The organism is Myceligenerans halotolerans, from assembly GCF_054782975.1.
In genome coordinates this window covers 16,170-73,151 of record NZ_BAAGRL010000002.1, presented here as the reverse complement: position 1 = coordinate 73,151, position 56,982 = coordinate 16,170, and the positions used below count along the sequence as shown (strand labels likewise).

Sequence of the window (56,982 nt, the reverse complement as noted above, 5' to 3'; positions counted from 1 at the left end):
CGCCGCGCGACGGGCGCTTCGAGCGTCGATGACGCCGAACGAACATACTCGCCTGCCGACTTCAGCTCGGCGAGCAGGGTCTTACTTTCCACACCGAGCTCTTTGGCGAGCTCGTAGACGCGGACCTTTGCCACAACACTCCTGTCTCGGTCCGTCCCGAGGCAGGGGCGAACCGCACTAGTACGACGTACTCATCGCTGGGGACTCATCGGGTGCCCATCGGCTTCTGACCCGCTTTCCTGTCGACGACTCGCTGGTGCGGCCGGACGTTTCCGCGCCCGGTCGTGACTTCCCGGCCCTCACGGCCCGAGATGCTCCCGGAGCTCCGCCAGATCGACGGGGCCGTCCACGCGCAGTGCGCGCGGTATCGCCCGACGTCGTTCGGCGAGTTCCAGGCATTCTGCCCCCGGGTGGATCCAGGCGCCTCGCCCCGGCAGGCAGGCCCACACGTCGACGACGATCCGGGGCTGCACCGCTGCGGGATCCAGAACCACACGCAAGAGAGCAGATCGCTGGTCGCGTCCCCGGCATCCGACGCACGTCCGCACCGGACCTGTCGGTGCGGAACGTGATGTCGTTACCGAAGGGGCCACAGGGGCAGAAGAGGACGAAGGACGGGCGCGCGGCCCAGACTTGTTCAGTCTACCTTGCTCGTTCAACTGCTGTTACCGGTTCGGCGACACGTGAGCAGCGCCACCACCGCCCGTCGGCGCCCCGCCCTGGCGGCCGCTCTCGGAGTCTGCCGCCTCGTCGGACCGGATGTCGATGCGCCAGCCCGTGAGCTTCGCGGCCAGGCGCGCGTTCTGCCCTTCCTTGCCGATGGCGAGGGAGAGCTGGTAGTCGGGGACGACGGCGCGCACCGCGCGGGCCGCCTCGTCCACCACGGTCACCGACGACGTACGGGCCGGGGACAGCGCGTTCGCGACGAAGCGCGTGGGGTCCTCGCTCCAGTCGACGATGTCGATCTTCTCGCCGTGGAGTTCGGTCATGACCGCCCGGACGCGTGCGCCCATCGGGCCGATGCACGCGCCCTTGGCGTTCAGCCCGGGCACGTGGGAGACGACGGCGACCTTGGTGCGGTGACCCGCCTCGCGGGCCACCGACATGATCTCGACCGACCCGTCGGCGATCTCCGGGACCTCGAGCTCGAAGAGCTTGCGCACGAGACCGGGGTGCGTCCGGCTCAGCGTCACCTGCGCGCCCTTCATTCCCCGGGTGACCTCGACGACGTACGCGCGCAGGCGCTCACCGTGCTCGTACTCCTCCCCCGGCACCTGCTCGTGGGGCGGCAGCACGGCCTCCGTGTCCCCGACGTCCACGAGCACCATGCGCGGGTCGCGACCCTGCTGGATGATGCCGGCGACGACCTCACCCTCCTTGTCGCGGAACGTGCCGAGCACCTGGTCGTCCTCGGCGTCCCGCAGCCGCTGCACGATCACCTGGCGCGCGGTCGCCGTGGCGATCCGGCCGAAGTCGCGCGGCGTGTCGTCGAACTCCGGACCCAGCTCGAGCGGGGTGGGGCCCTCCGGGTTCTCCGGGTCGGTGTACGCCTCGATCTCCTCACGGGCCCACACCGTGACGTGCCCGCTGCTGCGGTCGACCTCCACGCGGGCGTGGCGGTAGGAGTCCGGCGTACGGTGGTACGCGGAGAGCAAGGCCTGTTCGATCGCCGAGACGAGCACGTCCAGGCTGAAGTCCTTCTCGCGCTCCAGCATGCGCAGCGCGGCCATGTCGATATCCATCTCAGCCCTCCTCGTTGCGGCCCGCTGCCCCGCGATGGGGCCGCTGGGTCACGTCATCGTCGTCAGCACCAGAACTCTCGCGCACCGTGGCGAGGTCGGCATCCTCAGCCGCCGATCCGAGGGGCGACTCCCCGTCGCCCGCCCCGGCGTCGTCGGGCCGGTTGAGCTCGACCTCGATCCTTCCCTCGCGGACCCCGGACAGCGGGACCTGCCGCGAGCCGTCGAGCACGAGGACCGTGGCGTCGCCGTCGCCGGTCACCTCGGTGAGCCGGCCCGACACCACGGCGCCGCCGCCGGCCGGCGTCAGCGTGACGAGCCGCGTGCGGGCGCGCCGGAAGTGGCGGGCGGTCGTGAGCGCACGGGACGTCCCGGGCGTGGAGATCTCCAGGGTGTACGCGCCGGAGACCACGTCGCCGTCGTCGAGTGCGCCGGACACCGCGCGCGAGACCTCACCGAGCGTGTCGGAGTCCAGGCTGCCGATCCGCGTCTCGGGCAGGTCGAGCGTGATCCGCACGACCGACCTGTTCCCGGCGCGCGTGACCCGCACCTCCTCCAGATACAGATCGGCGTCGTCGACCACTGGTCCGACGATCCGGCGGACGTCGTCCTCCTGCCGGCTCGCAGCCTGCGCCATCGTGTTCCTCCCGTCGGCTCCCTGAAACCAGGGGGTACCGCTCGAGCCAGGACCCGACCGGTGTGCTGTTGTCTACTGCGCTCAGCCTACGGTGCCGCGCACACCGGGCGCAGGCGCAGCGACGTGACGTGGGACATGCACGAGCCCTTCGGGGAGACGTGGCATCATCAGGCACGATGAACCCGAACCCGGTCGCGCCGTCCCGACGCACCGCACGATCACGCGGTCGTGTGGCGATCGCGCTCGCCTGTGCGCTGCTGCTGAGCGGGTGCGGAGTGCGCTTCGACTCCCCTCCGCCGACCGAGCCGGTGCCCGACCCGGTCGAGATCGTGCGTCGCACCGCCGTCGACGACGCGCTCCACGTGGCCGACCAGGCCGAGGCCGTCGCGGCGCTGCAGAGCACGAGACCGAAGGTCGCCGAGACACTCACGGGCATCGCCGAGGTCTCGCGACGACACGCGGACCAGCTCGGCGGCGAGTACAGGTCCGGTCTGGAGACCGATCCCCCGAGCCCCACGCCGTCCGAGCCCGCCGAGGAGCCGCCGGGGGCCGCCGAGGTGCTCACGACCCTGACGGACGCGGCCGCCCGCAGCGCCACCGCCGCGGACGTCTGCGAGGACGGCCCGCTGGCACGACTGCTCGCGTCGATCTCGGCGGCGCAGACGCTGTCGGCGCGAAAGCTCGCCGGAGCGACCGGCAGGAAGCAGCCCGCGTACACCGCACCGGTCGTCCCGGGCACCGGCGACGTGGCGCCGGCGCCGCAGTCCGCGGAACCGGACGACGCCGCCGGGACGGAGGAGTCGGACACGACGACCGCGGCGCTCACGCCGTCCGCCCGCCCGACGACGCCGCCGGCCGGCCTCGCGGAGGAGGACCTCGTCACGGTGGTCCTGGCCGAGGACTCCACGGCGTACGTGCTCGAGGTCCGGGCCGCCCAGGCCGATGACGAGACGGTCGCCGAGCGACTCGCGGACCGCGCCCGGACGCACCGCCGGCGGGCCGAGGGCTGGGCACGTGTCGCCGGGGTCGACGGGACGGAGACGGACCCGCGCCGGGCCGCCTACGAGCTCCCTGGCCCGGATGTGACCAGCAAGGACGTCGTCCTGCAGGCCGAGGGCAGGATCGCCGCCGACTACGCGAGCCTGGTCGGCCGCGCGGAGACCGACACCCGCGCCGTGGTGGTCGCGCTGCTCACGGACTCGGCGATCACGCGGAACTCGTGGGGCGCGCCCATGAGCCCTTTCCCCGGCCTGCCGGAGCAGGCGGCCTCCTGAGGAATCGTCAGCCCTCGAGGAGCTCCTCGACGCGGCGGACGGTCTCGGTCACCGCGTCCTCCACGGGGACCCGCTCCGCCTCGCCGGCGCGCGGCCGCACCTCCACGACGCCGTCGGCGAGCCCGCGGCCCACGACGACGAGCAGCGGCGCGCCGAGCAGCTCGGCGTCGGCGAACTTCACGCCCGGGGACACCTTGGGCCGGTCGTCGTACAGCACCTCGACGCCCGCGTCCACCAGCCCGCCGGCGATCTTCTCGGCCGCCTCGAAGATCTCGCCGCCCTTGCCCGTGGCGACGAGGTGCACCTGCACCGGGGCGATCTGCGCCGGCCAGGCCAGGCCCTTGCCGTCGTGGTTGGCCTCGGCAAGCGCGGCCAGCGCGCGGGTCACGCCGACGCCGTACGAGCCCATGGTGACGACGGCCTGCTTGCCGTTCTCGTCGAGCACGGTCAGGCCGAGCGATTCCGCGTACTTGCGGCCGAGCTGGAAGATGTGTCCCATCTCGATGCCGCGCGCGAGCTCCAGCGGGCCGGAGCCGTCGGGCGCGGGGTCACCGGCGCGCACCTCGGCCGCCTCGATCGTGCCGTCCGCGGTGAAGTCGCGACCGGCCACCAGGTCGAACACGTGGCGGCCCGGCTCGTTCGCGCCCGTGATCCAGCGGGTGCCGGGCACGACGCGCGGGTCGAGCAGGTAGCGCACGGCCGAGCGCTTCTCGCCGTCGTCCCCCTCGACCTGGGCGCCCTGGGGGCCCAGGACCTGCGGTCCGAGGTAGCCCTTGACCAGCTCGGGGTGGGCCTTGAAGTCCTCCTCCGTGGCGGGTTCCGCCTCGGCCGGCGTGACCGCGGCCTCCAGGCGCTTGAGGTCGACCTCGCGGTCGCCCGGCAGCCCGACGACGAGCAACTCCCGCTGCCCGTCCGGCTGGCGCAGCGCGAGCACGACGTTCTTCAGGGTGTCGGCGGCGGTCCAGGCGCGGTCCGGCCGCGCGTGCTGCGCGTTGGCGCAGGCCACGAGCGTCTCGATGGTCGGCGTGTCCGGGGTGTCCTCGACGTGCGCGGCAGGGGCGTCGTCGTACGGCAGGGACTCGGGAACGGGCGTGACGACCGCCTCCACGTTGGCGGCGTAGCCGCCGGCCGACCGCACGAACGTGTCCTCGCCGATCGGGGACGGGCTGAGGAACTCCTCGGACTTCGAGCCGCCCATGGCGCCGGACATCGCCGAGACGATGACGTAGTCGAGGCCGAGCCGCGTGAAGATGCGCTCGTAGGCGTCGCGGTGCTTGGTGTAGGCCGCGTCCAGGCCGGCGTCGTGCACGTCGAACGAGTACGAGTCCTTCATGACGAACTCGCGCCCGCGGATCAGGCCGGCGCGGGGACGCGCCTCGTCGCGGTACTTCGTCTGGATCTGGTAGATGACCAGGGGCAGGTCCTTGTACGACGAGTACAGGTCCTTGACGAGGAGCGTGAACATCTCCTCGTGCGTCGGCGCGAGCAGGTAGTCGTTCTGCTTGCGGTCCTTGAGCCGGAACAGTCCGTCGCCGTACTCGGTCCAGCGTCCGGAGGCCTCGTACGGCTCCCGCGGCAGCAGCGCCGGGAAGTGCACCTCCTGGCCGCCGATCGCGTTCATCTCCTCGCGCACGACCTTCTCGATCTTGCCCAGCACGCGCAGCCCCAGCGGGAGCCAGGTGTAGATCCCCGGGGCGGCCCGGCGGATGTAGCCGGCGCGGACCAGCAGCCGGTGGCTGGCGACCTCGGCGTCGGCCGGGTCCTCACGGAGCGTACGGACGAAGAGGGACGACATGCGGAGCAGGTCGCCCGAGCGAAGTGCGGATGACATGGGGCAACTCTACTGGCGGACGGCATCACAACCGACGAGGATGGGCCCATGCCGGAACTCCCCGAGGTCGAGGCACTCGTCCGGTACCTCGGCGAGCGCACCGCGGGCCGCACCGTGGCCGGGATCGAGGTGGGCAGCATCGCCGCGCTGAAGACGGTGGACCCGCCGGTGACGGCCCTCACCGGCGGAGCCGTCCAGGGCTGGGCCCGGCACGGCAAGTGGCTCGACATGGCGGCGTCCGGCGCCGTGCACCTCGTGTTCCACCTGTCGCGGGGAGGGTGGGTGCGCTGGTCGGACAAGCTGCCGGGCACGCCGGTCAGGCCGCGGCTCGGCGGTTCGGGCAAGGGCGCGGTCATCGCGCTGCGGGTCCGGTTCGACGACGGTTCCGGGTTCGACCTGACCGAGGCCGGGACCCGCAAGCGGCTCGCGGTCCACACGGTCCGGCGCCCGGACGACGTGGAGATGGTGGCCTCGCTCGGCGTCGACCCCCTGGACCCCGCGTTCACTCCCGAGGCGCTGGGACGGCTGCTGGCCTTGAGGAATCAGCAAGCCAAGGGCCTGTTGCGGGAGCAGTCGGTGATCGCGGGCATCGGGAACGCCTACTCGGACGAGATCCTGCACGCGGCGCGGTTCAGCCCGTTCAAGCTGACGCGGTCCTTCACCGCGGAGGAGACCGCCCGGCTGCACGCCGCGATCGGGCAGGTCCTCGCCGAGGCGATCCAGGCGGCGTCGGGCAAGCCGGCCAAGGAACTCAAGGACGCGAAGCGGGCGGGGATGCGCGTGCACGGACGCACGGGCGCGCCGTGTCCGGGCTGGGACGGGACGCCGTGCGGCGACACGGTGCACGAGGTGAGCTTCGCGGACCGCTCGCTCCAGTACTGCCCCACCTGCCAGACGAACGGCCAGATCCTGGCGGACAGGCGGATGTCCCGCCTCCTGAAGTAGTACCCCGCGTGGCGCGGCGCCGGTCGTCAGAACAGGACCGTGGCGAACGTCCCGACCTGTTCGAAGCCGACGCGGCGGTACGCCGCGATCGCCCGTTCGTTGTAGTTGTTCACGTACAGGGAGACGACCGGGGCGATGCTCTCGCGCACGACCTCCACGACGGCCGCCATCCCGGCCTCGGACCAGCCCCTCCCCCGGAAGAGAGGGTCCACCCAGACGCCCTGGATCTGGGCCACGGTTCCCGCGACGGCGCCGACCTCCGCCTTGAACGCGACGGTCTCGCGTCCGCGGGGAGTGGTCTCGGTGCGGATGAACGACCGGCCGTCCGCGATCAGGGATCGCACTCGCTGCACGTACGGGCCGCCCCCGCCGGCGACGGGCGAGTATCCCACCTCCTCGGTGAACATTCGCACGCACGCGGGCAGCACCATGTCGAGCTCGGCGAGGGTGGAGCGCCGCAACGCGGGGTCGGGTGCGATGTCGGACCGCCGCCTGATCGCCATCGACGGCTGGTCGACGCGGATCTCCCGCGGCGCGGGCCAGTAGCGCTCCAGGCCGTCCCAGAGCCCGAGCGCCGCCTCGCGTTCCCCGACGATCGAGCTGGACCGGCGGCCCTGCGCACGCGCCAGTGCGGCGAACGCCGTCGCCGCGGCGTCCTGCCGGTCCCCGGCGAGCGCCTCCGGCACGACGGGAACCAGGTTCGCCCCGGCCCAGCAGACGGCCTCCAGCGGGCCCGCGGCCGGGAACCCCCAGACCTGGCCGCCCGCGGCCGTGAACCCGGAGCGGGTGGCGATCTCCAGCCGCGATGCCGCGAGCACCGATGCCACCGGCTCGGTGTAGCAGACGGCGAGCGCCTCGGGCAGGTCGGGAGTGCCGAGCACGCGGGCCTCGGCCGGGGGGCCGGACGCAGGCGCACGCCGCACGCCACCGCGGGGGTGGAGCGGGGTGCGCGAGGCGGCCATGGCTCGTGGACCTACCCGACCGTCACCACGGGAGCGCCGGCCTGCGCGTCGTTCTCGGGGGCCGGCATGGTCTCGGCGATCCGCATCGCCTCGTCGATCAGGGTCTCCACGATCATCGACTCTGGCACGGTCTTGACGACTTCGCCCTTCACGAAGATCTGCCCCTTGCCGTTGCCGGAGGCCACGCCGAGGTCGGCCTCGCGGGCCTCGCCCGGTCCGTTCACGACGCAGCCCATGACGGCGACGCGGAGCGGGACCTCCATGCCCTCGAGGCCGGCGGTGACCTTCTCGGCGAGCGTGTAGACGTCGACCTGGGCGCGGCCGCAGGACGGGCAGGAGACGATCTCGAGCTTGCGGGGGCGCAGGTTGAGCGACTGGAGGATCTGGTTGCCGACCTTGACCTCCTCGACGGGCGGGGCCGACAGGGACACGCGGATGGTGTCGCCGATGCCCTGGCTGAGCAGCGCGCCGAACGCGGTGGCGGACTTGATGGTGCCCTGGAAGGCGGGGCCGGCCTCGGTGACGCCGAGGTGCAGGGGCCAGTCCCCGCGTTCGGAGAGCATCTCGTAGGCGCGCACCATGACGACGGGGTCGTTGTGCTTGACGGAGATCTTGAAGTCGTGGAAGTCGTGCTCCTCGAAGAGGCTCGCCTCCCAGACCGCGGATTCCACGAGGGCCTCGGCGGTGGGCTTGCCGTACTTCTCGAGGAGGCGCTTGTCGAGCGATCCGGCGTTGACGCCGATGCGGAGCGAGACGCCGGCGTCCTTCGCGGCGGCGGCGATCTCCTTGACCTGGTCGTCGAACTTGCGGATGTTGCCCGGGTTGACGCGGACGGCGGCGCAGCCGGCGTCGATCGCCGCATAGACGTACTTGGGCTGGAAGTGGATGTCGGCGATCACGGGGATCTGGGACTTCTTCGCGATGGCCGGCAGCGCGTCGGCGTCGTCGATCGTCGGGACGGCCACCCGCACGATGTCGCAGCCCGACGCCGTCAGCTCGGCGATCTGCTGCAGCGTGGCGTTGATGTCGGTGGTGGGAGTGGTCGTCATGGACTGGACGCTGACGGGCGCGTCGCCACCGACCTCGACCTTGCCGACCCGGATCTTGCGGGTCTTCCTGCGAGGGGCGAGGACGGGCGGCGGTGCTGCTGGCATGCCAAGACTGATCGCGGTCACGGTGTCCAGTATCCATGTTCCGGGCGGCCCACCCACAACGCGGTGGCGGGGATCACGTGATCCGCACGGGATCCACCAGGTCCGCGATGATCAGCATGCCGCCGAGTCCGAGCAGCACGAGGAAGACCACGTAGGTGACCGGGGTGAGGCGTGCGACGTCGGCCGGTCCGGGCCGGGGAAGGCCGCGCAGCTTGTGCAGTGCGCGCTTGACGCCCTCGTAGAGCGCGTTGACCACGTGACCGCCGTCCAGGGGGAGCAGCGGGATGAGGTTGAACACGAACAGCGCGATGTTCAGGCTGCCGAGGATCCCGATCGCCCAGGCGACGCGCTCGCTCGTCTCGTCGTAGAAGGCGAAGCCGTCGCCGAGCATGACCCCGACGCCCACGACGCTCTGGACCGAGTCGACGGACCGTTCCTCGTCCGTGAAGGCCTGGCGGGCGGTGTCGGCGATCCTGACAGGGAGGGTCGCGACCATCTTCATGGTCTCCCAGGTGCCCTCGCCGACCAGCGGCAGCACGTCGGACCACTCGCCGCGGACGCGGTCCTGCAGGGGGCTGAAGCCGATGAACCCGGACGCCTCCAGCACCGGCTCGCCCGCCTCGTCCTCGTCCACCTGCTTGTCGACGACGGTCGGCGTGACGGTCAGCTCGATCTCGGCGCCGTCGCGTTGCACGACGACGGGCACCGTGCGCGTCCCGGTCGCGGTGATGAGCCCCAACAGCTGCTCCCAGTCCGTCACCGTGGTGCCGTCGTACCGGGTGATGACGTCGCCCTGCTCGAGGCCGGCCTCCGCGGCCGGGACGGGGGTCTCAGTGCAGTCCGGGTCGTCGACGGTGGCCACGGTCACGGCGGCCGGGACGCACTCGGACACCTGGCCCACGGTGGTGGTGACCTGCATCTGCCCGAACCCGACGATCAGGATCCCGATCATCACCGTCGCGATCACCAGGTTCATCACCGGCCCGCCCAGCATCACGACGATCTTCTGCCATGCGGGCAGGTTGTAGAACGCGCGGTGCTCCTCGCCGCGCCGGACCTCCTCGTTCGACTGCTCCCGGGCCTCGGCGATGAGCCGGCTGAACGCGCCGCGCCCGGGCTCCTTCCCCTCGGGGGCGGGGGGCATCATGCCGACCAGGCGCACGTAGCCGCCCAGCGGGATCGCCTTGATGCCGTACTCGGTCTCCCCCTTCACCCGCGACCAGAGCGTGGGGCCGAAGCCCACCATGTACTGGCTGACGCGCACGCCGAACTTCTTGGCGGGCACCATGTGCCCGATCTCGTGCAGCGCGATCGACACCACGATTCCGACCAGCAGGACGAGAAAGCCGGCCACCCAGGGAAGAAGACTCACGCGGCGAGCCTACGACACCTGTCTGACAGCCCGGGAGGGCCCCGCGTCGGTAGTTTGCTTTTCGTTGACCAGAACATGAGGGCATGAATAGCCTGCGCTCATGGCTGAGCTGAACGACCTGGACGAGCACCGCGCGCACCTGCCCGCCGACCTCGACCAGATCGCCGAGGCGGTGTTCGACACAGAGGCTCGCGTGAGCGCCGACCACGCCTCGCCCCTGGCGAGCCGGCTGCGCGGCATGGGATTCGACATCCCGCGGATCTGGGCCGCGCCCCGGTGGAACATGGGCGCCACCCGGGCCTCCCGCCGCCGGCACACCGACCCCGACGACCCGCGCATCCAGCGGGCCGCCGAACTCCTCGAGCAGGTCGTCGAGACGCCGTGCGGCCCCGCCCTCCTCGGCCTGTACCTCTGGTCGATCGCCGAGGACGCCTCCCAGCAGTCGGCCCGGCACGGCCGGGTCGCGGCCGCACTCACCGGCCTCCGCCGGGCCTGGATCGCCGACCGTGACCGGGTGCCGTGCCGCCACTGCCGCAGCGAGGCCGACGCCGTCGTCGCGCTCGGTGACGCCTTCCGCGCCCGGCTCGACGTGGCCGCGGCACGCAACTCCGGCAACGTGGACCGGTTCGTGATCATGCTGGACCGCGCCGTCCAGGCGTCCGCCCGGCTGGAGGAGACGGCCCGGCGGATCACCGACGAGACCTCGTGCCTGCGCGGCCACCTGGTGCACCAGGCCCAGATCCGCTTCCGCTACTTCACGGCGGTCGGCGAGGCCGCCATCGCGACCAGGGCGACGCTCGGCGGTGACCCCTCCGGCCTCGCCGACGCGATCGAGCAGCTGCGGGAACTCGAGCAGGCACCCGGCCTCAACTACATCCTCGCCAGCGAACTGCGCGCCCACCGGGCGCACCTCGAGGCGCTCGCCGCCGGGGTGGGCGCCGACTGGCTCACCGTCGACCGCTGCCGCACCGTCTACGTCTTCCCGTTCGGCCTGCCGCAGGTCGACGGCGCCGAGGCCACCGAGCGGGTCCGCGGACTGGTCGGCAACACGCTCCCCGAGCTGCTCGGTACCCGCGCCGTCTCCGTCCGCACCGCCCTCAAGCTCGACGACGTGTGGGACACCGAGGACCCGTTCGGCGCCTTCGACGGCGCGACCCTGAACCTGCCGGACGTCAGCGTCACCCAGCCCGACGGGACTCCCGTGGCCCACCTGTCGTGCGAGGTCCGGTTCGGCGACCTGGGGAACCACTACGTCCGGTTCCGGCAGACCGGCAAGCTCCTCGGGCCCCAGGAGGTCCGGGACGCCCGCTACCTGATCTCCAGCCTGCACGACGACCTGCGGATGCACTGGGACATCCCCCAGCCGGACGGCTCGGCCGCCAGTGCGTCGATCGTCGACTCCTCCGGCTACCACCCGGTGCACCTCTTCCACCTCGCCTACCGCCTCCAGGAGGCGATCGCCGCGTACTTCGCCGGCCGCCCCGAGGGCTGGCGCACCCCGGAGAGGCCCGACAACCCCGGCCCGGCCCTCAGCGCGAACCTCGCTCGCGGCCGCTCCCACGTCCTGACCTTCGTCGTCGAGGCGAGCGCCGGACGCGGCCCCGCCTGCCCGCCGCAGGACCGGCGCCCGATCACGAGCGCCGACGAGCTGCTCGCCACGTACGGCCACCAGCCGCTGCTCCAGCCCGTGCCCTACAACACGACGTCGCTCGTCGACTGGACGCTCCCGCAGCGCCAGCCGATCCTCCTGGAGGGGGTGCGCAACTCCGGCGACCTCGTGGCCGTCACGCCCAACGCCACGACCATCGCCATGTTCGACACGGCGCACTTCAAGATGGTGCAGTACGGCTCGCTGGTGGAGTTCGTGGCCAGCATCGGCGGCATGCTCGCGGCCTGGAACACCCGTCTGGCGCAGTACTTCGACGAGGTGGAGGACATGCTCGGCCGCTCCGAGACCGAGGAGACGGACCTCGCCGCCCGCACCGCGTACCTCAGCCAGCAGCAGCTCCGGCTGCACCGTTTCGCGGGCCGTGCCCGGCGCGCGATGTCCGTCGTGAGCTCGCCGACGCTGCTGGCCTCGGCCACCGAGTACCAGCAGATGGCCGAGCTGCTGCGGGCGTTCGACCTCACCCGCCAGTCGCGCGAGTTCGACCGCCGGCTCCGCGAGCTGCTCGCCGAGCCCATCGCCGCACGCCTGGCGACCGTCCGCCGGCAGCACGAGGAGCGCGAGGCACTGGAGCAGCGCCGCACCCTGGAGGGCCTCACGGTCGCCGTGTCGACGTTCGCCGTGCTCACCGTGTTCCACACCCTGCTCACCATCGCCCTCGACGCCGGCGTGTGGGAGGGCTGGCTCCCCGTGACGCTGGCGATCGCGTCGAGCATCGTCGGGCTGGTCGTGGCGGTGGTGGTGTTCCAGCTGTGGGTCGGCCGCCTGCGGCGCCGGCCCGTCGGCGCCGTGGACCGGGCGCTGCGCCTCTACGTCGCGGCGGGGGGCTCTACCTCGCGCCGGTGACGTGTCCGACGACGGAGCGGGCGCGCTCGCGGGCCCAGGCGTCCGCCGCCAGCACGCCCGCGACCGACGACGCGTCGCCGGGCTCGCTCGCGTGCGCATCGACGACGGCGGCCACGGTGTCCACGATGTCGGTGAACCCGATCGCGCCGTCGTGGAACGCGTCCACGCACACCTCGTTCGCCGCGTTGTAGACGGCGGGGAACGTGCCCGCGGCCTCGCCCACCTGGCGGGCGAGCCGCACCGCGGGGAACGCGTCGTCGTCCAGCGGCTCGAACTCCCAGCTCGCGGCCCTGGTCCAGTCGATCGGCACGTCGACGCCGTCCAGCCGCTCCGGCCACGACAGACCGAGTGCGATCGGCACGAGCATCCGCGGCGGCCCCGCCTGCGCGATGGTGGACCCGTCGACGAACTCGACCATCGAGTGGATCATCTGCTGCGGGTGCACGACGACGTCCACGCGCGAGAACGGGACGTCGAACAGCAGGTGCGCCTCGATGACCTCCAGCCCCTTGTTGACCAGGGTGGCGGAGTTGGTCGTGATGACCCGCCCCATCGAGAAGTTGGGATGCCGGAGCGCCTGGGCCGGTGTCACGTCCCGCAGCTCGGCGCGCGACCTCCCGCGGAACGGGCCGCCCGACGCCGTCACGACGAGGCGCCGCACCTCCGCCGCGCTCCCGGAGCGCAGCGACTGCGCGATCGCGGAGTGCTCGGAGTCCACCGGGACGATCTGGCCCGGGCGCCGTACGGCGGCCCGCACCAGCGGGCCGCCGACCACGAGCGACTCCTTGTTGGCGAGCGCCAGCGCGGATCCGGCCTCCAGCGCCGCCAGCGTGGGCCGCAGGCCCACGGATCCCGTGATGCCGTTGAGCACGACATCGCTCCCCCGTCCCGCGAGCTCCGTCGCGGCGTCCGGCCCGGCCAGGGCCTCGACACCGGCGGCCCAGGCCGCGGCGAGCGCCTCGTCGACGTCGCCCGCGCGGCCGGCGTCGGCCACGGCGACGGCCCGCACGCCGAGCTCGGCGGCCTGCTTCGCGAGGGCGGCGACGTCGCCGCCGGCGCTCAGCGCGTCGACGCGGAAGCGATCGGGATGCCGGAGGACGACGTCGATCGCCTGCGTGCCGATGGAACCCGTGGAACCGAGGATGGTGACGCTGCGCACGGGCCCATCCTCCCAGACCGCGGGTCGCGTCCGGGTCCCTGTCGCCCCTACCGGGGCCTGGCCGTCGGGGACGTCACGCTCCGCGGGTCGCACGCCTCGGACAGGATCGCCAGGGAGAGGTCGAGGTCCTCGCGGTAGCGGGTGCCGTGCAGCGCGACCAGGTCGTGCCGGATCGCCACGGCCTCGGTGGCGTGCTCCATGGCCTCGTCGCCCAGGCCGAGCGTCACCAGGAGTGACGCGCACGCCGAGCAGGCGCGGGCGAGCTCCGGGCGGTAGCGCGCCGGGTACCGGGCCGCTGGGCCGCGCAGCAGGCCGACGGACTCGCGCAGGAGCTCCGCGGCCTCGGCGACGCGGCCGAGGTCCGCGTAGGTCGCCCCCAGGTTCATGCACGCCGACGCGAGGTCGGGCCGGTGGCGGTCGGGCTCGTCGGCCGAGAGGCGGCGGAGGATCTCGACGGCCTCCCTCGTCGGTTCCACGGCCTGCTCGGGCTTCCCGAGGTCGGAGTACCGTACGCCGAGGTTCGACAGCGAGCGGGCCAGGTACTGGTCGTACCGCTCGGGCGCCTCGGCCGCCAGGTCGCGGCGGATCGCGACGGCCTCCTGCTCCAGCGGGAGGGCCTCGGCGAACCTGCCCAGCCGCGAGCAGGTCACGCCGAGGTTGGAGAGGGAGGACGCGAGCATGTAGGTGTACGCGCGGGGATTCTGGCGGGCGAGCCGGCGCCGGGTGGCGAGGGCCTCGGTCTCGAGGGCGTAGGCGTGCTGGGTGCGGCCCATGCCCGACAGGTGCGCGCCGAGCTGGGCGAGCGAGAGCGCGAGTTCCCAGTCGTACCGCTCGGGTTCGGCCGCGGCGAGGTGCCGGCGCATCTCCAGCGCCTCGGTCTCGGCCACGACGGCCTCATCGAGGCGGCCCAGCTCGGCGAGCGCGTAGCTGCGGAGCGACAGCGCGTACGCCAGCTGCGGCTCGAAGTCGACCGCGTACCGGCGCGCGAGCCGGCGCCACAGGTCGAGCCCCTCGGTCAGAGCCTCCAGCGCCTCCGTCGGCCGGCCGAGGTCGGCGGCCGGGCCGCTGCCGATCAGCGCCCACGCGAGCTGTGCCTCGTACTGGACCGGGTCGCGCTTCACGAGCCGGCGGAGTACCGCCACCTCCTCCAGTCCGGCTTCGTCGGACTCCGCGTACCGGCCGAGGGCCGTGTACGTCGACGAGATGGCCCGGAGCACGAGCGCGAGCCCGGGCTCGTCCCACTCGGCCTCGCGCGGCGGGGACGTGCGCAGGATGCCGAGCGCCTCGGTCAGCACGGCGAGCGCGTCCGAGTGCCGGCCCAGGCTGGTGCGGACGGTGCCGAGTCCGCACAGTGATCGTGCGAGGCACCGGCCGTAGCGTTCCGGGTCCTCGGCGGCCACCACGCGCCACGCGGCCACCGCCTCGGAGGCAGGCTGGAGCGCTTCCTGGTGCCGTCCGAGTGCCCAGAGCGCGCGTGTGCGGTGGGTGAGGGCGTCGGCCCAGGACGCGGGCGTGCCGTCCAGGTCCAGGATCCGTGCGGTGAGCGCCTCCATCAGGCCCCCGGGCGGCGCCGGATGCTGCGGGAGCAGGCACAGCAGCCCGCCGAGCGCGGCCGGATCGGGCGGCAGCTCGTCGACGACGCGGCGCAGCACGGCCTCGACCGGTGCCCGCCCGGACCCGGGCGGCGGGTCGATCTGCGCGCAGCAGAGGGTCACGGCCACCCGGTGGGCCACGGCGGCGGGCAGCCCGCGGGTCCAGCCGTCCGCGAGCCATGGCGTGGCCGCGAGGCGCTTCGCCACGTGCTGCTCGACCATCCGGTGCGGCACCGCGGAGCCCAGGTCGCCCGCCGGGCCGGCCAGTCCGCGCAGCCAGGACACGCCGGCGTCGGTCGCCAGGACGGGCGCGGTCCGGCGCAGGGCCTCCCGTGCGGCGTCGTCCGAACCGGTGCCGAGCAGCATTCCGGCCGCGACGGCGTCCTCGACGTCGTCCGTGGGCAGGCCGGCGCGGGCGGCCTCGGCGGCCCACCGGTCCCGCTCCCGGTCCAGCAGCACGCCGAGCGCCCGTGCGGGGTCCACCAGGACCGGCGGTTCCCCGGGCGACGGTACGGCGGGCCCGCCGTCGGCGACGGCGACGAGCGCGGCGGCGTGCAGGTCGAGCGGGCACGCGCGGTCAGCGGACCGCCGCACGGCCAGCGCCGGGGCGGAGGTGCCCAGGCGGCGTGCGAACGCCCGGGCCGCGGCGGTGACGACGGCCTGCTCGTCCTGGTCGTGCGGCGGGGCGAGGTGGGTGGAGGAGGCGCGTACGTCGTCGGCCCACAGGTCGCAGGCCCAGCGCAGCCGGTGCCACCACTCCCGGCCGGTCCGGGCGAGCAGCAGCACGCGCAGCTTGCCGCCCGCCGTCGGGCGCAGCCCGGCGAGGAGGGCCGCGAGGTCGGTGCGCGAGGCGGCGTCGTCGACGATCACGAGCGTCCTGCGGGCCGCCGGAGCGCCGGACGACAGGACGGCGCGCACGGCGGTGTCGTCGTCGGCCGGCCGGATCCACGCGCAGCGCCACCCGGACCGGGAGAGACGCCGTGCCGCCTCGACGGCGAGGCGCGTCTTGCCGACCCCGCCGAGCCCGGTGGTCAGCCGGACCTGGACGGAGTGCGGCTCGCGGCACCAGGCCAGCAGCTCGGCCAGGTCGGCGTCGCGGCCGGAGTAGGGGACGACGCGCCGCTCCGGGTCGAGGAGGCAGGCCGGGCCGGAGGACGAACGGCCCCGGAAGGGTCCGGCGTTCGCGATGCGCCGCCACGCCGTGCGCGTACGTTCCAGCACCTGGGGGCCTGTCCGGCCGTCGATGTCCACGCTCATGGTGCCCCAGTGAACTCCCGGCGTGGGCACGACTCCAGTCTTGCGCGTGATGCGCTCCGGGCCGCGCCCGCCCGGCCGAGCATGCCCAGGATTCCCTTCTTGCACGCTATATGGCTGTTCAACCGACAAAGCCACTCAAAGGATGCCGTCAGTTGCCAACTCTCACGTTGCGGTTGAACTTGAGGTCACTTAGCGTCGCGGCATGAGCGTTCACACGGACCAGAAACCGAGCAGGTCGGCGTTCTCGGTGATGAGCAGCGCGCTCATCACGGCGACCGCCGTCACCGTCGCCACGACCGTCGCCGTCGCCACCGTCGCAGCACCGGCGGCCGCCGCCCCGGCGGACGCCGGCCACGCGGCCACCGCACGGACCGACACCGCCACCGACGATTCCGGCGCCCCGATCTACCGCGTCTACGCCACCCGCGAGGGCCTCGTCGGTCACACCACCGCGAACGGCCACCGGATCCGGGAGGACGACCACTTCGTCGCGCTGCCGTCGCGGCACGCCCTCTCCGAGAAAGGGCAGGGAGCCCATTCGGTGCGCGTCTGCGCACCGGCGACGGCGCGCTGCGAGTACGCACCCGTATGGGACGTGGGCCCGTGGAACATCGACGACAACTACTGGAACTCCGCGCGCCACCGCGAACGCTTCGCCGACCTGCCGCGCGGCGTCCCCCAGGCACAGGCCGCTTACCACGACGACCACAACGGCGGCAAGGACGGCTTCGGGCGGGTGGTCCGCAACCCCGCGGGGATCGACCTCGCGGACGGCATGTTCTACGACGGACTCGGCCTGACGGACAACGCGTGGGTCGACGTCACGTTCCTCTGGCTCGGGGACGGCCCCACCGGCACCATCCGCACGGGGACGAGATGGCCGCTCAACGTCCGCTCCGGGCCCGGCACCAGCTACGCGAGGTCGGGCCTGGCCGCGGCCGGGACCCGGGTGACCATCCAGTGCACCGTCTGGGGCGAGTGGGTCGACGGCCACCTGGGCAGCACTCCCCTGTGGAACAAGATCGGCCCGGGGCACTTCGTCTCGGACGCCTACACCCGCACCGGCACGGGTCGGCCCGTCGCACCTGCGTGCTGACGCCTGCGGCGCCTTCGACAGCATGCGCGAGCCGGACCATACGTACCACAACGGGACCATAGAGGCAGCGAGCGACCCCATGGGCGATCACAGTCAGGGTCTCGAAGCGGTAACGAAATGATTCCGCCGCCGGGCCGCCGGGCGGCACCGCCGGGCGTGCTGCCGCTGCGCACGTCGATGCAGGTCAGAGGCCATTTTTGGGACACGCTGGGTGACGCGTGCCCGGGTGCACGAGAGCACCGACACTCTGTTCCCACTGTCGTTGAGAACCTAGACGGCATCGGCATAGGGTCAAACCAAATCCAGGCAAACCCGAACGGCGCGCCAGGGCGGCGCGCCGCGAAACCGAAAGGTCGTGGCCATATGGCCCTCCGACGCAAGAAGACCCTGGTCGCGCTGACTGCGGTCGGCGCCCTGACCCTCGCCGGCTGCGGGGGCGGCGACGATCCCGGCGGTGAGGGCGGTGACGGCGAGGTCCTCACCATCGGCATCGCCAACGAACAGCCGTACGGCTTCATGGACGCGGACGGCAACGCGACCGGGTTCGCGCCCGACGTCGCCCGTGAGGTCCTCTCCAACCTCGGTTACGGCGAGCCCGAGTTCGAGGTCGTCGAGTTCGGCAACCTGATCGGCGGCCTGCAGGCCCAGCAGTTCGACATGATCGCGGCCGGCATGTACATCAACGAGGAGCGCCTCGCGCAGATCCAGTTCTCCGACCCGGACTACTGCACCAGCGAGTCCCTCGCCGTGCCGGAAGGCAACCCGGAAGGGGTCGTCGACTACAGCTCCTTCGCCGACAACTCCGACCTCACGATCGCCGTGGCCAGCGGCACCGTCGAGGTCGGTTACGCGGAGGAGGCCGGCATCGGGGAGGACCAGATCAAGTCGTTCCCGGGCATCGACCAGATGTACCAGGCGCTGGAGGCCGGGGAGGTCGATGCCGTCACCGGTACCGCGGCCACGGTCAACGGCCAGATCGCCGGACGCGAGGGACTCGAGTCCGTCGAGCCGTTCTTCCCGAAGGACGCCGAGGGCAACGAGACCCTCCCCTGCGGCGGCTACGGCTTCCGCCTCGACGACACCGAATTCCGCGACGAGTTCAACGCCGAGCTGAACACGCTGCGCGAGGACGGCACCACGATGGAGATCATCACCAGCTACGAGGGCTTCGACGACTCCGACGTGGAGCTGGCGAACGACCTCACGGTGGCCGACTTCGAGGAGTGACCACCCAGGACCCGCGGGCTCCGGGGCCGGATAACGGCCCCGGAGCCCGCGCCTTGACCGCCGGAAAGAGTTGATCTACGTGGAAGCATGGCTCCTGACGGGTAGCCAGTACACGCTCCTGCTCCGAGGAGCACTCGTCACCCTCCAGATCCTGGGCCTCGCCTTCGTGGTCGGGATCGTCCTCTCGCTCGTCGCGGGCGTCGCCCGGCTCTCGGACCGTGCCTGGGTGCGCGGCATCGCCCTGGGCTTCGTCGAGTTCGCGCGCGGCATCTCCTCGATCATCCTGCTGTTCATCGTCGCGATCGCGATCCCGATCCTGCTCGGGGTGCCGCAGGAGAACCTGATCCTGCTCGCGACGTTCGCGCTCGGCATCAACATGGGCGGGTACGGCGCCGAGATCATCCGCGGCGCGATCCAGTCGGTGCCGAAGGGACAGACCGAGGCGTCGATCTCGCTGAACCTCACGCCGATGCAGCGGCTGCAGCACGTCATCCTGCCGCAGGCGATGACGGTCATCCTGCCGCCCCTGGGCAACCTCACCATCGAGATCCTCAAGGGAACCGCACTGGTCAGCCTCATCGGCCTCACCGACATCATGCAGATGGCACGGAACGTCCGGCAGCAGCAGCTCGCCGACGTCGTCGGGGACCTTCCCATGCTCTACCTGAACGTCCTCATCCTCTACTTCATCCTGGCACAGGTGATCAACCTGCTCTTCCGGCTCGCCGAACGGCTGATGAACAAGCGCTACGAGGGCGGTCCCGCCCTCACGACCGAAGAGCTGGAACGACTCCGGCCCACGTCGGCCTCGGGGACGGTGAGCTGAGATGACGCAGACGACATCTCCCGTCGGCCCCGTCGTCGAGGAGTTCCGGCCGCACCGCCGGTGGTTCCAGCGCCCCGCCGTCCTCGTTCCCCTGATCCTGAACGCGGTGGGCTTCGCCCTGCTCATCGGCGTGGTGACCGTGCCGGCGAACTACCGGACGCAGATGCCCGCCCCGCCCGGCGACGTGTCGTTCGACTGGATGTTCTTCTTCCACATGGTCCCGCTCATGGTGCAGGGCGTGCTCGTGATCGCGAAGGCCACCGTGCTGGGCTTCATCGTGGCGATCGTGCTGGGCTTCTTCATGGCGCTCGGCCGGCGCGCACGTCAACGCTGGGTGAGCTGGCCGACGGCGTTCGTGATCGAGTTCATCCGCTCCACCCCCCTGCTGGTGCAGCTGTTCTTCTGGCAGGCGCTGGTCCGCTCCATCGACGGCGTCTCCCTCACGCCGCTCGAGATCCTGACGCTCGGTCTCGGTATCCACTACGCGACCTATTGCTCGGAGGCCTACCGGGCCGGGATCAACAGCGTGGCCAAGGGGCAGTGGGAGGCCGCCACGGCGCTCAACCTCGGGCCCACGACCACGTGGACACGGGTGATCATCCCGCAGGCCGTGCCGAACGTGCTTCCCGCGCTGGGCAACTACCTGGTGGCCGCCTTCAAGGACGCCCCGCTGGGCGTTGTCGTCAACGTCCACGGCCTGCTGTTCTTCGCGGACCAGGTGCGCGCCGAGACCTTCCGGGCCACCGAGCCGTACCTGCTGGCCGGCGTCGGCTTCCTGCTCGTGAGCCTCCCCGCCGCCTGGGCCGTCCGCCAACTCGAGAAGAGGATTTCCTATGAGCGTGTCTGAGACCGCGAGCCAGATCTCGGAAAAGGGAGCCGCGGGCGTCCGGATGCGTGGCGTGACCAAGGCTTTCGGCAGCAACGTGGTGCTGCGCGACCTCGACCTGGATGTCGGCCCGGGCGAGCGCGTGGTCATCATCGGCCCGTCCGGTTCGGGCAAGACGACGATCCTGCGCGCCACCATGACGCTCGAGCGCATCGACTCGGGCACCATCGAGGTCGGCGGCCGGCACCTGTACCACGAGCTGCACGGCAACAAGCTGCGCCCGGCGCGGGAGTCCCACATCCGCGACGTGCGCTCGGACATCGGCATGGTGTTCCAGCACTTCAACCTGTTCCCGCACATGACGGCGCTCGAGAACATCATGCTGGCGCCCATGAAGGTGCACGGAAAGTCTCGCGAGCGGGCGCGTGACGCGGGCATGGAACTGCTGGAGAAGGTCGGGCTGGCCCACGCGGCGAACCAGACGCCGGGACAGCTCTCCGGCGGTCAGAAGCAGCGCGTCGCCATCGCGCGGTCCCTCGCGTGCGAGCCGAAGGTGATGCTCTTCGACGAGGTCACCTCGGCCCTCGACCCGGAACTCGTCGGGGAGGTCCTCAACGTGCTGCGCGACATCGCCGAGGAGGGCCGCACGACGATGATGCTGGTGACCCACGAGATGGGCTTCGCCCGTGAGATGGCCGACCGCGTCCTGATGTTCGACGGCGGCCAGGTCATCGAGTCCGGCGCCCCGGCGGACGTCCTGGGTGCCCCGCAGCACGAACGCACGAAGGCCTTCCTGGGCGCCGTCAAGGCCCACTGACCAGGGGACCCTCCCCGCATCCCGTCGGGGCAGTACGTCGCGTGACCGGCGTACTGCCCCGACGTTCTCGCCGGCCGCGCCGCGCCGGCTCCCGCGCGACCTCCTACTTGGGCTGCATGCGGATCGCGCCGTCCAGGCGGATGACCTCGCCGTTGATCAGGGGGTTGGCCACGATCTGGCCGACCAGGGACGCGTACTCGGCCGGGGAACCCATGCGCGAGGGGTGCGGGATCTGCGCCGCCAGGCTCGCCTGCACGTCCTCCGGCATCCCGTCCATCATCGGGGTCCGCATGATGCCGGGCGCCACGGTCACCACCCGCACCAGGAGCTTCGACAGGTCGCGCGCGATCGGCAGCGTCATCGACGCCACACCGCCCTTGGACGCCGCGTAGGCCGCCTGACCGATCTGCCCGTCGTACGCGGCGACCGACGCGGTGCACACGATCACGCCTCGCTCCGGCGTCTCCGGGCCGCCCGGAACCTGTCCCACGCCCGGCTCGTTCGCTGCCATCTCCGCCGCCGCCAGCCGCGTCACGTTGAACGTCCCGACGAGGTTCACGCGCACCGTGCGCTCGAACACGTCGAGCGGCGCCGGGCCCTCGCGGCCGACCGTCCGGCCCGCGGTCGCGATCCCGGCGCAGTTCACCACCACCCGCAGCGCACCGGCTTCGCGCGCTGCGTCGACCGCGGCCCGCACCTGGTCCTCGCTGGTGACGTCCGCCGCGACGAACCGGGCGCCGTGCCCGATCTGCCGCGCGGCCTCCTCGCCACGCGACGACGGCAGGTCCACCAGGATCACCGATGCCCCGTCGTCGGCCAGCGTCCGCGCCGTCGCGAACCCGAGGCCCGACGCCCCTCCCGTGACGATCGCCGATGCTCCGTCCAGCTCCATGTATGCCTCCTCGATGAGGTACTGCCGCGCGGGGTCTCCGCGCCCGACGAGGACAGCCTAGGAGGTCACTCGACGCCGAGCAGGACCTCGACCGCGCGGGAGAAGAACGCGTCCACGGACGCCTCCTCGTAGGCCTCCGGCCCCCGGGCACGGCCGAAGGTCGCGGAGCGTACCTCCGCGGCCGACAGCGGCTCCTGCCGGTCGAAGTAGCCGACGAGCCGATCGCACATGTCGTCGACGTCGTCCATGTTGTAACCCTGCTGGCCGCGCTCGGCGGGTGCGAACTTCTCGCCGTCGGACCGGCCCAGGCGGCCGTACAGCGTCCTGGCCCGCTCGGCGAGCGCGTTCATCCATGCCTGCTGGCCGTTCGCGGACACGTACTCGGCGCGCTGCCGCGCGATGAACGCCGCCTCGAGCCGGTCCAGCGCCGCGTCGACCTCGTGCGTGTTGTACCCGCCGCGCACCAGGTCGAACGTCGACGCCTGGATGTCGGCACTGGTCACACGCTCAGCGGTGCGACCCTCGTACGCCTGGCGGGCGTGCTCGAAGAACTCGTCCACCTCATCCCTGGCGTAGCCGGTGCGGTACGGGGGAACGTTGTTGAACATGCCACCACTCACTCGTCGTCCTCCTCAGCGGCCAGCTGTCCGCAGGCGCCGTCGATATCGCTGCCGCGTGTGTCCCGGATCGTCGTGGGAATCCCGTGACCGCGCAATCGTGCCACAAACTCGTCCTCGACCTCTCGGTCACTGGCGGTCCAGATCGAGCCGGGCGTCGGGTTCAACGGGATCGGGTTGACGTGCACCCAGCCCTTGCCCCGGGCGTTGAGCTTCTTCCCGAGCAGGTCGGCACGCCAGCCGTGGTCGTTCATATCCTTGATGAGAGCGTACTCGATCGACACGCGACGGCCCGTGACCTCGTAGTAGTGCCGGGCGGCGTCGATCGCCTCGTCCACGTTCCAGCGTGTGTTGACGGGGACGAGCTCACTGCGCAGGTCGTCGTCGGGCGCGTGCAGGCTCAGCGCCAGCGTGACGGGGATGCCCTCGTCGGCCAGCTTGCGCATGGCGGGCACCAGCCCCACCGTGGAGACCGTGATGTTGCGCGCGCTCATGCCGAGGCCGTCCGGCTGCGGGGCCACGAGCGTGCGGACGGTCTCCATGATCGCCTTGTAGTTCGCCAGGGGCTCGCCCATGCCCATGAAGACCAGGTTGTTCAGCCTTGCGGGACCCCCGGGGATCTCTCCCCGGTCCAGCGCGCGGAACGCGGCGCGCACCTGCTCCAGGATCTCCGCCGTGGACAGGTTCCGTGTCAGGCCGAGCTGGCCGGTCGCGCAGAACGGGCACGCCATCCCGCAGCCCGCCTGGCTCGACACGCACAGCGTGGTGCGGTGCGTGTATCGCATCAGCACCGACTCGACCTTGGCGTCGTCGAACAGGTGCCAGAGCGTCTTGACCGTCGTCCCGCCGTCGGCCTCCATGACCCTGGTGGGACGGATCAGCTGGGGGAACATCGCCTCGGCAAGCGCGGCGCGACTCGCGGCCGGCAGGTCGGTCATCTCGTCCGGGTCGGACGTGAAGTGCGTGAAGTAGTGCGTGGCCAGCTGCTTGGCCCGGAAGGGCTTCTCCCCCGCCTCGACCACGGACGCCACGCGCTCGGCCGCACTCAGGTCCGCGAAGTGGCGCGGTGGCTTGCCTCGCCGGCGCGGGGCCATCTGAAGCGGGATGGGCAGGGTCTCGTCACCAGGACGGACTTGGGAGGCAGGGGAAGGAACAGGCATCAGGCGACCACCGAGAGGACGAGATAGACGAAGGGCGCGGTCAGCAGGAGCGAATCCAGCCGGTCGAGCACACCCCCGTGCCCCGGGAGCAGCGAGCCCATGTCCTTCAATTCTAGGTCGCGTTTGAGAAGTGACTCGGCCAGGTCCCCGATCGTCGCCGTGACGGCGGTCAGCACACCCAGGACGACACCCACCAGAGGGTCCACGCCGAGCCCGTAGACCGCGCCCAGCACGCCCACGCCCGAGGCCAGCACGAGGGAGCCCATGAGGCCCTCCCACGACTTCTTCGGGCTGACGGTCGGGGCGAGCGGGTGGCGCCCCAGCAGCACCCCGGCGATGTAGCCGCCCGTGTCGTTCGCGACCGCCAGCAGCACGAAGAGGGCCACGCGGATCTCGCCGTCGGGCTGCGCGAGCATCAGCGCGACGAATCCGCCGAGGAACGGCACGTAGGCCGCGCCGAAGGTCGCCGCGGCGGCGTCGCGGACCGCCGTCGTCCCTGAACCGTCGAGCGCCCGCCACACCACGCACGCGCCCACCGTGAGGACGAAGGCGACCAGCAGCGCCTCCGGGCCGCCGTAGTAGGCCGAGACGATCATCCCGACCGTGCCGGCGAAGAGCGGCGTCATCGGCAGCCGCAGCTGACGGCGGGCGAACGCCTGCCGCAGCTCCCACAACCCCGCCCACATGAGCAGGACCTCGAACCCGAGGAACGGCTCCGGGCGCCAGTACAGGGACGCGGCGACGGCCGCGAGAAGGAGGAGGCCGACGGTGATCGCGGCCGGCAGGTTGCGGCCGGCACGCGACGTCCGGTCTGCGGCCGGCTCCGGCGACCGTGGCATCGGGACCTCGCTCGGAAAAGGTACTGGCTGGGCGGTAGTGGGCTGTGCTGGGCGGGGCATCAGACCTCGAGCAGCTCGCTCTCCTTGCCCGCGAGCAGCGCGTCCACGGCCTCGACGTGGCGCTTGGTCAGGGCCTCGAGGTCCTTCTCCGCGCGGGCCACCTCGTCCTCGCCCGCCTCGCCGTCCTTGACGATCCGGTCAAGCGTGTCCTTGGCCTTGCGGCGCACGTTGCGCACGACGACGCGCGCCTCCTCCGCCTTCTGCTTGGCGAGCTTCACGTAGTCGCGGCGGCGCTCCTCGGTGAGGGTGGGCATGATCACGCGGATCGCGTTGCCGTCGTTCGACGGGTTGACGCCGAGGTCGGAATCGCGCAGGGCCTTCTCGATGGTGGTCATCGAGCTCTTGTCGAACGGGGAGATCAGCACCGTGCGCGCGTCCGGGATGTTGAACGACGCCAGCTGCTGCAGCGGCGTCGGAGCCCCGTAGTACTCGACGGTGATCTTGTTGAACATCCCGGCGTTCGCGCGCCCGGTACGGATACCCGCGAAGTCCTCCTTGGCGATCTCGATCGCCTTCTCCATCTTCTCCTCGGCTTCGAGGAGTGTCTCGTCGATCACCGCTACTCCTGTCTCTTGCTGCTGGTCCGTTGGGGCACTGCTAGGTCACTCTAGTCCGAGGAGGCGACGCGAGCGGGCAGTCCTATCGCGCGGTGACGAGCGTGCCGAGCGGCTCCCCCTGGAGGACACGCGTCACGTTACCGTCCCCCTCCATGCCGAAGACCCGCATCTGCACGTCGTTGTCGCGGCACATGCTCAGTGCGGTGGCATCCATGACCGCGAGCCCCTTGACGAGAGCCTCGGTGTAGGTGACGTGGTCGAGCCGCCGGGCGTCCGGCACCTTGCGGGGGTCCGCGTCGTACACGCCGTCGACCCCGTTCTTGCCCATGAGCACCTGCTCGCAGTGCGTCTCCAGCGCGCGCTGCACGGAGACCGTGTCCGTGGAGAAGTACGGCAGGCCCGCGCCGGCGCCGAAGATGACCACACGCCCCTTCTCCAGGTGCCGGATCGCACGCAGCGGGATGTACGGCTCGGCCACCTGCCCCATCGCGATCGCCGTCTGGACCCGGGTGGTGACCCCGGCCTGCTCGAGGAAATCCTGCAGCGCGAGGCAGTTCATCACCGTGCCGAGCATGCCCATGTAGTCGGCCCGCGCCCGGTCCATGCCCGCCTGGCTCAGCTCGGCACCGCGGAAGAAGTTCCCGCCACCGACGACGATCGCCACCTGGATCCCGCTGCGCACCGCGTCGCCGACCTCGGCGGCGATCCGGCGCACGACCCCGGCATCCAGCCCGACACTGCCACCACCGAAGGCCTCGCCCGAGAGCTTCAGGAGCACACGGCGCGCGGGATTGCCCTCGGAGTCGACGGCCTTGCCCGTCGCCGCGTGCGGTGTCATCGCGGCCGCCGTGGGCAGCAGCCGCTTCTCCTTGCCGCTCCGGTCGTCCTGATCGCTCACGTGCCTCGCCCTTCGTTCGTGGTGCTCTCCTGAGAAATCGTGCCGCACGGGCCGCCCCGTCGCGCCCCGTCGTCGATATGCAGGTGGCCCGGCCCGCGTGTGCGCGGGCCGGGCCACCTGTGGTGCGTCAGGAACCGACGCGGAAGCGAACGAACGCCTGGAGCGAGCCGTTCACGCCGGCGACGTACTTGCCGACCGTCGTCTTCTGGTCCTTGGCCAGCGGCTGGTCCAGCAGCACGACCTCCTTGAAGAAGCCGTTCAGGCGGCCCTCGACGATCTTCGGGAGCGCCGCCTCCGGCTTGCCCTCGGCGATCGAGCGCTCGCGAGCGATCTCGCGCTCCTTGTCGACGACGTCCGCCGGGATCTCCTCGCGGGTCAGGTACTTCGGCGCCAGGGCGGCCACGTGCTGGGCCACGTCCTTGGCGACGGCAGCACCCGCTTCGTCGGTCACCACGACGACGCCCACGCTCGGCGGCAGGTCCTTCGCCGTCCGGTGCAGGTAGGTCGTGATGCTCGGGCCCTCGACGCGTGCGACGCGGCGCAGCACGACCTTCTCGCCGAGGGTCGCGCCCTCGGTCGCGATCAGGTCGGCGACCGTGCCGTCACCGGCGGGCGCGGCCGCGGCAGCGACCTCGTCCGTGGCGCCCGCGGCGGCCGCGGCCTCGAGAACCGTGTCGGCCAGGGCGATGAACTTCTCGTTCTTCACGACGAAGTCGGTCTCGGCGTTCAGCTCGATCATCGTGGCGACCTGGCCGTCGGCGGCGTCGGTGACCTTGACCACGACGAGCCCCTCGGACGTGGCGTTGCCCTCACGCTTGGCGGCGCGGGCGAGACCCTTCTTGCGGATGATCTCGACGGCCTTCTCGGCGTTGCCGTCGGCCTCGTCGAGAGCCTTCTTGACGTCGAGCATGCCCGCGCCGGTCTTCTCGCGCAGAGCCTTGATGTCAGCGGCGGTGTAGTTCGCCATTGTCGTTCGTCCTCCGTGCAGGTAGGTCGGCTGTCACTTCTCGGTGGGCTCGGCGGCGGGCGCCTCGGCCTCTGCGGGCGCCTCGGCCTCGGGGGCCGGGGTCTCGGCGGGCACCTCGGTCTCCGCGACCGGGGTCTCGGCCGGCGTCTCGGCTGCCGGGGTCTCCTCCGCGGACGGGGCGGCCTCCGCGGCCGTCTCGCCCTCGGCGGGCGCCTCGGCCTCGCCCGACAGGAGCTCGCGCTCCCACTCGGCCAGCGGCTCGGCGACGGCGGAGGGCTCCTCCTCGGCACCGGTCTTGCCGGAGTGGCGCTTCATGAGGCCCTCGGCGGCGGCGTCGGCGATCACGCGCGTCAGCAGGCTGACGGACCGGATGGCGTCGTCGTTGCCCGGGATCGCGTAGTCGACCATGTCAGGGTCGCAGTTGGTGTCGAGGATCGCCACGATCGGGATGCCCAGCTTGCGGGCCTCGTCCACCGCGAGGTGCTCCTTGTTCGTGTCGACGATCCACACGGCCGAGGGAACCTTGGCCATGTCGCGGATACCGCCGAGCGTGCGCGCGAGCTTGTCCTTCTCGCGGCGCAGGACGAGGAGCTCCTTCTTGGTGAGGCCGGAGCCGGCCACGTCGTCGAAGTCGATCTCCTCGAGCTCCTTGAGACGCTGGAGGCGCTTGTGCACGGTGGAGAAGTTGGTGAGCATGCCGCCCAGCCAGCGGTGGTTCACGTACGGCATGCCGACGCGTGCGGCCTGCTCGGCGACCGCCTCCTGCGCCTGCTTCTTGGTGCCGACGAACAGGATGGTGCCGCCGTGGGCGACCGTCTCCTTGACGAACTCGTAGGCACCGTCGATGTACGACAGCGACTGCTGGAGGTCGACGATGTAGATGCCGTTGCGCTCCGTGAAGATGAACCGCTTCATCTTCGGGTTCCAACGGCGGGTCTGGTGTCCGAAGTGGACACCGCTCTCGAGGAGCTGACGCATGGACACGACGGCCATGACACGTCCTTCCGGTGCACCGCAGGGCTCCGCCCATGCCGGTGCACACGATCTGGCGGCGGTCGCTCTCGCTCCCGCCGCGGTTTCCGGTTCCGTGGCGGCCGTCGGCTGACGGCCGTCCCTGGCGCCACCCCGCCCGGCGCCGCCGTCGGCCGGAAGCCGGGGGCGGACCGCTGCCGTGACGGGAACACGTGACGCGCGATGTCGACCGATGGCTCGCTCAGCACACCGATCGCGGCTCGCAGTCTACCGGACGACGACGGTGCCGGGCGTGGTCCCGCGTGTGATCCTCGCGGTCACACCCCGGTCAGCCGTGCCGCATGTGGCCGACGACGGTCACGGCGAGGCTCCCGAGACCCGCGACCAGCATCCCCAGGCCCACTCCGGCGCCACCCGCGAGCTCCAGCAGTACGGCACCGACCGCCGCCCCGGCGAGGATGAGCAGGACCGCGAGCAGGCGGCGCGCCCAGTTCTCACCGCTGCCCTGCGCGAGGCGCGAGTCCGCCGCCAGCCCGGTGAGCGTCGAGGTGACCACGACGGTGGTGACGTCCTTGACCGCGATCCGCCGGGCCGCGGCCGCCTGCAGGCCCATGGCGACGGCGAGCACGCCGGTCACGGTGAAGCCCCAGGGCGTCCCCTCGACCGGCGGTTCGATCATGGCCACCACGCCGAGCACGGTAGCGACCGTCCCGGTGACCGCGAAGGCGATGGTCGAGGCCCGGGCCCAGTCCCGCGGGGCGGCGTTCGTCAGGCGCCCGCCGAGCAGCGCACCGGCGAAGAACGCGCCGAGCGCGAGCAAGGGCCCCGCGACCGGCAGGTCGTCGCCGCCCGCGAGCGCCATGCCGAGGATGACGACGTTGCCCGTCATGTTCGCGATGAAGACGCGGTCGAGGCCGAGGTAGCCGACGGCGTCGATGATGCCGGTGGTGAAGGTCAGCACAAGCATCAGCACGAGCTGGGACGGGATCCGTGGGCCGGCGGCGGGAGTGGTGCTCACGGCGTCATGGTGCCATGGGCAACCAGTTCGGAGGTGCCGGGGTACGTGTCGCGGACGGCACGGCTCGGGGGCATGGCGCCGTCGGACGCCGACGCGAGGCTGTGGATCATCGGGATTGTGCACACGACGGCTCGGTGCCTCCCGCGCAGTGGCGGCCCGCGCGTCAGGCTCGTGTCATGAACTCTGTCGCCGCGATGCTCCTCACCCTCGCGCTGGTCGTCCTGCCGGCGAAGCCCGCCTACGGAGTCGTCGAAGCGCCGGACGACCGTCCGGGGGCCGGATCCGTGATGCGGATCGACGACCGGGCGCCGTGGGTGTACGTGCCGCCCGTGGGCCGTGCGCGTGCGCCGGCCGGGGTCGCGCGCGGGTTCGACGCGCCGGACAGCGCGTGGGGCGCGGGGCATCGCGGCGTGGATCTGGCCGCGGCCGCCGGTGCGGAGATCCGCTCGCCGGGCCCGGGGACGGTGACGTTCGCGGGCACGATCGCGGGCCGTGGTGTGCTCGTCGTGACGCATCCGGACGGGCTGCGCTCGAGCCTCGAGCCGGTGACCGCGGCCGTCCCGGTCGGCACCGCGGTGGCCGCCGGCGAGCCGGTCGGCACGGCCGGACCGCCGTCGGCCGGACACTGCGCCCCGGAGTCCTGCGTCCACTGGGGAGTCCGGCGCGGCGAACGCTACGTGGACCCGCTCTCGCTGCTGCGACCGGAGCGCCCCGCGATCGTGCTGCTCCCGGACGGGTGAGCCGTCCCGGCGGCCTCAGGCCCGCGGGAACGCCTGCGCGTAGACCGCGCGGAGCCGGTCGGCGTCCACGTGGGTGTAGCGCTGCGTGGTCGCCAGGCTGGCGTGCCCGAGGACCTCCTGGACGGACCGGAGGTCCGACCCGCCCTGCAGGAGGTGGGTCGCGGCCGAGTGGCGCAGCGCGTGAGGCGCGACGTCCTGGACGCCCGCGAGTGCCGCGAGCCGGTGGACCGACTCGCGCACCTGCCGTTGGCCCCATCGCCCGCCGCGCTCCCCCACGAGGAAGGCGTCGCCGGTGGTGACGGACACGAACTCGGGCCGGCCTTCGGAGAGCCAGTCCCGTACGGCGCGGGCGGCCGGGACGCCGAAAGGGACGACGCGCTCCTTGCCGCCCTTGCCCAGCACCCGGACGAGGCGTTCGCTCTGGTCCACCTGGCCGACGTCCACCGAGACGAGTTCCCCCACCCGGATCCCGGCACCGTAGAGCAGCTCGGCGGCGACCCAGGCCCGCAGCGCCGCGGGCCTGCCGGGGCCGTCGGTGCCGTGGGCGTACTCCCTCGCGGCGTCGAGCAGCCGGGCCGCGTCGTCGACGTCGAGCACGGTCGGCAGCGTCCGCGGCACCTTCGGGCTCGCGAGCCGCGCCGAGACGTCCTCGTCGACGAGGCCGCTGCTCGCGGCCCAGCGCAGGAAGGCACGGGCGGACGCGCCCCGGCGGGCGAGCGTGGACCGGGCGAGACCCCGGTCGGACTGGGCGGCGAGCCAGCCGCGCAGGGTCGCGAGGTCGAGCGCGCCGAGAGACCCGCGCCCGTGCCGTGTGGCGTACCGCAGCAAGTCCGTCACGTCGGCCAGGTAGGCGCGCCGGGTGTGCGCGGAGTGGCCGCGCTGGGTGTCGAGATGCGTGGCGAACCGGCTCACCGCCTGGTCGAGATCGTCGGGGAGCCGCGGCAAGCCGGACAGGTCCGTAAGGTCCACGTATTCCAGTTTGCTACCACGCCCGCGTTTCCGCGCGCACGTCCCACGGCGTGTCACCGGGGCGCGCGGCGCCAGTTCGCCCCCTCCTTCTCGGCGAGTCCGGCGAGAAGGAGGCGCCCGAGCTTGGCGCGTGTCTCGTCCACGCCGAGCCCGGCCACGCGTGCGACCGACTCCACGGGGACGGCCCGGCGCACCGGAAGGGCGTCGAGCACCGACTTCGCGAGAGGGTCGAGTCCGTCTCCCGGGCGTCGCTCGCCGCTGCGCACGGGTGCGGCATCGGACAGGTCTCCCGCGAGCTCGGCGGCCTCGGCCGCATCGGTCACGCACACCGCCGCGCCGGATCGCAGGAGCTCGTGGCAGCCCGCCGACGCCATCGAGGTGACCGGGCCCGGCACCGCCCCGACCGGCCGGAGGAGACGTGCCGCGTGGTTCGCCGTCGACAGGGCGCCCGAACGCATCGCAGCCTCGACGACCACGGTCGCCGAGCCCAGCGCCGCGATGATGCGGTTGCGCGCCAGGAACCGCTGGCGGAACGGCGTGGATCCGGGAGGGACCTCCGCGACGACGACGCCGTCGCTCATCGCGGCCTCCATCAGCCGCCGGTTGCCCGCCGGGTACAGCCGGTCCACACCGGAGGCGAGCAGCACGAGCGTGCTCCCGTCGACGGCGAGCGCCGCACGGTGCGCCTCGGCGTCGATGCCGTGCGCGCCGCCCGAGACCACGGTGAACCCGCGGGCCGCGACGCCGGAGGCCAGGTCCCGTGCGACGCGCTCCCCGTAGCCCGTCGACGCCCGCGAACCCACCAGCGAGACCGCACGCCGCGACAGGCGCGCCAGGTCGGTCCGCCCCCGCACCCACAGCGCATGCGGGCCGGCGGGCCCCAGGGACTCCAGGCGGTCGGGCCATCGGGCGTCACCCGGCACGAGAAGGGTGCCGCCCAGGCGGTCGAGTGCCTCGAGGTCCTGTGCCGGTGCGAGGTCCCCGAGCCGCGACGACCAGCGCCGGACGCCCGCCATGAGCACGGCCGCCGGCGATCGCCTGCCGTCCTCGGGCTCTCCGTCCGGCCGGTCGTCGGCGGGCCCATCGGCGCCGCTCAAGGTGCGGGCCACCCGCGCGCCCGCTTCCAGCCGGGCGAGTTCCGCGGCCGCGCCGCCGGGGCGGGCGGCGGCCCCGGCCACCCACTCGAGGGCCGCGCCGGCGCCGAGCACCGCGACGAGCGCCCCGGCCGCGATGACGCCCGGCTCGGCGAGACGCGACCACGCGGCGCGGGCGAGCACCGGGTCGGCCGTGTCGAATCCGAGCCGCGGCGGTGGGTCGAAGAGCGGCTCAGCCATGCCGGCCTCCCCGGCGCAGGCCGAGCGCGTCCCCGACGTCGTCCACCGTCGGGGCGTCGCGCCCGGCGAGGTCCGCGATGGTCCAGGCGACCCGCAGGACGCGGTCGGCGCCCCGGAGGCTCAGCATCCCGGTCGAGAGCGCATGATCGAGCAGGTCGCCGATGTCCTCGCGCGGGCGGAGAGTCTCCCGCAGCCACGACCCGGGGACCTCGGCGTTCGTCGTCCAGCCGGTGCCGCGCAGGCGTTCCCGCGCGGCCTGGCGCGCCGCCACCACCCGCTCCGCCACGGACGCCGTCGGCTCGCCCGTGCCGTGCTGCCGGTCGACGTTCGCGACCGGCAGGACCTCGACCTGCAGGTCCACGCGGTCCAGCAGCGGGCCGGACAGCCGGCCGAGGTACTTGCGCCGCACCGTGGGTGTGCAGGTGCACTCCAGGCCCTTGCCGATCGACATTCCGCAGGGGCACGGGTTGGCGGCGAGCACCATCTGGAACCGCGCCGGGTAGCGGGCCACTCCGGCCGTCCGGTGGATGGTGAGCTCGCCCTGCTCGAGCGGCTGCCGCAGCGTGTCCAGCACGCTCGGCCGGAACTCCGCCACCTCGTCGAGGAACAGAATTCCGCGGTGCGCCCGCGTCGCCGCTCCGGGTCGCGGCACCCCGGATCCGCCACCGACCACGGCCGCCGGGGTCGCCGTGTGGTGCGGGTCCTCGAACGGGGGACGACGGATCAGCCCGTCGGCCGGGTCGAACGTTCCCGCGACCGAGTGCACCGCCGTCACCTCGACGGCCTCACGGTCGGTCAGGTCCGGCAGGATCCCGGGGAGCCGGGAGGCGAGCATCGTCTTGCCGGAACCCGGTGGCCCGACGAAGAACAGGTGATGCCCGCCGGCCGCCGCGACCTCCAGCGCCCGGCGCGCGTCGGCCTGCCCGACCACGTCCGCCATGTCGCCCGGAGTGAAGGTGTACCCGCTGCTGCGGGGCCGCCGTACGGGCTCGACGCTGCGCACCAGCGCCGCGTCCCCACCGTGCAGGGCGACGACCTCGGCGAGACTGGCGGTGCCGATCACCCGGGCGCCCGGGACGAGGCGCGCCTCGTCGGCGTCGCTCGCCGCCACGACGACGCGCTCGTACCCTGCGTCCACCGCCGCCGCGACCGCCGGGAGCACGCCGCGCACGGGCTGGATCCGCCCGTCCAGCCCGAGCTCGCCGAGGTGCACGACGGAGTCCAGTCCGCCGGCGGGAATCTCGCCGGCACCGGCGAGGACCGCCACGGCGATCGCCAGGTCGTAGCCGCTGCCCCGCTTCCGGAGCGCCGCCGGAGACAGGTTCACCGTGATCTTCCGGACCGGCCAGGTCAGCCCGGTCGACGTCACGGCCGCGCGGACGCGGTCCCGGGACTCGTTGAGCGCGGTGTCCGGCAGGCCCACCACCGTGAATCCCGGCACGGTCGCGCTCAGGTGCGCCTGCACCTGCACCATGTGCCCTTCCAGGCCGACGAGCGAGACCGCCGTCGTGGTCGCCACGCCCATCAGAGCACCGCCTCCAGGTGCTCGACCACGGGCTCGGCACCGGAAGGCAGCGTCACCGCGATCACGTCGATCCGCACCGCGGACCAGTGCCGCGGCAGGTCGGCACCGTCACGTGCGCACGCGTCGTCGACCGCCTGCCGGTGCACCTGGGTCCACCGCCCGGCCAGCAGGCGCAGCCGGGCCAGCTTCCGCTCCGTCACCCCCTCGCTGGGATGCCCGAACCCGGCCCCCGACCGGGTCTTGACCTCGACCACCACGAGCACGTCGCCGTCGAGCGCGACGATGTCGAGCTCGCCGAGGCGCCCGCAGCGCCAGTTCGTCGCGAGCACGGTCCACCCGCGCGCCACGACATGCCTCAGCGCGATCCGTTCGCCGCTCCGGCCGACGTCGTTCTTGGTTCGCATCCGCCCCACCTCCGCGACCAGCCTGCGTCACGTCGCCCTCCCACGGAGGGACAGAAATCAGCACCTGTGCACAAGAAGCTCCGCCCACAGCGACCCGTCGGCATCTCCCCAGCGAAACTCCGCCGCAGCGGTCCACGGCCCTCGTCACACCACGACGAACACCCGCGAGGAGTCCGGGCGGCCGACAAGTCAGAGCGTCAGCTCAGCCTTGGCCAGCTCCTCCACGTTCACGTCCTTGAACGTCACCACCCGCACGGATTTCACGAACCGCGCCGACCGGTACACGTCCCACACCCACGCGTCGGCCATCCGCAGCTCGAAGTACACCTCGCCCGCGGCGGATCGCACCTGCAGGTCCACCTGGTTGGCGAGATAGAACCGTCGCTCGGTCTCCACCACGTACGAGAACAGGCTCACGACGTCCCGGTACTCGCGGTAGAGCGCGAGCTCCATGTCGGTCTCGTAGTTCTCGAGGTCTTCGGCACTCACCCGGCCATCATCGCACCCGGGAGGTTCCACGACCGCCGATGCAACACGCTGGCCCCGTGTTTCATCAGCGCCTCGAGGTGCGCGGGGGCGCTGTAACCCTTGTTGTTCTCCCACCCGTAGTGGGGATGGTCATCGGCGAGCCGTGTGAGGATCGCGTCCCGCTCGACCTTCGCCAGCACGCTCGCCCCGGCGACGGACGAGCAGCGCACGTCCGCCTTGATCATCGTGACGACGTCCGGCCCGACGTGGGGAACGCCCGGCCCGACGTCGAGGCCGCCGGACGCGAACAGGTCGGGTCCGGGATCGCTCAGCCAGTCGTGCTTGCCGTCGAGGAGGACGACGTCGACGGCGCCCACCTCGGACTGCACCGCGCTCAGCGCACGCTGCCCGGCGAACCGGAGGGCGGCGATGATGCCGTGCGCGTCGATCTCGGCGGCGGACGCGTGTCCCACCGCCGCGGCGAGCGCCCAGCGGCGCACCTTCGGCACGAGGACCTCGCGCGCGGCGGCGGTGAGCAGCTTCGAGTCGGCGAGGCCCTGCGGTGCGGTGCGGGTGCGCGCGTCGATGACGACGACGCCCACGCTCACCGGGCCGGCCAGGGCCCCTCGTCCCACCTCGTCCATGCCCGCGACGAGCCGCGGCCCGGAGGCGAGCAGCGCCCGCTCGGTGCGCAGTGTCGGCGTGGTCCGCGCCCTCTTCTCGGCCAACGCTTCGCGCCTCCGGTCAGGCGGACGGCTGCGGAGTCGGTTCCGTCGCGTCCGGGACGTCGTCGAACACGCTGGCCGGGTTGGAGTGCCACTCCATCCGGTCGAGCGGCCAGACCGTCGAGAACGCGGTTCCCACGACGTTGTCCACGGGGACGAACCCGCCCCCCGGCTTGCTGGTGTTGAAGCGGGAATCGGCCGAGTTCTGCCGGTGGTCGCCCATCACGAAGAGCATGCCGTCCGGCACCGTCACGTCGAACGCCTTGCCACCGCTGGGCGAGTTGCCCGGCTTCAGGTAGAGCGCCTCGTCGATCGCCACGCCGTTGACCCGCACCTCGCCGCCGCCGTTGGCGCACTCGTCGTCGCACACCACGTGGTCACCGGGGAGGCCGATCGCGCGCTTGATCAGGTGCTCCCCCGTGTCGGACGGAAGCAGCCCGACGACGGTCAGACCGGCGGTGATCGCGTTGCCGACCGGCCCCCGGTCGGGTGGCGTGTACGGCTGCAGCCAGCCGCCCGGGTCCACGAACACGACGATGTCGCCCCGCTCCAGGTCCACGAGGGTCGGCGTGAGGCGCGAGACCATGACCCGGTCACCCGTGATGAGGGTGTCCTCCATCGACGCGCTCGGGATGTAGAAGGACTGCACCAGGAAAGTCTTGATCAGGAACGACAGCACCAGGGCGCTGATCACGATGATCGCGATCTCCTTGAGGACCGCGAGCCCGCCGGACTGCTCCCTCGGGGATCGCCGCGGAGACTTTGCGTGCTGCGCCACAGGGTAGGTCGTCACAGATCTCACTTTGTCATCTCGGTAGGGTCGAGGCTCACGAGCCTCCACGACTGTAGTGCACCCTCCTGTGAGGATTCGCACCACACGCCGCCGGCCGGGCAGGTTGTCGCGTGACGCAATCACCTGCCCGGCCGGAGTGAGAATCAGGAAGCGACGGTCTCGCGCTTCTCCTTGATCTTCGCCTTCTTGCCGCGCAGGTTGCGGAGGTAGTACAGCTTCGCCCGGCGGACGTCACCGCGGGTCACGACCTCGATAGAGTCGATCGTCGGGGCGTGCAGCGGGAAGGTGCGCTCCACGCCGACGCCGAAGCTGATCTTGCGGACGGTGAACGTCTCGCCCACGCCACCGCCGTGGCGGCGGATGACGATGCCCTGGAACGCCTGGACACGGGAGCGGGTGCCCTCGATGACCTTGACGTTGACCTTCAGGGTGTCACCGGCACGGAACTCCGGGATGTCGTCGCGCAGCGAGGCGGCGTCGACGCTGTCGAGCTTCTGCATCGTTCTTCTCCGGACCTGCCACAGGTCAGGCGCGAATCTCGCGGCCGCGGTATCCCGCGGCCGACTGGGCTGATGTGAGGTGGCGAGCCGTGCTGACGATCGTGCCGGGCCGAACCCGGCGGCCGTCCCCTGTGGCAGAGACCTGACCGCCGACGCGCCAAGGATCTATTCTGCCACAGCGGCACCGGGCCGGCGGGCACGTGGCGTCACCCGGCCGGCGCGTCCCCGTCCTCGGGCACGGGCAGCACCCGGCCGTCGTCGGACACCGTCCACCCGAGGTCTGCGAGCAACGCCTTGTCGTGCTTGTCCAGCTCCGCCCCGTCGAGGGCGGCGATCATCTCCGGCCGGCGCCGGGCCGTCCGGCGCAACGCCTCGTCCCGCCGCCACCGGTCGATCCGGGCATGGTGCCCCGAGAGCAGCACCTCCGGGATCTCGATGTCCTGCCACCGGGGCGGCTTCGTGTACACGGGGTATTCGAGCAGGCCCGCCGCCCCGTGGGACTCCTCCAGCAGCGACTCGGGGTTACCCACCATCCCGGGCACGAGCCGCCCGACCGCCTCGATCATCACGAGCGCGGCGACCTCGCCGCCGTTGAGCACGTAGTCACCGATCGACAACTCCCGCACGTCGCGCCCGGTGGCCCGGTAGTGCTCGGCGACCCTCGCGTCGATCCCCTCGTACCGCCCGCAGGCGAACACGAGGTGCCCGGCGGTGGCCAGCTCCTCGGCGTGGCGCTGCGTGAAGACCTCGCCGGACGGTGTCGGCAGGATGAGGGTGGCGTCGTCTCCCAGCACCTCCTCCAGCGCGTGGCCCCACACGTCGGGCCGCATGACCATGCCGGCGCCACCGCCGAACGGGGTGTCGTCGACCGTGCGGTGACGATCCGTGGTCCAGTCCCGCAGGTCGTGCACGTGCAGGTCCAGCAGGCCGCGTTGCCGCGCCTTGCCGACGAGCGACAGGTCGAGGGCGGCGAGGTAGTCGGGGAAGATCGTGACGACGTCGATCCGCACGTCAGGCGCTCTCGCCGGCGTCGTCCGCGGCGGGCTCGGCCTCCGAGGCAGCGTCCGCGTCCCGGGCCAGGAGCCCGCCCGGCGGGTCGAGCACCACCCGGCCGCCGGCGACGTCGACCACCGGCACGATCGCCCGCACGAACGGCACGAGGGTACGGACCGTGCCCGTGGGCAGCGGCTCCGAGACCACGAGGACGTCGTGGGCGGGCAGGTGGTCGAGCCCGATGACCTCGCCGACGACGGTCCCGTCGGTGAGCTCCGCGCGCAGGCCCCGCAGTTCGTGCGGGTACCACGCGTCCTCCTCGTCGGAGGCGTCGACGTCGACCACGAGCTCGACGCCGTTCAGGCGTTCGGCGGCGGAGCGGTCGGACGCCTCGGCAAACATGACCACCCAGCGGTCCTGGTGCACGCGTGCCCGCGTCACCGTCAGCGGCCCGGCCTCGGGCGGTACCGTCCGCAGCACCTGGCCGACGCCCAGGCGCCCGTCGGGATCGTCGGTCCGCACGTCGAGCGCGACCTCACCCTTCAGCCCGTGAGCACGCCCGATCCGGGCGACGGTGAGCTCCATCTGCGACTCCTCGGTTCAAGAAAAGACGGGGCCCGGTCCTCGGACCGGGCCCCGTGGGTTGGCGTCCCTCGTCAGCGCCGGTCGACGTCCACGACGTCGACACGGACCGAGCCGTCGGCCGCGAGCGCACCGACGACCGTACGCAGCGCGCGCGCCGTCCGGCCGCCCCGGCCGATGACCCGGCCGAGGTCGTCCGGGTGCACGCGGACCTCGAGCAGGTCCCCCCGACGCAGCGTCTTCGCGGACACGCGGACGTCGTCCGGGTTGTCGACGATCCCGCGCACGAGGTGCTCGAGGGCATCCGCGAGCATCAGGCCTCGGTCTCGGCCGGGGTCTCGGCGCCCTCCGCCGGAGCGGCGTCGGCCTTGGCGGCGGCGTCGGCCTTGGCCTTCTCGGCCTCGGCATGGACGGCGTCGATCGCGGCGGTGGCGTCCGCCTTGCCGCCCTTGGTCTTCAGGGTGCCCTCGGCGCCCGGAAGGCCCTTGAACTTCTGCCAGTCGCCCGTGACCTTGAGCAGTGCGGCGACCTGCTCGGTCGGCTGCGCGCCGACGCCGAGCCAGTACTGCGCGCGCTCGGAGTCGATCTCGATGAGCGAGGGCTCCTCGGTCGGGTGGTACTTGCCGATCTCCTCGATCGCACGACCGTCGCGCTTGGTCCGCGAGTCCATGACGACGACGCGGTAGTAGGGCGCCCGGATCTTGCCGAAGCGCTTCAGACGAATCTTGGTGGCCACGAAGTGGTCTCTCCTGGTTTCTGGAACGGATGATCCGTTCCGCCGGTCCGTGGGGGTGGTCCAGCGGGTAGATCAGGGACTGGGCGGGCACAGGTGAGAGGGGCCCGGGCACGCCGAGTACCGGGCCATTCTGCCAGACGACGCGGAGCCCCACCAACCATCCGCAGCACAGCTCAGTACAGCTCGCCGCGCAGCACGATCGCCGTCGGGTACCGCAGCACGTCGATGTTCTCGCGCGGGTCCTCCGGGTAGACCACCAGGTCCGCGCTCGACCCTTCGACGACGGATCCCAGCCCGAGGAACGCGCGCGCCCGCCACGAGGCGAGGGCCACGACCTCGGCGGCCGGAATGCCGGCCGCGACGAGTTCCGCGCACTCGTCGGCGATGCGCCCGTGCCCGATGGTGCCGCCGGCGTCCGTCCCGACGAGCAGCCGCACCCCGGCGTCGTAGAAGTCGCGGACCTGCTGGTAGCGGCGCGCGTGCAGGTGCCGCATCCGCTTCGCGAACACGGGGAACTTCGGCTCGGCCTGCGCCGCGATCGCCTCGAACTGCGCCACCTGGAGCAGTGTCGGCGTCACGGCCACGCCCGCCTCCACGGCCCGCGAGATCTGCTCGGCCGTCATGCCGGTGCCGTGCTCGATACCGTCCACGCCGGCATCGAGCAGGGCGTCGACGGTCTCGGTCGCGAACGTGTGCACCGTGACGCGCGCGGCCTCGGCGTGCGCCGCCGCCACGGCGCGCGCCAGCACGTCGTCGGGCCAGAGCGGGGTCAGGTCGCCGCCTTCCGGCAGCGACCGGTCGATCCAGTCCCCGACCAGCTTGACCCAGCCGTCGCCGTGCAGAGCCTGCTCACGGACGGCCTCGGGCAGCTCGGCCGGGTCGTCGAGCTCGCGTGCGAAGTTCCGCAGGTAGCGCTTCGCGAGGGCGAGGTGCCTCCCTGAGCGGACGAGCCGGGGCAGGTCGCTGCGCGCCTGGACCCATCGCGTGTCCGACGGCGAGCCGGCGTCCCTCACCAGGAGCACGCCCGAGTCCCTGTCGGCGACGGCCTGCCGCACCGCGACGTCGTGCGGGACGGGGCCGTCGGCGGCCAGGCCGATGTGGCAGTGGGCGTCCACGAGACCGGGCAGCGCCCAGCCCTCGACGACGCGCATCCCCGCGCCCTGTGCCGAGGGCCGGGTCAGGCTGACGCGCCCGCCCCGCACCCAGAGGTCGCCCACCTCGCGGTCGTCGTCCAGGAGAACGTTTCCGCGGAGGTGCAGGGTCGGGGCGTCCGACACGGGAACTCTCACTTGCCCAGGAACTTGCCGAGCTGCTGCTCGAGCGCCTCCATGTCCGGCGGGGCCTGGTCGTCACCGGCCTTGCCGAACGCCGCGCCGGTCGGCGCGGACGGCTGCGGACGGCCGCCGCCGAGCGCGCGCTGCATCGCCTCGCGCTCCTGCTGCGCCCGCTTCGCGGGGTTCCCGGACTTCCCCTTCTTCTTCTTCGTGGGCTGCGTCTTGCCGCGCGACTTCTTGCCCATCCCGACGCCGGGCATCCCTGGCATGGCGGGCATACCGCCGGGGCCTGCCTGGCCGGGCAGCCCGCCGTTGCGGGACATCTGCTTCATCATCTTCTGCGCGCCCGCGAACCGGTCGAGCAGCTGGTTGACGGCGTTCGCCGAGGTGCCGGAGCCCCGGGCGATGCGCGCCCGGCGCGAGCCGTTGATGATCTTCGGGGTGTCCCGCTCGGCCGGCGTCATCGACCGGACGATCGCCTCGATGCGGTCCACCTCGCGCTCGTCGAACTGGTCGAGCTGCTCGCGCATCTGGCCCATACCCGGCAGCATGCCGAGCATCTTCTTCATCGAGCCCATGTTCTTCAGCTGCTGCATCTGCACCAGGAAGTCCGAGAGCGTGAAGTCCTCGCCCGTGGCCACCTTCTGGGCCATCTTCTCGGCCTGCTCGGTGTCGAACGCCTTCTCGGCCTGCTCGATGAGGGTGAGGACGTCACCCATGTCGAGGATGCGGGACGCCATCCGGTCGGGGTGGAAGACCTCGAAGTCGGTCAGCTTCTCGCCCGTCGAGGCGAACATGATCGGGCGGCCGGTCACCTGCGCGACCGACAGCGCGGCGCCGCCTCGCGCGTCGCCGTCCAGCTTGGACAGCACGACGCCGGTGAAGCCGACGCCGTCGGCGAACGCCTTCGCCGTGTTCACGGCGTCCTGGCCGATCATCGCGTCGATGACGAAGAGGACCTCGTCCGGCGTGATCGCCTCGCGGATGTCCGAGGCCTGCCGCATCAGGACCTCGTCGATACCGAGGCGACCCGCGGTGTCCACGATGACGACGTCGTGCAGCTTGGTACGTGCCTCCGCGACGCCGTCGCGCGCGACGCCGACCGGGTCGCCGATCAGCGGAGCATCGGCGGCCGGGTCGTCAGCCGCCGACGTGTTGCCCGGGTGCGGCGCGAACACCGGCACGCCCGCGCGCTCGGCGACCACGGAGAGCTGGTTGACGGCGTTCGGGCGCTGCAGGTCCGCTGCGACCAGCAGCGGCGTGTGTCCCTGTTCCCTGAGCGCGAGGGCGAGCTTGCCGGCGAGCGTGGTCTTTCCGGCGCCCTGCAGGCCGGCGAGCATGATGACCGTGGGCGGCGTCTTGGCCAGGTTCAGCGGCCGGGTCTGCCCGCCCAGGATCGCCACCAGCTCGTCGTTGACGATCTTGACGACCTGCTGCGCCGGGTTGAGCGCGCCCGAGACCTCCGCGGACAGCGCCCGCTCCCGCACCGCCGCGGTGAACTCGCGCACCACGGGCACGGCGACGTCCGCGTCGAGCAGCGCGCGCCGGATCTCGCGCACGGTCGCATCGATGTCCGCCTCTGAGAGGCGTCCACGCGAACGCAGATTCTTGAACGTCTGGGTCAGCCGGTCGGACAGGGAGTTGAACACGGGGTCCAGGGTACCCGCGACACACGGCCTCTCCCGAAGCTCACGCCCGCAGCGCCGCCCGGGCTCGTCGCGTCAGGTCGTCGACGAGCGAGGCACGCCAGGCGGTCCAGCCCTTCGGTCCCAGTGACGTCGAATCGGCCTCGGTCAGCAGCCGTAGCACGTCGAGCAGATCCGGACGGTGGTCGACGGCGTCCAGCAGGGTCGCCAGCGTGGCCGGGTCGTCGTGGTCGCCGCTCACGGCCAGCTCCGAGAGCACCAGGTGATGCCGCACCAGCCGGGTGACGTCGTCGGACACCGCGCGTTCGAAGCCCATGCGGCGCAGGATCGCGGGCACGCGGCGGGCTCCCTCGACCGAGTGGTCGGCGGCCCCGCGCACCTTGCCGATGTCGTGCAGCAGCGCGGAGAGGAGGAGCAGGTCGCCGCCGTTGTGGTTGACGGAGCTGTCCCCGCCGAACGTCATGCCGCGCTTGAGCCGGGCGGCCAGGCGCGCCGTCTCCACGAGGTGGCGGTCCACCGTGTGCCGGTGGATCGCGGCACGCTGGGGACGGTTGCGCACGTCGGCCCATTCGGGGATCCACGTGGTCACGACGCCGGCCAGGTCGAGGGCCTCCCACACGGGCACCTGCGCGCTGCCCGAGGCCAGCAGCGCGAGCAGGTTCGCGCGCGCGGCGGGCGGCCACGGCGCGGGCAGCGGCGGGCAGCTGTGCAGGGAGGTGATCGTCACCGGCGAGAGGTGGAGGCCGGTCCGCGCCGCCGTGGCGGCCGCCCGGAGGGAGAGCTGGGGGTCCGACGCCGGTTGTGCGCCGACACCCAGCACCAGCTCGCCGTCGTGCTCCACCAGCCCTTCGCCGACGGGACGCAGGCGCGGCGGCTTCCTGCGGCCGCGGATCATCAGGGGCTTCCCGACGGGCCTCCGGTCCAGCGCCTTGCGGGCACGGCGCACGGTGGAGTCCAGGGCGTAGGAGATCTCGCGGCCCGCCGCGGCGAGGCTCGCGAGGAGGTCGTCCCCGTCGTCGTACCCGCAGCGGTCGGCGACCTCCTCGAGGTCGCCGAGCAGCAGGCGGGTGGTCCGGCGCCGTGCCGTGACCTGGAGCGCGTCGCGCACGTCCAGCAGGTGGGTGTACGCGTCGTCGACGGTGCCGTGCGGGCGGTCGGTGAGCCAGGTGGCGGCGAGCGCGGCCAGCACGACGGCGTCGCGGATGCCGCCCCGGGCCTCCTTGAGGTCGGGCTCGATGAGGTAGGCGAGTTCGCCGGAGCGCTCCGCGCGCTCGCGCACGGTCCCGAGGAGCTCGGGGAGCCGACGACGTGCCGCGTCACGCCAGTCGGTCAGGACGCCCGTCGCCGCGCGGTGCACGAGGGTGGCGTCGCCCGCCATGACGTGCACGTCGAGCCACGAGACGGCGGCGGGCAGGTCCTGGGACGCCACCTTGCGGCACTGCGCAAGGGAGCGGACGGAGTGGTCGAGGTCGACCCCGGAGTCCCACAGGGGGTACCAGAGGCGCTCGGCCATCCGGCCGAGCTGCTCGTCGGTGTGGGTGCGGCCGTCGTGCACGAGCACCAGGTCGAGATCGCTCATCGGCCCCATGTCGCCGCGGCCGAGGCTGCCGACCGCGGCCAGCGCGACCCCCGTGGGCGGGACGTCCTCGGTCGCGTACTCCCAGAGGGCGGTGAGTCTCTCCGTCACGTGCCGGGCGAGGGCGGCGCGGCGGTCCCGTCCCGAGGCGCCATCGACCGATCCTTCGGCGCGTGTCGCGTCCGAGGCAATGTCCAGCAGTTCGTCGCGGAGGCCCCGCACCCCGTGGGTGGGGTGCGGGGCCTCCGCCGGGTTCCCGTTCAGCGTGGGTGAACGGTCAGAGCGCGGCGTCGCCGTGCTCGCCGGTGCGAACCCGGGCCACGTCGTCGACGGGCACGGACCACACCTTGCCGTCACCGATCTTGCCGGTCTGGGCAGCACCCACGATCGCGTCCGTCACCGGTGCGACGTCCTCGTCGGACACCAGGACCTCGATGCGCACCTTCGGCACCAGGTCGACGGTGTACTCGGCGCCGCGGTAGACCTCGGTGTGACCCTTCTGACGGCCGTAGCCGCTTGCCTCGGAGACGGTCATCCCCCGGACGCCCGCTGCCTCGAGTGCCGACTTCACGTCGTCGAGCCGGTGCGGCTGGATGACTGCAGTGACGAGCTTCATGCACGTACCTCCCTGGTCATAAGGTTCGCTCACCCGGATCAACCGGGTCAGCGAACCTCGCTGATGGTCGAGCCGACACCTTCGTACGCGGTCTCGCCGTGCACCGCGAAGTCAATCCCGTCGATCTCCTCCTGCTCGGTGATGCGCCAGCCCATGACGACCTTGAGCAGGTAGCCGACCACGAGCGTCACGATGACCGAGAACACGATGGCGATGACGGCGATGATCGCCTGCACACCGAGTTGCGCCACACCGCCACCGTAGAAGAGGCCGGTCTCGCTGGCGAGGAAGCCGAGCGACAGCGTGCCCCAGATGCCGGCGACGAGGTGGATGCCGACGACGTCGAGCGAGTCGTCGAAGCCGAGCTTGTACTTCAGGCCGACCGCGAAGGCGCAGATGACACCGGCGACCGCTCCGACGGCGATCGAACCGAGCGGGGTGACGTTGCCGGCGGCCGGGGTGATCGCAACCAGACCGGCGACGATGCCGGACGCCGCGCCCAGTGAGGTGGGCGCACCGTCACGGATCTTCTCGACAAGCAGCCAGCCGAGGATGGCGGCGCAGGTGGCCGTGGTGGTGTTGACCCACGCGAGGCCGGCATCCTCACCGCTCGTGTAGGCGGAACCGGCGTTGAAGCCGAACCAACCGAACCACAGGAGTGCGGCGCCCAGCATGACGAACGGCAGGTTGTGCGGGCGCATCGGCTCCTTGCCGAAGCCCTTGCGCTTGCCGACGAGGATCGCGAGCACGAGCGCCGCGGCACCCGCGTTGATGTGCACCACGGTGCCACCGGCGAAGTCGATCGGGGACGCACCACCGAAGTTGAACGGACCCTCGTCCGAGAGCAGGCCGCCGCTCCACACCATGTGAGCCATCGGGAAGTAGGCCAGCGTGACCCAGATACCCGAGAAAACGAGCCATGTGCTGAACTTGACACGGTCGGCGATGGCACCCGAGATCAGGGCCACGGTGATGATGGCGAACGTCGCCTGGAAGCCGACGTCGACCAGCGTGGGCATGTACGCCCCGGTCTCCTCGTCGAGGATGGCGATCGGGTCGAAGCTGCCGCCGAGCCCGAACTGGTCGAACGGGTTACCGAAGAACCCGCCCACCGTCGCGCCGTACGACATCGACCAACCCCACAACACGTAGATGACGCCGACCACGGCGATCGCCGAGAACGACATCATCATCATGTTGAGCACGGACTTGCCACGCACCATGCCGCCGTAGAACAACGCCAGGCCGGGGGTCATGAGGAGCACCAGGGATGCCGACACCAGCATCCACGCGGAGACTCCGGAATCCAGAACGGGTTCCATAAGCTTGTTCCTCCCTTGCCAGCCCGGAGTGGCTGGTCGCGGATCACGCTCCCCAAGTGTCGTTACGCGGGACCGGCACTGATGTTACGGACATGTGACACAGGGCGAAAGAGTGTAAATACTTGATTTCGTAGTCGTGATGGGTGAAATGTCCGCGAGCATCGTGACTCGATCGTGACGCCAGCGGTACCCATCCGTGACTTCACGTGGTGTTCAGGATTTTCTCACCATTTGGACACACGTGCACTTCGAGGCATTCGTGACCGCTTCTTGACTCAGCCTCAGCCCAGAATGCCGTCCACGAAGTCCCCCGCGTCGAACGGGGCCAGATCGTCCGGGCCCTCCCCCAGTCCGACGAGCTTGACCGGGACGCCGAGCTCCCGCTGCACCTGCACCACGATGCCACCCTTCGCCGTCCCGTCCAGTTTGGTCAGCACGATGCCGGTGACACCGGCGACCTCCGCGAAGACGCGCGCCTGCGAGAGGCCGTTCTGCCCGGTGGTCGCGTCCAGCACGAGCAGCACCTCGCTGGGCGCGGCGACCTTCGAGGTCACGCGCACGATCTTGCCGAGCTCGTCCATGAGTCCGGCCTTGTTCTGCAGGCGACCGGCCGTGTCGACGAGCACGACGTCCGTCTTGTCGTCGCGGCCCCGCGCCACGGCGTCGAACGCCACCGACGCCGGGTCCGCGCCCTCCTTGTCCGATCGCACCGTCTCGACGCCGACCCGTGCCCCCCACGTGGTGAGCTGGTCCGCCGCCGCCGCCCGGAACGTGTCGGCCGCACCGAGCACCACCGACTTGTCCTCCGCCACGAGCACGCGCGCGAGCTTGCCCACGGTGGTGGTCTTGCCGGTCCCGTTCACGCCGACGACGAGGACGACGGCGGGCAGCCGGTCCCCGCTCTCGCCCACGGTCGGCTCCAGGTGCAGCGAACGATCCAGGTCCGCGCCCACGAGCGCGACCAGTTCCTCGCGCAGCAGCTCACGCACGGCGCCCGGCTCGCGGACGCCGAGCACGCGCACCCGGGTCCGCAGGCTGTCGAGCAGTTCGGTGGTGGGGCCGGCGCCGATGTCGGCGAGCAGCAGGTCTTCCTCGAGCTCGTCCCAGTCGTCCTCGGTGAGCGAGTCGCGGGACAGCACCTCGAGCAGGCGGGCGCCGAGCGGCGATCCGGACCTGGCGAGACGGTCGCGCAGCCGCACGAGGCGCCCCGCGACGGGAGCGGGCTTCTCGAGGACCGGCTTCTCGACCGCCGGCTCCGCCGCCGCCTCCTCGGCCACCGCCTCCGCGTCACCCGGCGCATGGATCACCACCGTGCCCGACGCCGGCCCGCCCGCCTCCTCGGTCCCGGGCGCAGCCTCCTCGTCGACGCGGCCGCCGGCCTCGTCCGACCGCTTGGCCCGGGCACGCAGCCAGCCGATCAGGCCGCCGCCGGTAGCGGCCACGACGAGCCCGGCAATGATCTCGATCCAGGGAACTTCGTTCACGCGGAAGATTCTCCCAGACGTCGCGGCCGGGCGCGGGAGGCCCGGCCGATCAGGAGGGCTTGTCCCCCTGGCGCTGGCGCAGCAGTCCCCGCGGATCGCTCAGGACAGGCTTGACGGTCTGGATCGGCACGTTGACGGCCTTGGAAGCCTGATCGCGCGCCTTGCCGAGGAGGCCCTGGAGCTCCTCGGCATCCATGTAGCCCGGCTTGTCCTCGACCGTCGCCTCGAAGAACTCCGACATCTCCATGTCGACGGGCGCGGCGTCCGCCGCCGCCCTGCGCCCCTGACCAGGTTTGCCCACCCACACCGACGGGGCGCCCACGGCGTGCGTGGCCACCGCCGACGCGCCCTTCACCCGGCCGGACTGCTTGGGCCAGCCGCCGCCGGCCACCCGCTGCCACCCGGCACGGAACCGGCCGGGGAAACTATCGGCCCGCTGGTTGCCGTCCGCCGCATCCATGACGTTGGCCACCAGGAACACCCCGGCAGCCAACAGGAGACACACGACGAGCAGGAGGACCGACCACCACATGACGCCATTGTCTCCTGAAACTTTGTCAGATGCCCCGACGGACGCGCCGTACGGCAGTCATGAATACTGCATTCTCCGGAAACACCGGGCTCACCCCTGCGGGCGCTCCTACGTGGCGTCCCCCTTCACGCGTCGATGGTCTCGCGTTCGCCCATCCGCTGGCTGATGACGGTCGTCACGCCGTCGCCCCGCATCGTCACGCCGTACAGCGCGTCCGCGACCTCCATCGTGCGCTTCTGGTGCGTGATCACGATGAGCTGGCTGTCGCGCTGCAGCTCCTTGAAGATCTCGATGAGCCGGCCGAGGTTCACGTCGTCGAGCGCCGCCTCGACCTCGTCCATGATGTAGAACGGGCTGGGCCGCGCCTTGAAGATCGAGACCAGGAACGCCACCGCCGCCAGCGAGCGCTCACCGCCGGACAGCAGGGACAGCCGCTTCACCTTCTTCCCCGCGGGCCGCGCCTCCACCTCGATGCCAGTGGTGAGCAGGTCCGACGGGTCGGTCAGCCGGAGCTTGCCCTCCCCGCCCGGGAAGAGCCGCGGGAAGATCTCCAGGAACTTGTCCGACGTGTCCTGGAACGCCTCCGCGAACACCTGCTGGACCCGGTCGTCGATGTCGGAGACGATCTGCAGCAGGTCCTCGCGCGACTTCTTCAGATCGGCGAGCTGGGTCTCGAGGAACTGGTGCCGTTCCTCCAGCGCCGCGAACTCCTCCAGCGCCAGCGGGTTCACCGCGCCGAGCCGTGCCAGCGCGCGCTCGGCTTTCTTCAGCCGGGTCTCCTGCTCCTCACGCACGTACGGGACTATCCGGTCGGGCTTCGGCTGCCGCCCGCCGGGCGCGGTGGCCTCCGGCGTCGTGCCCTCAGCCTCGGGCTCGCTCCCGGCGACCTCCTGGACGATCTTCGCCGCCTCCGGGTCCGCCGGGTCCAGGCCGAACTCACGCAGTGCCGCCGCGCGCAGCGCGATGGCCTCGGCGCGCGCGGCGGCGCCGCGCGGCAGGACAGGATCCCCCTCGTGACGGATCGGGTTGCCCTCGTCGTCGCGCTCCACGACCGGACGCCGCTCCCGGCGGCGTGCCGGGGCGTCGCCGTCGTACACGGGGATCGGCTGGTGCGGGCCGAACTCCTCGACGAGGACGTCCGGGTCGGTGCTGAGCTCGTCGATGGCGCGGGCCTGGAGCTGCTCCAGCCGGAGGCGTTGCTGGGCCCGGGCGACCTCGTCCTTGTGCGCGACGTCCGTCAGCTCGCGCAGTTCCGCCGTCAGCGACTCCACGGTGCCCCGCACCGCCCCGAGCTGCGCGTTCCCCGCGGCCCGGGCCTCCTCGGCGGCGGCCTTGTCCTCCTGCGCACGCGCGAGGGACAGGTCGATCCGTTCGAGCGCCACGGCCGCGCCCTGGCGGACCACCACCGCGCGGGCCGCGTCGCGTTGCCGGGCCGCCTCCCGCTCGGCGGCGGCGGCCCGCGCCTCGCGTTCCTGCTGGGCGGCATGCGCCAGGGCCTGCGCGCGGCCGGACACGGCGCGTGCCCGCTCCTCGGCCGTGCGCAGCGCGAGCCGCACCTCGGTCTCGCGTGCGCGGGCCTCCGTCGCGGCCCGCGCGGTCTCGTCCCGGCGGGCCTGCGCCTCGTCCTGGGACTCGGCGGCCTGCTCCGGCTCCTCCTCGGCGGTCTCCAGCCGCTCGACGAGGGCCGCGAGGTCCATCTCGTCCTCCTCGCGGCGGCCCATGGCCTGCTCCAGTGCGGCGCGGTGACGCTCCGCCTCCTCGCGGGCGGAACGTGCGGAGGCGCGCAGCGAACCGAGGTGCTCCGCCGCCGCGGCCATCGCGGCGTCGGACTCGTTGAGCCTGGCCAGGGTCTCGTCGTGGCGGGTCTTCGCCGCGTCGAGCTCCGCCCGCGCGGCGACCAGCTGGGTCTCGGCACGCTCCTGGCGGGTGGCGGCCTCGTCGCGCGCGGACTTGGCCTCGTCGAGCGCCGCCTGCAGGTGCAGCACGCTCGGCGCGGCCGCCGAGCCGCCCCACGCCCGGGCGCCGCCGAGCAGGTCGCCGGCGCGGGTCGCCGCCACGAGCTCCGGGTTGTCCCGCACGAAGGCGCGAGCGCGGGCGAGATCCTCCACGACGACGACGTCACGCAGGACCGCGCGCAGGCCGGCCTCGGCGGGGCCCGCGGCGTGCACGACGTCGGCCGCCCACAGGACGGACTCGGGAAGCGTCACGTCGAGGCGGGGCAACTGCTCGGACGCGGCGGCGCCCACCACGAGGCTCGCGCGGCCCGCGTCCTCGTCGCGCAGCAGGCGCAGGGCGTCCACCGCCGCGTCCAGGCCCGACACGGCGACCGCGTCCGCCAGCGGGCCGAGCGCGGCGGCCACCGCGGCCTCCCATCCCGGCTCTACGCCCAGCAGGGCCGCGACCGAGCCGAGCACGCCCGGCTGGTCCGCGGCCAGCAACGTGCCCGCACCGTCCTTGCGATCCAGGCTCAGCTCCAGCGCCTCGACCTTCGCGGCCGCGGCCCCTCGCTCCTTCTCGGCGGTCGCCTTCTCGGCGGTCAGCCGTTCGACCGTGCCGCGGGCCAGCTCCAGCGTCGCCACGGCGGCCTCGTGCGCGACGTCGAGGCCCTCCTCGCCCTCCTCGACACCCGACACCTCGGTCTCGAGCGCGGCGAACTCACGGCTCGTCTCCTCCGCGCGGTGCTCGGCCTCGGAGACCGCCTCCCGCAGGCGGGCCAGCTCGGACTCCGCGGCCTCGACCCGGCTGCGCCGCGCCGCGACCTGACCGGCCAGACGCGCCATCCCCTCGCGACGGTCCGCCGCCGCGCGCATCAGGGCGCCGTGCGCACGCTCGGCCTCCTGGGCCGCCGACTCCGCCTCGGCACGCTCCTCGATGGCCGCCTCCACGGCCTCGCGCGCGAGCTCGACCTCGGACGCCAGCTCCTCCTCGCTGACGCGGGCACGGGCGGCCTGCGCCTCGAGGTCGTCGGGGTCCTGTCCCGGATGGTGCGCCGGTTCCGTGCTGCCGAGCAGGCGGGCGCGCTCGTCGGCCAGGGACTGGAGCGCGCGCAGGCGCTCCCGGGTCTGGGACAGCGCGAAGAGCGTGTCACCCGCGCGGCTCACCTCGGTGGAGGTCGCCGACGCCGACTGCTCCAGGCGGGACAGTTCCGCCCGCGCCTCGGCGAGGCCCGCCTCGGCCCGGGCCTGGCGCTGCTTCAGGGCGTTCTCGTCGGCGAGGTCGGCCTCGATCTGGGCCTGGAGCTGGGCGATGTCGTCCGCGAGGAGGCGAGCACGGGCGTCGCGCAGGTCCCGCTGCACCGTCTGCGCCTTCCGCGCCGCCTCGGCCTGACGGCCCAGCGGGCCGAGCTGACGGCGCAGCTCCGCGGTGAGGTCCGCGAGGCGGGCCAGGTTGCCCTGCATCTGGTCGAGCTTCCGCAGCGCCTTCTCCTTGCGCTTGCGGTGCTTGAGGACGCCCGCCGCCTCCTCGATGAAGCCGCGCCGCTCCTCGGGGGTGGCGCGCAGGACGGCGTCGAGCTGGCCCTGACCCACCACGACGTGCATCTCACGGCCGATACCGGAGTCGCTCAGCAACTCCTGGATGTCCAGGAGGCGGCAGGACGAACCGTTGATCGCGTACTCGGAGCCGCCCGTCCGGAACAGCGTCCGGCTGATCGTGACCTCGGTGTAGTCGATCGGCAGCGCGCCGTCGGTGTTGTCGATGGTCAGGCTGACCTCGGCACGGCCGAGCGGGGCGCGGCCGGAGGTGCCGGCGAAGATGACATCGTCCATCTTGCCGCCACGCAGCGACTTCGCTCCCTGCTCGCCCATCACCCAGGAGAGCGCGTCGACGACGTTCGACTTGCCCGAACCGTTGGGACCCACCACACAGGTGATCCCGGGCTCGAGGTTCAGCGTGGTCGCCGACGCGAAGGACTTGAATCCCCGGAGCGTGAGCGTCTTGAGATGCACCGGCCAACCCTAACCGGACACGCCGCAAAACCCGTCACGCCCGGCGTGTCTCTAGTTCTCCCGAGCCGCCCGGCTCGCGTGCTCAGAGCTCGGGGAACCAGAGGGAGATCTCGCGGGAGGCCGACTCCGGCGAGTCGCTGCCGTGCACGAGGTTCTGCACCACCTTGGTGCCCCAGTCGCGGCCGAGGTCGCCGCGGATCGTGCCGGGGGCCGCCTCGGTGGGGTTCGTGGCGCCGGCCAGGGAACGGAAACCGGGGATGACGCCCTCACCCTCGACGACCACGGCCAGCACCGGGCCCGACATCATGAACTCCACCAGCGGCTCGAAGAACGGCTTGCCCTCGTGCTCGGCGTAGTGCTGGTGCAGCACGCCGGGCGTGGCGTCGAGCATCCGGACGGCACGGAGGGTGTACCCCTTGGCCTCGATGCGGCGCAGGATCTCGCCGGACAGGCCGCGGCGTACGCCGTCGGGCTTGACGAGCACGAGCGTGCGCTCGGCCACGGGCGCCTCGGCGGTCTCGGTAGGCAGGTTCTCGGTCACGACGTCGGTCATGGGCCCCAGCGTAATGGGGCCGGTGGTGTGCCTCGCTCAGGTGTTGGGCGCGGTCTCCGGGTGCTCGGCGTCGTACGCGGCGCGCTCCCGGTCGACGCGCGAACCGAGCCGCAGCGCCATCACCCACAGGGCCGCGAACACCAGGTTCACGACGGTCGCCAGCGGGACGACGAGCCCCGTGGCGAGCACCAGGATCTGCGCCGTCGTCCCCGCGGCGAGCCCGGCCGGACGCCTCGTGAACCGCGACAGCACCACCAGCAGCACCGCGAGGCCGCCGCCCACGCCCCACACGACGGCCGCGGAGTCGGACTGGAGCGGCCCGCGCTCGTAGTCGAGGTCCCGCAGCCCGAACGCGACCAGCGTGACGAACAGCACGAGCACGGCCTCGCAGGCCAGGACGGTGGAGGTGAACTGCACCAGCGCGGAGGGCCTGGCCTTGATGCGGTCGCCGGGGGCGGGTCGGTCCTTGCTCACCCCGCCACGATATCCGGCCCGGCGGGTACTTCGGGAACCGGCTCCGGCTCGCAGAGGATGGCCCGGAGTTCGGCGATCGCCTCCGGCATGTGGACCTGGACCCCGTGCCCCCCGCCGGACCGCACCCAGGCGAGCGTGGTGGCCTGCACGACGGCGCCCGCGACCGCGAGGACGGTCTCCGCGTCCGCCGCGTAGGGAGCCACCTGTCCGCGTTCCTCGAGCAGTGTGAGCAACTCGGTACGGTGCCGCTCGATGGCGTCCTGGTGGTGCTGCAGCAGGCGCGGCTCCCGCCGGACGAGTTCCACGGCCGCCCGCACCCGGGCGGGTTCGTCGCCGAGCTGGTCCAGCATGTTCCCGATCAGGGACCGCAGGTCGGTCAGCAGGTGACCGCTGGGACCGCCCGAGGCGAAGATGCGGGCGGCGTCCGGGTCGATACCGACGTCGGTCCGTATCCCGATGACCGCCTCCTCCTTCGACTCGAAGTAGTTGAAGAAGGTGCGTGGCGAGACCCCGGCCTCGGCGGCGATCCGCCCGGTCGTCACGGCGTCGTACCCGTGCTCCCGCACGAGGCGCTGGGCGGCGTCGATGATGGCGACGCGGCGGGCACGCTTGTTGCGCTCGCGCAGGCCGGGTCCGTTCTCGCTCATCCGAATATTCTGCACCGGCCCGACGAGCCCTCAGACCTCGCCGAAACCGGAGCCGATCATCTCCGCCAGCGCCTCCGCGGCACCGGCCGCGTCCTGGCCGCTCACCGTGATCGTCAGTTCGCGCCCCTGGGTCGCCCCGAGCGCCATGAGCTGCAGCACGCTCGACGCGTCCACGCCGTCGACCAGCACCGACGCGCCGAGCTCCGCGACCTTCCGGGACACGAGCGCGGCCGGCCGGGCGTGCAGCCCGAGCGGGTTGCGCAGTGTGGCCGTGGTCGTGGCGCTGCCGGTCCCGTCAGTTCCGCCGCCCGCCGCGTCCGGCGCGACGTCGGCGGCCCGCGCGAACGTGCTGCCCGCGTCCCGTACCGCGGCCACCACGCCGTCCACGCCGGAGCCGCCGTGCGCCGCCACGGCCGCGGCGACCGCGCCCTCGACGAACGGGCCCGGCGCCAGGACCGCCGAGGCCGCCAGGTCCTCGTCGAGCTCCAGCGCCGACTCGACGGTCAGCGCCGACGAGCCCAGGTCGGCCAGGACGACGACGCCGGGCGCCGCGGCCGCCGCCTCGTGCAGGGCCGCGGTCACGTCGTCGAGCGCGCTGCCCAGACCGCCGTCGGGCAGCCCTCCCGTGGGGACCAGCGTGACGTCGGGGGCCATCTGTCCCGCGAGCTCGGCCAGGCCGCGCGCCATCGCCGCCGAGTGCGAGACGAGGACGATCGCCACCGTCATACCGTCTCCTCAGGGAGCGCCTCGACGGCGGCCGCCAGGAGGAGCGCGGTCGAGCGTGCGCCCGGATCCTCGTGCCCGGCACTGCGTTCCCCGAGGTACGACGCGCGCCCCTTGGTGGCCACGAGCGGAATGGTCGCAGTCGCTCCGGCGTCGGCGGCGGCCGCGGCCGCTCGCAGGGCGTCCGCCTCGTCGCCCTCGCCTGCCGCGCGCTCCGCGGCCTCGACGGCGGGCGTCCAGGCGTCGACCATGGTCTTCTCCCCCGGCTCGGCCTTCCCGCGCGCGGTGATCCCGTCCAGCGCGGACTCGAGCATCGCGACGATCGTGCGGGTGTCGATCGCCTCGTGGCCCGTCACCTTGGCGGCACGGAGGAACGCCGTCCCGTACAGCGGGCCGGACGCCCCGCCGACGGTGGACATGAGCGTGGTCGCGGTGAGTTTGAGGACGTCGCCGACGAGCCGGGGCGGAGCCTCGGGATCGTCGGTCTCGGAGCGCCGGGCGTCCAGCTTGGCGACCACCGCCCGGAACCCGCGGACGAGGTTCTCGCCGTGGTCGCCGTCGCCGATCTCCCGGTCCAGCGCGGTCAGCAAGTCACGCTTGTCGGCGACCGCGTCGGCGGTCCGCCGGATCCAGCGCTCCGCCCAGTCAGCATCCAGCGTCACCGCAGCATCACCTCATACCTCCAGTCGTGCCGTGGAGAATGTACTTTCACCCGATCACCAGCGCAGCGCCGCCGTGTGCACGGGAGCGTCCCACAGCGCCTCGAGCTCGTCGTCCAGCCGCAGCACGGTGACCGACGCGCCCTGCATCTCCAGGGACGTGACATAGCTACCCACGAGCGAGCGAGCCACGGTCACGCCCCGCTGTTCGAGCAGGCGCCGCGCTCGACCATAGACCACGTAGAGCTCCGAGGTGGGGGTTCCGCCCATTCCGTTGACGAACAGCAACACACGCTCGCCCGGGGACAGCTCGAGGTCGTCCGCGACCGGGTCGAGCAGCATCTGCGTCACCGCGTCCGCGGACGCCGCCCGCACGCGGCGCCGGCCGGGCTCGCCGTGGATACCGATACCGATCTCCATCTGGTCGTCGGGGAGGTCGAAGCTCGGCCCGCCGACGTGCGGGACGGTGCAGGCCGTGAGCGCGACGCCCATGCTCCGCACGTTGTCCACGACGTGCTGCGCGATGCGGGTGACGTCGTCCACGTCACCACCCTGCATGGCCGCCGCACCGGCGATCTTCTCCACGCAGAGCGTCCCGGCGACGCCCCGGCGCCCCGCGGTGTAGGTCGAGTTCTCGACGGCGACGTCGTCGTTCACGACGACCGTGGCGATGCGGGCGCCCTCGGCCTCCGCGAGCTCGACGGCGAGGTCGAAGTTGAGCACGTCGCCGGTGTAGTTCTTCACGATCGCGAGCACGCCGGCTCCGCCGTCGGCCGCGTGCAGCGCGGGCAGGATGCCGTCGGGCGTGGGCGAGGTGAAGACGGCCCCCGGGACGGCGGCGTCGAGCATCCCGTCGCCGACGAAGCCGGCGTGCAGCGGCTCGTGGCCGGATCCGCCGCCGCTGACGAGCCCGACCTTGCCGGTCGTGGCCCCGCCGACGCGGGTCACATAGGTGGGGTCGTGATGCACCTGGACCAGGTCCGCGTGCGCGAGCGCGAACCCGGCCAGTGAATCGGCGACGGCGTTCTCGGGATCGTTGAGCAGCTTCTTCACGGCTGGCCCCTTCCTCGTCGACGCGGGTAGATCCATCCTCTCACCGGCGCAGCAGCGAGCGGGCGTCGGCGACCGTGACAACGGATCCGGTCACCAGCACGGCGCTGCCGGCACCGACGCCGACGTCGTCCCCCGCCTCGGCGAGGTCCGCCGCGATCTGGATCGCCCCGGAGAGGTCGGCGGCGACGTGCACGCGGTCCTCCCCGAAGACGTCGTTCGCGATCTCGGCGAGTTCCTCGGGTTCCATGGAGCGCTCGTTGGTGTTGCGCGTGACCACGATCTCGGCGAGCACGGGCTCAAGGACGGCGAGGAGACCCTCGGCGTCCTTGTCGGCCATGATGCCGACGACGCCGATGATCCGCCGCAGGTCGAACGACTCCTCCAGCGTCTCGACCATGGCCTCCACGCCGGCGGGGTTGTGGGCGGCATCGACGATCATCGTCGGGCTGGACCTCACCACCTCCAGCCGACCGGGGCTGGTGACCCGCGCGAAACCGGCCTCCACCACGCCGCCGTCGAGCGCCTTGCCCCCGCTGATCAGCGCCTCGGTCGCCGCGAGCGCCAGCAGCGCGTTGTGCGCCTGGTGCCCGCCGTGCAGGGGGAGGTAGATATCCGTGTAGAGGCCGCCGGGAGTGCGCAGGGCGACGAGCTGGCCGCCGACGGCGACCTGCCGCGCGGCGACCTCCAGGTCGACGCCCTCGCGGATCAGGTGGGCGCCGGTCCGCTCGGCGCGGGCCCGGATCTCGGCGTCGGCGTCCTCGCGCTGGGCGGCGACGATCGCCGTCGCACGGTCCTTGATGATGCCGGCCTTCTCCGCGGCGATCTCCGCGATGGTGTGGCCGAGCCACTTCTCGTGATCCATGGCGACGGGCGTGAGGACGGCGATCGGGGCGTCGACGACGTTCGTGGAGTCCCAGCTGCCGCCCAGGCCCACCTCGATGACGGCGACGTCGACGGGCGCGTCGGCGAACGCGGCGATCGCCATGACGGTCAGGACCTCGAAGAAGCTCAGGGGAGGACCGCCGTCGGCCTCGGACTCGCGGTCGGCGACGCCGATGTACGGGGCGACGTCCTCGAAAACCTCGACGAAGCGGTCCTCGTCGAGCGGCTCGCCGTCGATCTGGATGCGCTCGGTGACGCTGGACAGGTGCGGGCTGGTGAACAGGCCCGTGCGCAGGCCGTGCTCGCGGACCAGCGACTCGACCATGCGGGCCGTCGAGGACTTGCCGTTGGTGCCGGTGATGTGGACCGCCCGGAACGCGCGGTGGGGGTCGCCCAGCAGGTCCAGCACGCGCTCCACGCGGGCCATGGTGGGGTCGATCTTGTGCTCGGGCATCCGGGAGAAGATCTCCCGGGCCACGGTCTTGAAGGCGTCGCTCACGAGACGAGGATATGTGGGGTGGCGCGGGACGGGGGCTCTGTCCACAGCCCCGGTTGTGTTCCGGCCGCCGCCCGTGTGGGCGCGTTACGGTAGGCCCGACCGCATCCATCCGGAACCACC

At 72.3% G+C, this 56,982-nt stretch carries 55 protein-coding genes (1 of these 55 cut by a window edge); 9 read left to right on the top strand and 46 right to left on the bottom strand.

What is annotated here, in order from left to right; all coding sequences use genetic code 11:
• The 4 genes from infB to ACYVK5_RS00365 form a co-directional block, all read right to left on the bottom strand.
• Nucleotides 1–134 carry the start of a translation initiation factor IF-2 gene (gene infB / locus ACYVK5_RS00380; protein ID WP_460701301.1) on the bottom strand. It extends 2,767 nt beyond the left edge of the window, so 134 of the gene's 2,901 nt are visible here — the first part of the coding sequence; it begins with the start codon at nt 132–134; its stop codon lies off the left edge, out of view.
• Nucleotides 135–299: 165 nt separating this feature from the next.
• Nucleotides 300–548 (bottom strand): YlxR family protein, encoded by a 249-nt coding sequence (locus tag ACYVK5_RS00375; RefSeq protein ID WP_460701300.1) that lies wholly within the window; start codon nt 546–548, stop codon nt 300–302.
• 117 nt (nt 549–665) lie between these two features.
• Nucleotides 666–1,742, bottom strand: coding sequence for a transcription termination factor NusA (gene nusA / locus ACYVK5_RS00370; protein ID WP_460701299.1), 1,077 nt, complete (start codon nt 1,740–1,742; stop codon nt 666–668).
• A 1-nt stretch (nt 1,743) separates the two neighbouring features.
• Entirely contained in the window at nt 1,744–2,376 is a 633-nt protein-coding gene (locus ACYVK5_RS00365) for a ribosome maturation factor RimP (protein ID WP_460701298.1), read from the bottom strand.
• 176 nt (nt 2,377–2,552) lie between these two features.
• Here ACYVK5_RS00365 and ACYVK5_RS00360 point away from each other — a divergent pair, with 176 nt between their 5' ends.
• The gene (locus ACYVK5_RS00360; protein WP_460701297.1) at nt 2,553–3,650 is read left to right on the top strand and encodes a DUF4439 domain-containing protein; all 1,098 of its coding nucleotides are present in this window, start codon (nt 2,553–2,555) and stop codon (nt 3,648–3,650) included.
• Nucleotides 3,651–3,657: 7 nt separating this feature from the next.
• Here ACYVK5_RS00360 and ACYVK5_RS00355 read toward each other — a convergent pair whose 3' ends face one another.
• On the bottom strand, nt 3,658–5,481 hold the full coding sequence (locus tag ACYVK5_RS00355) for a proline--tRNA ligase (protein WP_460701296.1): 1,824 nt from the start codon (nt 5,479–5,481) through the stop codon (nt 3,658–3,660).
• Between the two features lie 48 nt (nt 5,482–5,529).
• Between ACYVK5_RS00355 and ACYVK5_RS00350 the strand changes: the two genes are divergently transcribed.
• A complete protein-coding gene (locus ACYVK5_RS00350; protein WP_460701295.1) occupies nt 5,530–6,426 on the top strand; it encodes an Fpg/Nei family DNA glycosylase in 897 nt (298 codons plus the stop codon).
• Nucleotides 6,427–6,452: 26 nt separating this feature from the next.
• On the opposite strand, the gene ACYVK5_RS00345 is transcribed toward ACYVK5_RS00350, so the two are convergent.
• From ACYVK5_RS00345 to ACYVK5_RS00335, 3 genes are all read right to left on the bottom strand, one after another.
• Nucleotides 6,453–7,388 carry a GNAT family N-acetyltransferase gene (locus ACYVK5_RS00345; RefSeq protein ID WP_460701294.1) on the bottom strand — a complete coding sequence of 312 codons (936 nt, stop codon included), beginning with the start codon at nt 7,386–7,388 and terminating at the stop codon, nt 6,453–6,455.
• Between the two features lie 11 nt (nt 7,389–7,399).
• Nucleotides 7,400–8,542: a flavodoxin-dependent (E)-4-hydroxy-3-methylbut-2-enyl-diphosphate synthase gene (gene ispG, locus ACYVK5_RS00340; RefSeq protein ID WP_460701293.1), complete on the bottom strand. Its 1,143-nt coding sequence runs from the start codon at nt 8,540–8,542 to the stop codon at nt 7,400–7,402.
• A 73-nt stretch (nt 8,543–8,615) separates the two neighbouring features.
• A complete protein-coding gene (locus tag ACYVK5_RS00335) occupies nt 8,616–9,914 on the bottom strand; it encodes a M50 family metallopeptidase (RefSeq protein WP_460701292.1) in 1,299 nt (432 codons plus the stop codon).
• Between the two features lie 100 nt (nt 9,915–10,014).
• On the opposite strand from ACYVK5_RS00335, the gene ACYVK5_RS00330 reads away from it, so the two are divergent.
• Nucleotides 10,015–12,426 carry a hypothetical protein gene (locus ACYVK5_RS00330; protein WP_460701291.1) on the top strand — a complete coding sequence of 804 codons (2,412 nt, stop codon included), beginning with the start codon at nt 10,015–10,017 and terminating at the stop codon, nt 12,424–12,426.
• Here the strand turns inward: ACYVK5_RS00330 and dxr are convergent.
• On the bottom strand, nt 12,410–13,585 hold the full coding sequence (gene dxr / locus ACYVK5_RS00325) for a 1-deoxy-D-xylulose-5-phosphate reductoisomerase (RefSeq protein ID WP_460701290.1): 1,176 nt from the start codon (nt 13,583–13,585) through the stop codon (nt 12,410–12,412). The two genes, ACYVK5_RS00330 and dxr, sit on opposite strands and share 17 nt — an antisense overlap.
• Nucleotides 13,586–13,632: 47 nt before the next feature.
• The gene (locus ACYVK5_RS00320; protein ID WP_460701289.1) at nt 13,633–16,434 is read right to left on the bottom strand and encodes a tetratricopeptide repeat protein; all 2,802 of its coding nucleotides are present in this window, start codon (nt 16,432–16,434) and stop codon (nt 13,633–13,635) included.
• Between the two features lie 202 nt (nt 16,435–16,636).
• On the opposite strand from ACYVK5_RS00320, the gene ACYVK5_RS00315 reads away from it, so the two are divergent.
• The 5 genes from ACYVK5_RS00315 (at nt 16,637) to ehuA (ending at nt 21,226) form a co-directional block, all read left to right on the top strand.
• Entirely contained in the window at nt 16,637–17,530 is an 894-nt protein-coding gene (locus tag ACYVK5_RS00315) for a hypothetical protein (protein WP_460701288.1), read from the top strand.
• A gap of 363 nt (nt 17,531–17,893) precedes the next feature.
• On the top strand, nt 17,894–18,757 hold the full coding sequence (gene ehuB / locus ACYVK5_RS00310) for an ectoine/hydroxyectoine ABC transporter substrate-binding protein EhuB (RefSeq protein WP_460701287.1): 864 nt from the start codon (nt 17,894–17,896) through the stop codon (nt 18,755–18,757).
• A gap of 79 nt (nt 18,758–18,836) precedes the next feature.
• The gene (locus ACYVK5_RS00305; protein WP_460701286.1) at nt 18,837–19,583 is read left to right on the top strand and encodes an amino acid ABC transporter permease; all 747 of its coding nucleotides are present in this window, start codon (nt 18,837–18,839) and stop codon (nt 19,581–19,583) included.
• Between the two features lies 1 nt (nt 19,584).
• Entirely contained in the window at nt 19,585–20,430 is an 846-nt protein-coding gene (gene ehuD, locus ACYVK5_RS00300; RefSeq protein WP_460701285.1) for an ectoine/hydroxyectoine ABC transporter permease subunit EhuD, read from the top strand.
• A complete protein-coding gene (ehuA, locus tag ACYVK5_RS00295; protein WP_460701284.1) occupies nt 20,417–21,226 on the top strand; it encodes an ectoine/hydroxyectoine ABC transporter ATP-binding protein EhuA in 810 nt (269 codons plus the stop codon). Before ehuD ends, ehuA begins: the two co-directional genes overlap by 14 nt.
• 103 nt (nt 21,227–21,329) lie before the next feature.
• Here the strand turns inward: ehuA and ACYVK5_RS00290 are convergent, their stop codons facing one another.
• From ACYVK5_RS00290 to ACYVK5_RS00250, 9 genes are all read right to left on the bottom strand, one after another.
• Nucleotides 21,330–22,118 (bottom strand): SDR family NAD(P)-dependent oxidoreductase, encoded by a 789-nt coding sequence (locus ACYVK5_RS00290; RefSeq protein WP_460701283.1) that lies wholly within the window; start codon nt 22,116–22,118, stop codon nt 21,330–21,332.
• 65 nt (nt 22,119–22,183) lie between these two features.
• Entirely contained in the window at nt 22,184–22,726 is a 543-nt protein-coding gene (locus tag ACYVK5_RS00285) for a DivIVA domain-containing protein (RefSeq protein WP_460701377.1), read from the bottom strand.
• Nucleotides 22,727–22,734: 8 nt separating this feature from the next.
• Complete coding sequence (gene rlmN, locus ACYVK5_RS00280; protein ID WP_460701282.1) at nt 22,735–23,829, bottom strand: dual-specificity RNA methyltransferase RlmN; 1,095 nt, start codon at nt 23,827–23,829, stop codon at nt 22,735–22,737.
• Nucleotides 23,830–23,894: 65 nt separating this feature from the next.
• Nucleotides 23,895–24,734: a phosphatidate cytidylyltransferase gene (locus tag ACYVK5_RS00275; protein ID WP_460701281.1), complete on the bottom strand. Its 840-nt coding sequence runs from the start codon at nt 24,732–24,734 to the stop codon at nt 23,895–23,897.
• A 59-nt stretch (nt 24,735–24,793) separates the two neighbouring features.
• Nucleotides 24,794–25,351, bottom strand: a complete 558-nt coding sequence (frr, locus tag ACYVK5_RS00270) for a ribosome recycling factor (protein WP_460701280.1) — start codon at nt 25,349–25,351, stop codon at nt 24,794–24,796.
• A gap of 82 nt (nt 25,352–25,433) precedes the next feature.
• Nucleotides 25,434–26,189 carry a UMP kinase gene (pyrH, locus tag ACYVK5_RS00265; RefSeq protein WP_460701376.1) on the bottom strand — a complete coding sequence of 252 codons (756 nt, stop codon included), beginning with the start codon at nt 26,187–26,189 and terminating at the stop codon, nt 25,434–25,436.
• Nucleotides 26,190–26,376: 187 nt separating this feature from the next.
• Nucleotides 26,377–27,216: a translation elongation factor Ts gene (gene tsf, locus ACYVK5_RS00260; RefSeq protein WP_460701279.1), complete on the bottom strand. Its 840-nt coding sequence runs from the start codon at nt 27,214–27,216 to the stop codon at nt 26,377–26,379.
• A gap of 33 nt (nt 27,217–27,249) precedes the next feature.
• Entirely contained in the window at nt 27,250–28,209 is a 960-nt protein-coding gene (rpsB, locus tag ACYVK5_RS00255) for a 30S ribosomal protein S2 (RefSeq protein WP_460701278.1), read from the bottom strand.
• 307 nt (nt 28,210–28,516) lie between these two features.
• Nucleotides 28,517–29,206, bottom strand: coding sequence for a YoaK family protein (locus tag ACYVK5_RS00250; protein WP_460701277.1), 690 nt, complete (start codon nt 29,204–29,206; stop codon nt 28,517–28,519).
• A gap of 176 nt (nt 29,207–29,382) precedes the next feature.
• Here ACYVK5_RS00250 and ACYVK5_RS00245 point away from each other — a divergent pair, with 176 nt between their 5' ends.
• Nucleotides 29,383–29,946 carry a murein hydrolase activator EnvC family protein gene (locus tag ACYVK5_RS00245; RefSeq protein WP_460701276.1) on the top strand — a complete coding sequence of 188 codons (564 nt, stop codon included), beginning with the start codon at nt 29,383–29,385 and terminating at the stop codon, nt 29,944–29,946.
• A 15-nt stretch (nt 29,947–29,961) separates the two neighbouring features.
• On the opposite strand, the gene ACYVK5_RS00240 is transcribed toward ACYVK5_RS00245, so the two are convergent.
• The 27 genes from ACYVK5_RS00240 to ACYVK5_RS00110 form a co-directional block, all read right to left on the bottom strand.
• A complete protein-coding gene (locus ACYVK5_RS00240) occupies nt 29,962–30,915 on the bottom strand; it encodes a tyrosine recombinase XerC (RefSeq protein WP_460701275.1) in 954 nt (317 codons plus the stop codon).
• A gap of 53 nt (nt 30,916–30,968) precedes the next feature.
• Nucleotides 30,969–32,249, bottom strand: coding sequence for a DNA-processing protein DprA (dprA, locus tag ACYVK5_RS00235; protein WP_460701274.1), 1,281 nt, complete (start codon nt 32,247–32,249; stop codon nt 30,969–30,971).
• On the bottom strand, nt 32,242–33,774 hold the full coding sequence (locus ACYVK5_RS00230; RefSeq protein WP_460701273.1) for a YifB family Mg chelatase-like AAA ATPase: 1,533 nt from the start codon (nt 33,772–33,774) through the stop codon (nt 32,242–32,244). The genes dprA and ACYVK5_RS00230 overlap by 8 nt, the downstream gene beginning before the upstream one ends.
• Entirely contained in the window at nt 33,774–34,178 is a 405-nt protein-coding gene (locus ACYVK5_RS00225) for a YraN family protein (RefSeq protein WP_460701272.1), read from the bottom strand. The genes ACYVK5_RS00230 and ACYVK5_RS00225 overlap by 1 nt, the downstream gene beginning before the upstream one ends.
• Nucleotides 34,179–34,367: 189 nt before the next feature.
• On the bottom strand, nt 34,368–34,667 hold the full coding sequence (locus ACYVK5_RS00220) for a DUF2469 domain-containing protein (protein WP_192861150.1): 300 nt from the start codon (nt 34,665–34,667) through the stop codon (nt 34,368–34,370).
• A complete protein-coding gene (locus tag ACYVK5_RS00215; RefSeq protein WP_460701271.1) occupies nt 34,664–35,374 on the bottom strand; it encodes a ribonuclease HII in 711 nt (236 codons plus the stop codon). The genes ACYVK5_RS00220 and ACYVK5_RS00215 overlap by 4 nt, the downstream gene beginning before the upstream one ends.
• Nucleotides 35,375–35,390: 16 nt before the next feature.
• Nucleotides 35,391–36,164: a signal peptidase I gene (lepB, locus tag ACYVK5_RS00210; RefSeq protein ID WP_460701270.1), complete on the bottom strand. Its 774-nt coding sequence runs from the start codon at nt 36,162–36,164 to the stop codon at nt 35,391–35,393.
• A gap of 143 nt (nt 36,165–36,307) precedes the next feature.
• Nucleotides 36,308–36,664, bottom strand: a complete 357-nt coding sequence (rplS, locus tag ACYVK5_RS00205) for a 50S ribosomal protein L19 (protein WP_460701269.1) — start codon at nt 36,662–36,664, stop codon at nt 36,308–36,310.
• 206 nt (nt 36,665–36,870) lie between these two features.
• Nucleotides 36,871–37,674 carry a tRNA (guanosine(37)-N1)-methyltransferase TrmD gene (gene trmD / locus ACYVK5_RS00200; RefSeq protein WP_460701268.1) on the bottom strand — a complete coding sequence of 268 codons (804 nt, stop codon included), beginning with the start codon at nt 37,672–37,674 and terminating at the stop codon, nt 36,871–36,873.
• A gap of 1 nt (nt 37,675) precedes the next feature.
• Nucleotides 37,676–38,242 carry a ribosome maturation factor RimM gene (gene rimM / locus ACYVK5_RS00195; protein WP_460701267.1) on the bottom strand — a complete coding sequence of 189 codons (567 nt, stop codon included), beginning with the start codon at nt 38,240–38,242 and terminating at the stop codon, nt 37,676–37,678.
• A gap of 71 nt (nt 38,243–38,313) precedes the next feature.
• The gene (locus tag ACYVK5_RS00190; protein WP_460701266.1) at nt 38,314–38,553 is read right to left on the bottom strand and encodes an RNA-binding protein; all 240 of its coding nucleotides are present in this window, start codon (nt 38,551–38,553) and stop codon (nt 38,314–38,316) included.
• Nucleotides 38,553–38,975, bottom strand: coding sequence for a 30S ribosomal protein S16 (rpsP, locus tag ACYVK5_RS00185; protein ID WP_460701265.1), 423 nt, complete (start codon nt 38,973–38,975; stop codon nt 38,553–38,555). The genes ACYVK5_RS00190 and rpsP overlap by 1 nt, the downstream gene beginning before the upstream one ends.
• Before the next feature lie 173 nt (nt 38,976–39,148).
• Nucleotides 39,149–40,252, bottom strand: a complete 1,104-nt coding sequence (locus tag ACYVK5_RS00180; RefSeq protein ID WP_460701264.1) for an amidohydrolase family protein — start codon at nt 40,250–40,252, stop codon at nt 39,149–39,151.
• An 8-nt stretch (nt 40,253–40,260) separates the two neighbouring features.
• The gene (gene ffh, locus ACYVK5_RS00175) at nt 40,261–41,898 is read right to left on the bottom strand and encodes a signal recognition particle protein (protein ID WP_460701263.1); all 1,638 of its coding nucleotides are present in this window, start codon (nt 41,896–41,898) and stop codon (nt 40,261–40,263) included.
• A gap of 40 nt (nt 41,899–41,938) precedes the next feature.
• Nucleotides 41,939–43,693, bottom strand: a complete 1,755-nt coding sequence (locus ACYVK5_RS00170; protein ID WP_460701262.1) for a [protein-PII] uridylyltransferase family protein — start codon at nt 43,691–43,693, stop codon at nt 41,939–41,941.
• Nucleotides 43,694–43,748: 55 nt separating this feature from the next.
• Entirely contained in the window at nt 43,749–44,087 is a 339-nt protein-coding gene (locus ACYVK5_RS00165; protein WP_460701261.1) for a P-II family nitrogen regulator, read from the bottom strand.
• Nucleotides 44,088–44,134: 47 nt separating this feature from the next.
• Entirely contained in the window at nt 44,135–45,409 is a 1,275-nt protein-coding gene (locus ACYVK5_RS00160; RefSeq protein WP_460701260.1) for an ammonium transporter, read from the bottom strand.
• Between the two features lie 281 nt (nt 45,410–45,690).
• Nucleotides 45,691–46,893, bottom strand: coding sequence for a signal recognition particle-docking protein FtsY (gene ftsY / locus ACYVK5_RS00155; RefSeq protein WP_460701259.1), 1,203 nt, complete (start codon nt 46,891–46,893; stop codon nt 45,691–45,693).
• Nucleotides 46,894–46,942: 49 nt separating this feature from the next.
• A complete protein-coding gene (locus ACYVK5_RS00150) occupies nt 46,943–47,425 on the bottom strand; it encodes a hypothetical protein (RefSeq protein ID WP_460701258.1) in 483 nt (160 codons plus the stop codon).
• 125 nt (nt 47,426–47,550) lie between these two features.
• The gene (gene smc / locus ACYVK5_RS00145) at nt 47,551–51,372 is read right to left on the bottom strand and encodes a chromosome segregation protein SMC (RefSeq protein ID WP_460701257.1); all 3,822 of its coding nucleotides are present in this window, start codon (nt 51,370–51,372) and stop codon (nt 47,551–47,553) included.
• Nucleotides 51,373–51,454: 82 nt separating this feature from the next.
• Complete coding sequence (gene ndk, locus ACYVK5_RS00140; protein WP_460701256.1) at nt 51,455–51,925, bottom strand: nucleoside-diphosphate kinase; 471 nt, start codon at nt 51,923–51,925, stop codon at nt 51,455–51,457.
• A 36-nt stretch (nt 51,926–51,961) separates the two neighbouring features.
• Nucleotides 51,962–52,399, bottom strand: coding sequence for a DUF4233 domain-containing protein (locus ACYVK5_RS00135; RefSeq protein WP_460701255.1), 438 nt, complete (start codon nt 52,397–52,399; stop codon nt 51,962–51,964).
• Nucleotides 52,396–53,046: a TetR/AcrR family transcriptional regulator gene (locus ACYVK5_RS00130; protein ID WP_460701254.1), complete on the bottom strand. Its 651-nt coding sequence runs from the start codon at nt 53,044–53,046 to the stop codon at nt 52,396–52,398. The genes ACYVK5_RS00135 and ACYVK5_RS00130 overlap by 4 nt, the downstream gene beginning before the upstream one ends.
• Nucleotides 53,047–53,076: 30 nt before the next feature.
• The gene (gene dhaM / locus ACYVK5_RS00125; RefSeq protein WP_460701253.1) at nt 53,077–53,772 is read right to left on the bottom strand and encodes a dihydroxyacetone kinase phosphoryl donor subunit DhaM; all 696 of its coding nucleotides are present in this window, start codon (nt 53,770–53,772) and stop codon (nt 53,077–53,079) included.
• Nucleotides 53,769–54,431 carry a dihydroxyacetone kinase subunit DhaL gene (dhaL, locus tag ACYVK5_RS00120; RefSeq protein WP_460701252.1) on the bottom strand — a complete coding sequence of 221 codons (663 nt, stop codon included), beginning with the start codon at nt 54,429–54,431 and terminating at the stop codon, nt 53,769–53,771. Before dhaL ends, dhaM begins: the two co-directional genes overlap by 4 nt.
• A 54-nt stretch (nt 54,432–54,485) precedes the next feature.
• The gene (gene dhaK, locus ACYVK5_RS00115) at nt 54,486–55,481 is read right to left on the bottom strand and encodes a dihydroxyacetone kinase subunit DhaK (protein WP_460701251.1); all 996 of its coding nucleotides are present in this window, start codon (nt 55,479–55,481) and stop codon (nt 54,486–54,488) included.
• Between the two features lie 40 nt (nt 55,482–55,521).
• Nucleotides 55,522–56,817: a bifunctional folylpolyglutamate synthase/dihydrofolate synthase gene (locus ACYVK5_RS00110; protein ID WP_460701375.1), complete on the bottom strand. Its 1,296-nt coding sequence runs from the start codon at nt 56,815–56,817 to the stop codon at nt 55,522–55,524.
• Nucleotides 56,818–56,982 lie beyond the last annotated feature (165 nt).

Coding starts and splice junctions, on each gene's coding strand:
- nusA (WP_460701299.1), bottom strand. CDS start 1,742: ATGGATATCGACATGGCCGCGCTGCGCATGCTGGAGCGCGAGAAGGAC.
- ACYVK5_RS00365 (WP_460701298.1), bottom strand. CDS start 2,376: ATGGCGCAGGCTGCGAGCCGGCAGGAGGACGACGTCCGCCGGATCGTC.
- ACYVK5_RS00360 (WP_460701297.1), top strand. CDS start 2,553: ATGAACCCGAACCCGGTCGCGCCGTCCCGACGCACCGCACGATCACGC.
- ACYVK5_RS00355 (WP_460701296.1), bottom strand. CDS start 5,481: ATGTCATCCGCACTTCGCTCGGGCGACCTGCTCCGCATGTCGTCCCTC.
- ACYVK5_RS00350 (WP_460701295.1), top strand. CDS start 5,530: ATGCCGGAACTCCCCGAGGTCGAGGCACTCGTCCGGTACCTCGGCGAG.
- ACYVK5_RS00345 (WP_460701294.1), bottom strand. CDS start 7,388: ATGGCCGCCTCGCGCACCCCGCTCCACCCCCGCGGTGGCGTGCGGCGT.
- ispG (WP_460701293.1), bottom strand. CDS start 8,542: ATGCCAGCAGCACCGCCGCCCGTCCTCGCCCCTCGCAGGAAGACCCGC.
- ACYVK5_RS00330 (WP_460701291.1), top strand. CDS start 10,015: ATGGCTGAGCTGAACGACCTGGACGAGCACCGCGCGCACCTGCCCGCC.
- ACYVK5_RS00320 (WP_460701289.1), bottom strand. CDS start 16,434: ATGAGCGTGGACATCGACGGCCGGACAGGCCCCCAGGTGCTGGAACGT.
- ACYVK5_RS00315 (WP_460701288.1), top strand. CDS start 16,637: ATGAGCGTTCACACGGACCAGAAACCGAGCAGGTCGGCGTTCTCGGTG.
- ehuB (WP_460701287.1), top strand. CDS start 17,894: ATGGCCCTCCGACGCAAGAAGACCCTGGTCGCGCTGACTGCGGTCGGC.
- ehuD (WP_460701285.1), top strand. CDS start 19,585: ATGACGCAGACGACATCTCCCGTCGGCCCCGTCGTCGAGGAGTTCCGG.
- ehuA (WP_460701284.1), top strand. CDS start 20,417: ATGAGCGTGTCTGAGACCGCGAGCCAGATCTCGGAAAAGGGAGCCGCG.
- ACYVK5_RS00290 (WP_460701283.1), bottom strand. CDS start 22,118: ATGGAGCTGGACGGAGCATCGGCGATCGTCACGGGAGGGGCGTCGGGC.
- ACYVK5_RS00285 (WP_460701377.1), bottom strand. CDS start 22,726: ATGTTCAACAACGTTCCCCCGTACCGCACCGGCTACGCCAGGGATGAG.
- rlmN (WP_460701282.1), bottom strand. CDS start 23,829: ATGGCCCCGCGCCGGCGAGGCAAGCCACCGCGCCACTTCGCGGACCTG.
- ACYVK5_RS00275 (WP_460701281.1), bottom strand. CDS start 24,734: ATGCCACGGTCGCCGGAGCCGGCCGCAGACCGGACGTCGCGTGCCGGC.
- pyrH (WP_460701376.1), bottom strand. CDS start 26,189: ATGACACCGCACGCGGCGACGGGCAAGGCCGTCGACTCCGAGGGCAAT.
- tsf (WP_460701279.1), bottom strand. CDS start 27,216: ATGGCGAACTACACCGCCGCTGACATCAAGGCTCTGCGCGAGAAGACC.
- rpsB (WP_460701278.1), bottom strand. CDS start 28,209: ATGGCCGTCGTGTCCATGCGTCAGCTCCTCGAGAGCGGTGTCCACTTC.
- ACYVK5_RS00245 (WP_460701276.1), top strand. CDS start 29,383: ATGAACTCTGTCGCCGCGATGCTCCTCACCCTCGCGCTGGTCGTCCTG.
- dprA (WP_460701274.1), bottom strand. CDS start 32,249: ATGGCTGAGCCGCTCTTCGACCCACCGCCGCGGCTCGGATTCGACACG.
- ACYVK5_RS00230 (WP_460701273.1), bottom strand. CDS start 33,774: ATGGGCGTGGCGACCACGACGGCGGTCTCGCTCGTCGGCCTGGAAGGG.
- ACYVK5_RS00225 (WP_460701272.1), bottom strand. CDS start 34,178: ATGCGAACCAAGAACGACGTCGGCCGGAGCGGCGAACGGATCGCGCTG.
- rplS (WP_460701269.1), bottom strand. CDS start 36,664: ATGCAGAAGCTCGACAGCGTCGACGCCGCCTCGCTGCGCGACGACATC.
- rimM (WP_460701267.1), bottom strand. CDS start 38,242: ATGGAGCTCACCGTCGCCCGGATCGGGCGTGCTCACGGGCTGAAGGGT.
- ACYVK5_RS00190 (WP_460701266.1), bottom strand. CDS start 38,553: ATGCTCGCGGATGCCCTCGAGCACCTCGTGCGCGGGATCGTCGACAAC.
- ACYVK5_RS00165 (WP_460701261.1), bottom strand. CDS start 44,087: ATGAAGCTCGTCACTGCAGTCATCCAGCCGCACCGGCTCGACGACGTG.
- ACYVK5_RS00160 (WP_460701260.1), bottom strand. CDS start 45,409: ATGGAACCCGTTCTGGATTCCGGAGTCTCCGCGTGGATGCTGGTGTCG.
- ACYVK5_RS00150 (WP_460701258.1), bottom strand. CDS start 47,425: ATGTGGTGGTCGGTCCTCCTGCTCGTCGTGTGTCTCCTGTTGGCTGCC.
- ndk (WP_460701256.1), bottom strand. CDS start 51,925: ATGACCGACGTCGTGACCGAGAACCTGCCTACCGAGACCGCCGAGGCG.
- ACYVK5_RS00130 (WP_460701254.1), bottom strand. CDS start 53,046: ATGAGCGAGAACGGACCCGGCCTGCGCGAGCGCAACAAGCGTGCCCGC.
- dhaM (WP_460701253.1), bottom strand. CDS start 53,772: ATGACGGTGGCGATCGTCCTCGTCTCGCACTCGGCGGCGATGGCGCGC.
- ACYVK5_RS00110 (WP_460701375.1), bottom strand. CDS start 56,817: ATGCCCGAGCACAAGATCGACCCCACCATGGCCCGCGTGGAGCGCGTG.